Genomic DNA, 57,671 nt, shown 5'->3' on the forward strand with positions numbered 1-57,671 from the left:
CCGATGGTAGTGTGGGGTTTCCCCATGTGAGAGTAGGTCATCGTCAAGATTAAATTCCGAAACCCCAATTGCGAAAGCAGTTGGGGTTTTGTTTTAGTAGAAGTTCCTGTTTTTGCTGGCGTGTTACCGTGTTGACGGGCCAGATAAAGAATTTCTTGACGACCATAGAACATTGGAACCACCTGATCCCATCCCGAACTCAGCAGTGAAACGATGTATCGCCGATGGTAGTGTGGGGTTTCCCCATGTGAGAGTAGGTCATCGTCAAGATTGAATTCCGAAACCCCTGTCTGCTAACGCAGACAGGGGTTTTGTCATTTAAGCGTGTACGAAAGATCAGGCTGTTCTTCGGATCCTGGTGCTGCGTCTTGCCTGCCACTTGCGCCACCAAATATAGACGCCCGTCCCTGACAACCCCGCAATCAACACACCCAGTACCGCGATCATTACCTGCCCTGTCACCCCGATGATCCGTCCCCCATGTATGGGCAACTGGAGTCGATAGAACTGCTCTCCAAGCGTGCCCTGTCCCGCGATCTCCTGTCCCAATAATCGGCCATCAGTACCGTGAAAGAACAACCAGGATTTACCGTGTGCGTCCGTATCGTGCTGTCCAAACCCTGCACCGTAGAAGTTGTACTCAAAGCTGTAATACAACTCGCCGATTGTCGCCGTCAGTCCTAATCGTTTCCCTTCCTCCAATGCCCTTTCGTACGCCTGTTGATAACTTAGCTGTGTCGTCCCTAGTTGATTGGCGGGCATTCGTCCTCTGGCTTCATAAACGCTCGGCTCGATGGACGAAAACAACGAAACTGCAGGCTTGAACACTTGGCTCGGCAAGTTCATCGCCACGCTGCTGACGGCGATCGGTAACAGCAGCAGCCACAACCACAATCCTCCGGCGCGATGCAGATCGAAGTTCAAGCGGTAGGCATGCCCGCCTTTGACCCTCCAAGCAGTCGCCCACTTCTTCCAGAAGGGCTTGCCACGCGGCAAGGTCAGCCACAATGCGACAAAACAGTCGATCACCCACGCGATGGCCACCAGGCCCATCAACAGCAGTCCCCAGTTATCGGGCAATGTCAGGTTGTAGTGAAACTCCAGAATGAACGGGATGAAGTTCTCCCGCTGAAAACAACATTCACCCCAGTAGCGCGCGCCTTTTTGCTCCGCGCTGATCGGGTCCAGATAGAACACCTGATTGCGCTCATCGAACGGCTGGCCCGTCGCCGGATCTTTACGCGGAACGGCCGCCAGCAGCGCCGTATGCCCCGCCTCATGCGGATATTCCATGTACCAGACTTGCAGTTTCGGATGTGCAGTCTGCACCGCATCTACCAACGCGCCCGGCGACAAGCGCTCACCCACTGACGTCGCTTCGTAGAACTGCGGATTCAGCCACTCATCCAGTTCGTGATTGAACGCCAGCACACTGCCAGTCAGCCCGGCCAACAATAAAAACACTGCTGTAGCCAAGCCAATATATCGATGCAAGCAAACCAGAAACGCACGCATGTAAGACACCCCGAAGAAACGACAAAGCCAGCCCCTGATAGCAGGGGCTGGCTTTTTTATGCACAGGACATAGCTTTAGAACTGATAGCTGACGGTCGCCGCTACGTTGCGCTCTTCGCCCATGTAGCAGAAGTTCAGACTGGCGCAGGACGCGACATAGGATTCATTGGTCAGGTTGTTCGCGTTGAGCCGTACATCCACACCTTTCAAGCCGACCTTGCCCAGGTCATAACCAATCGAGGCATCGAACAGCGTGTAAGACGGCACCTTCATCGTGTTCTCCGCATCGGCCCAGCTGTAGCCAACATAGCGCACCCCACCACCCAAGCGCAGGCCATCAAGTGCGGCGCTGTCGAACTTGTAGTCAGCCCACAGCGAGGCCATGTGGCGCGGCGCTTGAGTTGGCGAGTTGCCCTTGTTCTCGATTACATCAGTGGGCGTGCTCAAAGTACTGATCATCGATTTGGAATATTCGATATCAGTGAAGGTGTAACTGCCGAGTACTTTGAAGTTATCGGTCAGTTGCATATGCGCTTCCAGTTCCAGACCTTGCGAGCGTACGGCGCCGACCGCGCGATAGAAGTTCTCCTGCGGTAGTTTGGTCGCGAGGTTTTCCTGATCGATGCGAAACAGCGAGGCGGTAAACAGGTTGTCAGTGCCCGGCGGCTGATACTTCAAGCCGACTTCCCACTGCGTGCCATCGGTGGGGGCCAGTGGATTGCCGGCGCTGTCGGCATAGGAGTTCGGGTTAAACGACTCGGAGTAGCTGATGTATGGCGCCAGACCGTTATCAAACAGGTATAAAGCGCCGGCACGCCCAGTGAGTTTCGTGCGCCGATCATTGATCTCTGTACCCACCGGCCGCCCCGCTTCGGCGATGCGGTTTTCATCGGATGTCTCGACCCAGTCCTGACGCAGGCCCAGCGAGAAGCGCCATTTGTCCATCTCGATCAGGTCTTGCAGATACACACCGGTCTGCTCCAGACGACGCAGATAGCTGGTGTCGCCGTACATCTCGATCGCTGAGTTACCGTACACCGGATTGAACGCATTGATTGGCGCGAGGCCACCGCTGGTCCAGTCGACCACGGTTTTGCGCCGTTGATAATCCGCGCCCATCAGCACCGTGTGCTTGGTCGCGCCGGTGAAGAATTCGGCCTGCAGCATGTTGTCGACGATGAACGCATGCAGCCGCTCATCACCGCCGGTGTAATAGCGGTTCAGTTCATTGCTGGTCGGGGTGGTCCAGCCATAGGCGTAGACCTGATCCATGTTCACTTTGGAATCGAGATAGCGGAAGTTCTGCCGAGCGGTGAAGACGTCGTTGAAACGATGTTCGAACTGATAGCCGAACGATTGCTGGTCACGGGAGTAGCCGTCGATCCCCGGCTCGCCCTCGAAGAAGCGCGGCGAGATGCGCTCGCCATTGCGCTGATGGATCGTGCCGTCCGCCGGAACGCCGCCGTGATAGCCGCCGTCCGGATCGTGCTGCAGATAGGCTTGCAGAGTCAGCGAGGTGTCTTCGCTGAAATCGATGCTCAGCGTCGGCGCAAGGGCGAAGCGTTTTTCCTTGTTATGGTCGAATTGCGTGTCGGACTGATCGCTCAATCCGGTCAGACGATAGGCAATGCGCTTGTCGTCATCGACCGGGCCGCTGAAGTCAAACCCAACCCCACGCTGGCCTTGCGTCCCCACTGTGGCCTGCACCTGATGATAAGCCTCATACAACGGCTTTTTGCTGGTCAGCGCGACCAGACCGCCGGGCGAGCTACGGCCGTACAGCACGGACGACGGGCCTTTGAGAATGTCCACACGCTCGAGGAAATACGGATCGACCTGCATGGTGCTGTAGGTGCCGCTGTCACCCATCGACTTGAGGCCGTCGAGGTAGATGTTGTCCACCGAGCCGTCGTTGAAACCGCGCATCGCCACGTAGTCGTAACGATGGGTGGCGCCATACGGGTTGGTCAGCACACCCGGGGTGTAGCGCATCGCTTGCGAGACGGTTTGCGAACCCTGGTCATCCATTTGCTCTCGCGTCACTACCGATACGCTTTGCGAGGTCTCCAGCAGCGCGGTACTGGTCTTGGTGGCGATCTGGCTGTGGGTGGCGTTGTAGCCGGCCATGCTGCCCAGGGCGTTTCCGAGGGCGAAGCCTTTGATGTCGGTGGTCGGCAAGGCCAGTGCTTCGCTTTCAGCGACTGGGCGCAGGATGTAGCTGCTGCCGTCCTGGCTGACGGCTTCCAGTCCGGTACCGCCGAGCAAATGGCTCAAGGCCTGATCGGTCGAATATTCACCCTGCGCGCCGGGAGATTGCTGACCTTGAGTCTGTTGTGGCGTCATCGCCAAGGTGATGCCGGCCTGCCGGGCGAACTGATTCAATGCCTCGCCCAATGGCCCTGCAGCAATGTTGTAGCGGTGGCTGATCTCGGTGCCGGCAGTGTTGGCGGCCAGACTCAGACTTGGTAATACGCTGACGCCCAGCGCGGAGGACAACAGTGCTGCCCGAACCGCATGGCGCAGCGGTGCCGATGGTGCAGTGAAATTCAGAGGGTTCTTACAAATGGCGCGGACAGTCATTGTGGATTTCCGTAGGCAGTCGCGGGGGCTGAGTTGAAGTGCTTACTGACTAAGCCGGACTGCCTGCGAAAACCCGCCAAAAATAATCACACCGCACGTTCCAGGGTCACCCACCAGCGGGTGCGATAACGCAATTGCACCGGCAGCGTCTGCGGCAGGACCGCCAGTAGCCTGTCGGTGTCCTCCAGACGGAACACCCCAGAAAGGCGCAGGTCTGCGATCTCCGCCGAACAATTGAGATAACCGGGGCGATAACGGCCGACTTCAGCGAGGAAGTCGCCCAGGCGCATATTGCGCGTGACAATCAAACCGTCGAGCCAGGCGCCCGCATCCATATCCGGCGTCGGCGCTGCGCGCAAACCGCTTTGATCGACCAGAAAACTCTGCCCGGCGAGTGCTTCGAGGGAATGACCGCCAGCGCGAACCAACACCCGGCCACGGGTAACGCTGAGCCGCGTGCACTGTTCTTCCTGACGCAAAATGAAACGCGCATCGACCGGCGCATAAGTGCCGTGGCGATTCTGTATGCGCAGCGGTTGATCGGTCGCCGCACCCTCGTCAGAGCCGCCGCAGGTAACGATGATCTCGCCACGGGTCAGTTTGATCAGGCGCTGCTGCGCGGTGTAATCCAGATCCACGGCGCTGGCGGTGTTGAGTTCGATGCGCGTGCCGTCGGGCAACTGGAAACCGCGCCGTTCGCCGGTCGCCGTCGCGTAGTCGGCACTCCATTGCTGCCAGGCGGCGCTGTCCTTGGCCAGCCACGCGGCGGAGCCCATCAACAGCGCGCCCGTCAACAACTTCAAGGCCTGGCGTCGGCCTAGCCCCTGCGCACTGTTTTCCAAGGTGTTGAAAGCGACCTGCGCACCCGGCACGGCGCGCAGACTGGAACTCAATTCGGCTTGCAGCGACTGCACCCGCTGCCAGGCGATTTCATGTTCATGATGCTCGGCGCGCCACTGCTCACATTGGCGAGTCAGCCGCGAATTGCCGTGGTTGTTGCGCAGCCGCAGCAGCCAGTGAATCGCTTGCTTGACCACGTGTTGGCGCGGTTCGACGCGGCGAGCGAATGAGAGGTTATCCACAGGCATCAGCTTTCATACCGCAACACATAGCAGTGATACAGCGCATCGGCGACGTAGCGTTCCACTGAACGTACCGACACGCTCAACTGCTCGGCGATCTGTTTGTGGGTCAAACCTTCGCACTGTGCCAGGAGAAATGCCTGACGCACTTTCGGCTTAAGTCCTTCGAGCATGCGCGCAATGCTTTCCAGCAGTTCCAGCACCAACGCGCACGATTCGGCGTCAGGTACTTCGCCTTCAGGCAAGTGAGCAATGGTTTCCAGATAGGCCCGCTCGATTTCCTCGCGGCGCCAATGGTCTATCACCAGACCGCGCGCGATGGTTCGCAAGAAAGCTCGGGGCGCTTTCAGTTCGAGGCGTTCGGTACGTTGCAGCAGGCGCAGGAAGGTGTCCTGAGCCAGATCCGCTGCATCCGCTGCGTTGCCCAGCCGCGCGCGCAGCCAAGCGTTGAGCCAGCCGTGATGACTACCGTAAAGCGCCTGTACGACCAACTCAGGTGAAGACATGACCACGCCAGCCCGAACGTCACAAATGATAATTAGTCGCATTGTCATCAAGGGTTACAGATTTTGCAACTGTCGCCCCCATGTCGATGCGAAAAATTCCCTCGCAGCCGCTCTGGCACGCCGTTCGGCGGGAATCCTGCACAAACCCGGTTCATTTCTCACGCGCCCCTAAGATTTCTCCGCCGCTGGCCGACAGACTGGTGAGAAATGCGTGCACCAAAGTAGAGCGGCCGGAAGAACGCTGCCTGCGCCGTACATGGAATGTTGCATCCGGAAACGCATCCCCACTTTTGGCATAAGAAGTCCCATGAAATGAATCTCAAGTTCAGCCATAAAATCCTCCTGGCCGCTTCGGGCGTCGTGGTCCTGGCGTTCGCGTTGTTCACGCTCTACAACGATTATCTGCAGCGAAACACCATTCGCCAGAACCTGCAGTCCTCCGTGCAACAGGCCGGTGACCTGACCGCCAGCAGCGTGCAGAACTGGATGAGCGGACGGATTCTGGTGCTGGAAAACCTCGCGCAGAACGTTGCCCATCAGGGCAAGAATGCCGACCTCCCCGGCCTTGTCGATCAACCGGCCTTCACGTCGAACTTCCAGTTCACTTATGTCGGGCAGGCCAACGGTGTCTTCACCCAGCGTCCCGATGCGAAGATGCCGGACGGTTACGATCCGCGTCAGCGCCCTTGGTACAAGCAGGCCGTGGCGGCCGACAAAACCATGCTGACGCCGCCGTACATGGCGGCCGTCGGTGGCCTGGTGGTGACCATCGCCATGCCGGTGAAAAAGGACGGTGAATTGCTCGGTGTGGTCGGCGGTGACCTGAGCCTGGAAACCCTGGTGAAGATCATCAACTCGGTGGACTTCGGTGGCCTCGGCCATGCGTTTCTGGTCAGTGCCGACGGTCAGGTGATCGTCAGCCCGGACAAAGACCAGGTGATGAAAAACCTCAAGGACATCTACCCGAACACCAGCGTGCGCATCGAGAAGGGTAACCAGAACGTCGTGCTCAACGGTCAGGAACGTATTCTCTCGTTCACTCCGGTCAGCGATTTGCCGAATGCGCAGTGGTATATCGGTCTGTCGATCGATCGCGACAAGGCCTACGCCGCCCTCAGCCAATTCCGCACCTCGGCGCTGATCGCCATGTTTGTCGCAGTCGCGGCGATTGCGTTGCTGTTGAGCCTGTTGATCAACGTGTTGATGCGGCCGCTGACCACCATGGGCCGCGCGATGAAAGACATTGCCCAAGGCGAGGGCGATCTGACCCGGCGTCTGGTGGTCGAGAGCAGAGACGAGTTCGGTGAACTGGGCAGCGCATTCAACCAGTTCGTTGAACGGATTCACGCATCGATTTCCGAAGTGTCGTCGGCGACCCGTCACGTACATGACCTGTCGCAACGGGTGATGGCTTCCTCCAACGCTTCGATCGTCGGTTCCGATGAGCAAAGTGCACGCACCAACAGCGTCGCGGCGGCGATCAATCAGCTGGGCGCCGCCACTCAGGAGATTGCGCGCAACGCCGCGGATGCTTCGCAGCACGCCAGTGGCGCTTCCGAGCAGGCCGATGATGGTCGTCAGGTGGTCGAGCAAACCATTCAGGCGATGACCGAGCTGTCGCAGAAGATCAGCCTGTCGTGCACGCAGATCGAAACCCTGAACGCGAGCACCGACAACATTGGCCACATTCTCGATGTGATCAAAGGCATCTCGCAGCAGACCAACCTGCTGGCGCTCAACGCTGCCATCGAGGCTGCGCGTGCCGGTGAAGCCGGGCGCGGTTTTGCCGTGGTCGCCGATGAGGTGCGCAACCTTGCGCATCGCACCCAGGAATCGGCGGAAGAGATCCACAAGATGATCACCTCGCTGCAGGTCGGCTCGCGCGAAGCGGTGAGCACGATGAACGCCAGCCAGGCGTCCAGCGAGCAGAGCGTGGAGGTGGCGAATCAGGCCGGTCTGCGTCTGGTCAGCGTGACCCAGCGCATCGGCGAAATCGACGGTATGAACCAGTCGGTGGCCGCTGCGACTGAGGAGCAGACGGCGGTGGTGGAAACGCTGAACGTCGACGTCAACCAGATCAACCTGTTGAACCAGCAGAGCGTGGCCAACCTCAACGAAACGTTGAAGGATTGTGATGCGTTGTCGCAGCAGGCGAACCGGTTGAAGCAGTTGGTCGACAGCTTCAAAATCTGATTTTTCAGATTGCAGACCGCGTTATCGTTCTTCGCGAGCAGGCTCGCTCCCACAGGGAAATGCATTCCAAATGTGGGAGCGAGCCTGCTCGCGAAAGCGGTCTGACGATCACCGCAAAGCCTAAGCCTTAGACAAACAGCTTCAGCACATTGCCCATCGCATCATCGGCAAACCCCTGCACGAAATCCCTGAACCCCGGCAATGCTCCATCCCCACCCGCAGCCGGTTCGGCAATGATCGTCCAGGTCACTCGCGACTTCCCTGCGCTCAGCGATTCCACTTGCATCGCCGCCCACAGATTCGCCACCCCCAACGTGTTGTAGATCGTCGTCCAGGTCATGCGCCGCGCCTGTTCATCGCGCGAGTTGAGTTGTTCGACCACGACGTTGCCGTCCTTGAAGATTTTCTTGCGCAGCGATGACACGCCCTCGCCGGTCATTTCGGTGTGCGACAGCGCTGGAATGAATCGATCGAAGCCAGCGAAATCGCCAACGACCGCCCAGACTTTTGCCGCGTCCGCCGGCACTTCCACCGACGACACAACGTGGCAGCCTTGCGGGTTTTTGATCAGGGTGTCGGGTTGCAGATTGCTCATGGTGTTGCTCCTTGTTGATGAGTCAGATGAAGTTGATTTCTTTCAGGTAGTCGCAGCCGCGACGCAGCAGCGCCGGGGATTTCTGTGGGTAGTGCGCGCCCATCTGCTGCACGCCGGCCTCGGCGTTGGCGTGACCGATAAGGGAGATGTCGCCGATGTCTTCTTCGAAGCCGTTGAGGTAGAAACCGAGCACGCCAAACAGCGCGTTGTCGGCGTCGACCCGACTCAATTGCTGCTGCCAGTCGGCGACGCTGACCAGCGCAAATTCGCTGCCGGTTTCGCGGAACGACGCGACGTAGGCATCCCAGCTCAGCGGCTCGGGATTGTGCAGATTGAACACCGCGCGATCCGCTGAATAACGGCTGGCATGAAAGGCGATGAAGCGGGCGAGAAAGTCCACCGGCATCAGGTCGAAATTCAGCGCAAACGCCGGCACCTGACCGAGCTGGATCGAGCCTTTTAGCATCAGCATCAAACGGTTTTTGTGCGGCTGGCAAACGCCGCTGAGGCTGTTGAAACTGATGTTGCCAGGGCGATAAAGATTGACCCGCACACCGCGCTCACGCGCCCGTTCGAGAATGCGTTCGCCGACCCATTTCGACAGGTTGTAGCCGTTGCGAATATAGATCGGCGGCGTCGCTGCGGCGGGCAGTTCCAGCACTCGGCCGGCGTCATCCACGGTGCTGGATGCCGACAGGGTCGAGACGAAGTTGAAGACCTTTTTGCGCTGCCCTTCGCACAGCTTCAGTAGGGCGAAAATCGGCTCGACGTTGTCCGCCGCCAGCGACTCGTAATCGAGTACGTGGTTGACGTTGGCGGCGTTGTGTACCAGCGCACCGAACTCGCGGTCCAGGCGCTGATAATCCTCATCGCCCAGGCCCAGTTGCGGACGGCTGATATCTGCTGCGTAAATCCGCACACGGCTGAGGTCGAGATGTTCGAGACGGTTTTCGCGCAGTGCCTGAGCGAAGCGTTGCGCCGCCGTTTGCCCGGCGCCGTCGCGCACCAGACAGGCCACTTCGCTGGCGCCCCAACCGAGCAGCGCTTCGACGATGTGCACGCCGACAAAACTGTTGGCACCGGTGACGATGACCTTGTGCACATCGCCCATGCGGCTGATCGGCAACGGTTCGATATCCAGCGCGCGCTCGGCGTCGGCCATGGCCTGAGCGCTGAGTATCGCGCTGTCGTCGGTGCCGCGCACCAGCGTCGCCAGTTTGCTGATCGTCGGCAGTTCGATGAAGCGGTTGATCGAAATGCTTCGGCCGAATTCCTCACGCAAGCGCAGCAACATCCGCGACAGCAGAATCGAATGACCGCCGAGATTGAAGAAGCTTTCATCAGTGGAAATGTCGCTGGTCGGCAGTTCCAGCAGTTCGGCCCAGACCTCAAGAAGCAGCGCTTCGTCAGCACTGGCCGGCAGGCATTTCGCAGCGCTGTCCTGCACCGTCACCGGCAATGCCGACAGCGCCTTGCGATCGACTTTACCGTTGCTGGCGAACGGCATCTGCGCCAGTTCGGTCCACGCTACCGGTTGCATGTAGTCCGGCAGAAACTGCCGGGCGTGAGCCTTCAATTCGTCGCGGGCAGTCTCGGTCTGTGGCTGGGCGATAAACGCCAGAATGCGCCGCTGATTGTCGATGACCACGGCAATCTGCCGATACAAGCGGCTCTCGCGCAGGCAGCGTTCGATCTCTTCCGGCTCGACGCGAAAGCCACGGATTTTCACCTGATTGTCGCGTCGCCCGCACAGCTCGATACCGTGCTCGCCCCACTTGGCCATGTCGCCGCTGCGGTAGGCGCGCAGGGTTTCGCCGCCGGGCAGTGACAGGCTCAGATAGCGCTCGGCGGTCTGCTGCGGATTGTTCAGGTAACCGAGACAGACACCGGGGCCGACGATGAACAGCTCACCGACGGTTTGATCGGGCACCGGTTGCAGATCGTCGTCGAGAATCAGCACCCGACTGTTGGCGATCGGCCCTCCCAGCGTGCGGTTGCTGTCGCCCGGTTTGAGCTGGCGCGCGGTGATCAGCACGGTGGCTTCGGTCGGGCCGTACAGGTTGTGCAGGGTGCCTTGGCGGGTCAGTTGCTCGATGACGTACGGCTCGCAGACATCGCCGCCGGTCATCACCTGCACGCTCTCCAGTTGCTCCAGCGGCAGGATGCTCAACAGCGCCGGTGGCAGGAAGGCGTGGGTCAGTTGCCGCCGGCGAATCAGTGCAACCAGCTGCAAAGGATCGCGGCGCTGGGTGTCGTCGGGCACTACCAGTTCCGCCCCTGCGAGCAGGCTGGGGAAGATGTCGATCAACGACGAATCGAAGCTCAGCGAAGAGAACTGCAACACCCGACTCTCGGCGCGCAACTGCACGTAGTCGGTGTACCACGCGGTGAAGTGGGCGAGATTGGCCTGGCTGAGCAGCACGCCTTTCGGATGCCCGGTGGTGCCCGAGGTGTAGAGCGCCATGCACGGCGCATCAAGTTCCGGGCGGTGCTGCATCAGCGGCCGGTCGAGATCGGCGTTCGGCGCTTCGATGCCACTGACATCCAGCCCCGCTATCGACTCGCTGAGCGCCTGCTGTCCATCGTGAAGCAACAGCACTGCGCCGGCGTTTTCCAGGATGTATTGCTGACGCGGCAATGGATGGCTCGGCTCCAGCGGCAAGTACACCGCGTCGCTGCCGAGAATCGCCAGAATCGAGGCGAACAGCGCCGGGCTTTTACCTTGGCAGACGCCGACTACCCACGGCTGCGGATGTTGCTCAAGCAAGGGCAGCAACCGCTGCTGGATCGCCCGGCTGTGGGCGTGCAATTGGCGGTAGCTGATGGACTGTCCGCCGAGGTGCAGCGCCGGTCGTTCGGCATGTTCGATCAGGCTTTGTCGCAGGCGCTCGATCAGCGGGATCTGCGCTTGTTGCAGCAGCGCCGGATTTGCCGTGTCGTTGAGACGGTGGACATACGCCAGTTTGTCGAGAAACAGCAGATCTTCCAGCCGTTCGAAATCCGGCGCTTTGAGGGCCGGGGCATGCCTCAAATAATCGGCGTCGCGGGAAAAGCGGCTGACCAGCAACGCCACTTCGTCGACCACATGGGCGAGCGCTCGTTGGCGTAGCGACTGACCGTTGCCGGACGGCTCATCGCCGATCGGCACACGGCTGATCAGCGACGAGCCGAGAAAGCACAGCAAGTCGAGGGTCGGCAGGCCGCCATGCTCTTGCGCGGCGACACCCAGGCGCAGGTGCAGATGCGGGATGGCGCAGAAGTCGCCGGCAGCGATAAAGCCATCGTCGATGATCAGATCCACCGCCGCTTGAGTGGCGCCCCTGCGGGTCAGTGCATGGCCGTGCTGTTCGAGTTCCCGGGCCAGATCGGTCATGGCCTGGCCGGCGCCGGTGAGCAAAATGTCGAGACGTTTCATGTCGGCCTCCTCAAACCAGATAGTCGCGCAGGGCGTGCTGCACGCACGGTGTGTCGAGCAGCGAGCTGTTGTGGAAAAACCTGACGATGTTGCCTACCAGCGGGTGGTGGCGATTGATCGGGAAGGCCAGTCCGGCGATTTCGTCGCGCAATGAGTGCCGCGTGGTTTCGCTGACCGGCAGCGCGTCGATCAGGCGCAGGTCGAAGGACTTCTGAATGTCGTTGGTCAGGTAATGCCCAATGAAAACCGGCAGAATCTGCGCGATGGTCTCGCGGTCCGCGTCGCTGGCGGTGTGCCAATAGATGCGTACCATCCGCGCCCAGAAACTCGAATGGCGACCCTCGTCGAGCAAGTGGTCGGCCATCAGGCCTTTGATCGACGGCTTGACCGAGTCATCGCGGGCGAACGCGGCGACGTCGCCGGTCACGGTGTTTTCGGCGATCGCCACGCAGATCAATTCCACCGCGCCGCGCAGGTGTTCCGGCGCCAGTGCCACGGCGGCGGGAATTGCCCGGCTCAGTTCGATTTCGTCTGGCAATTGGATCGGTTCGATGCCGGTCAGCGCGACCGTTTGCTGCATGAAATCCATGGCCACCAGCGCGTGGTAATCCTCGTCGACCACCACGGTCATCGCGTCGTAGCGACAGGCGAACGGGAACGCCACGGCAAAGCGATTCTTGGCGATGCTGCGGGCGGTCTTGTCGACGATTTCGGTCTCGAAAATCACTACGTCGTTGATGAATTTGTACAACGTCTGCACCAGGGCGAAATCACGTTGTTGCGGGCATTCACGCAGGAAGGTTTCGCTGAGTACCAGCGGCTGGCGGCTGAGCGGGTAGATCAGGCGCTGATCGTCTTCCAGCAGCCGCCGGGGACGGGTGCGAATGGTCGCGCGGCTTTCCCAGGCGTCGGCGAAGGATTGATAGTCGGCGGCGTTCATTGGGCCACCTCGGCAACTTCCACGCCCATGCTCAGGCGCAGCCCGTCCCACAAGGCGATGCGGCTTTCCACGGCGGCGATGGCGCTGGCATAAACCTCTGCTGCGCGCTGCGGATCGCCGTCGACCAGACGCTCCAGCAACTGCTCGGCGGCGGGGCCGTGATCTTCGGAATCGACTTCGATATGCCGTTGCAGGTAGTAACGGAAGGTTGGTGCCTGTTCGATGCCGATGCCCCAGTCATCGAGAATGCGCTGGAACATCGTCGGAATGACGCTCTCGCGACCGTGCAGGAACGCGGCGGCAACGCTGTGTCCCGGCGCCTCCAGGGCAATGCACAAGGTATCGCGGACAAACTGCGCGGCCGCCGGGTCGACGTCGACGCTCTGCAACGCGACGTCATAACTCACGCCTTCCTGCTGCAGGGCGACAAAGCGCTCTACCGCCGTGGTGCTCGCGCCGATCTCGCGCATCGCATCCAGGTACAACTCGAAGTGGCTGTAATGGCCGGCATCGAGGCGATCGTCCGATTCCTCTCCCAGCACAATCTCGTTGATCAACCGCGCCGCGTGGGGATCGCGCGGCGGCAACCAGGGTAAACGCGTGCAGGTCAGTTCCTGTTGCAGGCGCTTGGTCAGCGACATGAAGTCCCATACGGCAAATACATGGGTTTCCATGAAACGGCGTAATACCGATAACGAAGTAATCTCGGAAAAGATCGGGTGAATACTCAGTTCGGCTTTCTTCTGGGCGAGTAGCTGCTTAGTGGGCATCATGATGTCCTTTATCATTGATATGAAATGCACAGTTCTTTCAGTTGCTGTAAGCGGTTGAGCAAGTTGTATGGAAAGTTATCCGGGCAAAGCCTTGCTTGCGATGTGGCATCGTTGCGGCGCCACGGTTGCTGCGTTTGGTACGTGAGGTGTGCCGCGCTGAACAGCGAAGTTCAAACCTGGCGAGAGAAAGCTAATACAGGGCAAAAGCATTTAACAAGTTTATTTTCAATTATTTCAGGTTGGCTTTTTTTCAAGTATGAGAGTTGCCGATAAAACTATTAAGCTGAGTTTTATTTGGGCGTAGTTACTCCTTTCGGCTAATAACGGCCAAAATTGAAAACAAGAGTGAATGCCTCACTCGAAGCAACTTTTTAACTAAGGAGATTGGTTGAATTCATAGGGGCGAAAGTTGGCCTGGACCGGCGCCATGACTTCCTGTTTCCCGTGACAAGGCTCCTTCCGTAGGTTCCTGTTGCGGGGACTGTGCCGTCAGGGCGGCGCGTCCCCGTTCTGTAGGGGTGGCGCTGGAAGAGTGCGGGTAAATTGCCGTCACGGCTATTACCGATTGGTCATCGGCGGGCAGCAGAAATGCGTCGGCAGGGCCGGGGCGGGCACCAGCGGGCACGCCGATCCGCTGCCAGAGCCGGCAGCAGAGCGGTCGCGAAGATTTGTAAGGGGATTATTCGACGTGCGAGATATCAGCGCGCGGTGTGGCGCTTCTGTGCCGCGGGAGTCGCGAGGTAGCGGGTGATGACCTCGACGCCACGGTTGAGGTGCTGCTCAAGCATTTCGAGTGAGCGCGGGATGTCTCGCTCGATCACGGCCTGAAGCATGGCGCGATGGTCGTCCTGAGACAGCTTGCCCAGGCCCATGGCTTCCAGATTGAACCGCAGAAAACGTTCTTCTTCGTTCAGGCCGTCCTCCACCAGGCGCAGCAGTCGCTGGTTGGGCGCCTTGCTGTACAGAGCCATGTGGAACAGGCGGTTGAGGCGGCCAATCTCGTTGTAGTCGTGCTGCGCTTCCAGCTCATCGATGTAGCCGGCGGCGAGTTGATGCTCGGCCTCAGTCAGCAACGGAATGGACTGCCGCATTGCCTCGGATTCGAGCAGAATGCGCAACTCGTAGGTTTCAGCGGCATCGCCCTGGATCAGTGGAGCAACCACGGCGCCTTTGTGCGTGGTGACGCTGAGCAACTCCTGCGCTTCGAGCTGGCGCAAGGCTTCGCGTACCGGCATGCGGCTGACCCCGAACAGATCGGCCAGATCCTGCTGGCGCAGCGCAGTGCCACACGGCAGGCGGCCATCGAGAATGGCCGAGCGCAGGGTTTCTTCAATCACCGACCGGGCCAGATGCGCAGGAATCGGTCCTTCGACTTTGATGCTGTGCAGCGGTTTGGGCTTCTGAGTCACGACAACACACCCTGTAGGTCGTAATATTTGGATCCAAATGACACTAGTGATTGCTCTACAGGTTGTCAAACCTTGTAAAACAAAGCGCTGCAATCTCAAGTCTAGCGTGTCTTCGATGATCTCACGGTGCCATTGTTTTTTGCCGGGCTAAGCTTCACCATCAAACGCTTCCTTTCTGTCCTTCTGGAAACCTGCAGTGGCGGTACGTTTCGCGATCCCTCGGACCTTGCGCTGGCTTGGCTGCGCATTGCTGCTGGCCGGTGTCATGCTGGGCGGTCTGCACGCCGATTGGGATTTTTCCGCGATCAGCCGCAAGGCCACGGCTCTTTATGGGCCGTTGGGCGCCGGGCAGCAGCGCATCGACGCCTGGCAGAATCTGCTGGCGACGCAGAAGCAGGCCAGTGAGATGGACAAGCTCAAAGTGGTGAACCTGTTTTTCAACAAGCAGGTGCGTTACGTCGAAGACATCGATCTGTGGCGCGAAGTGGATTATTGGGAAACCCCTATCGAAGCGCTGTGGAAGGGCGCCGGCGACTGCGAAGACTACGCCATCGCCAAGTATTTCAGCCTGCGCCATCTGGGCGTTTCCAGTGACAAGCTGCGCATCACCTACGTCAAGGCGCTGCGCCAGAACCGCGCGCACATGGTGTTGACGTACTATGCGACCCCCGATGCCATGCCGCTGGTGCTCGACAGCCTGATCGATCCGATCCAGCCGGCGTCGCAGCGGACCGATTTGCTGCCGGTCTACTCTTTCAATGCCGAAGGTCTGTATCTGCCCGGCGCCAAGGGTAATAAAAAGGTCGGCGACACCAAACGCCTGTCGCGCTGGCAGGATGTGCTGAAAAAAATGCAGGCCGAAGGTTTCCCGGTCGAGACGACTAACTAGGAGCACGCGCTCAGATGTCTTTGTTCAAACAGCTGTTGATCGCTATCTGTCTGTTCCTGGTCGTGGCCTTCACCGGCAGCTTCATGGTCAGCCTGGAGAGCTCGCGCACCCAGTACGTCAACCAGTTGCGCTCCCACGCACAGGACGCGGCGACGGCGCTGGCATTGTCGCTGACGCCGAATATCGACGACCCGGCGATGGTCGAGCTGCTGGTCAGTTCGATTTTCGACAGCGGTTATTACGCGAGCATCCGCGTGGTCGACGTGAAGACCGAGCAGACCATTGTCGAGCGCAGCGGTACCCCGGCGGTGAGCAACGTGCCGGACTGGTTCGTCAGATTGATCGGCCTCGAACCAGCGGGTGGCGATGCGCTGGTCAGCCGTGGCTGGGAGCAGGCGGCGCGGGTCGAGGTGGTCAGCCATCCAATGTTCGCCGTGGCCAAGCTATGGCAGAGCGCACTGGGCAGCCTTGGCTGGTTGCTGATCTGCGGCGCACTGAGCGCGGTGCTCGGCGCGCTGTTGCTGCGTCGGCAGTTGAAGCCGCTCGATTACATGGTCCAGCAGTCCCATGCGATTGCCCGCCGCGAGTTTCTCAGCCTGCCGGATCTGCCGCGCACGCCTGAATTGCGTCGCGTGGTGCAGGCAATGAATCAGATGGTCGAGAAGCTCAAGACGCTGTTCCAGGAGCAGGCCGAGCGCAGTGAAAAACTGCGTACCGAGTCCTATCAGGACAACCTCACCGGCCTGGCCAACCGCCGCTATTTCGAGATGCAGTTGAACAACCGCGTGAGCAATCCGGAACAGGCCAGTTCCGGTTACCTGCTGCTGTTGCGGGTCAAGGACCTGGCCGGACTCAACCAGCGTCTCGGCGGCCAGCGTACCGACCAGTTGCTCAAGGCCGTCGGCGAGCAACTGACCCGCGAGTGCGCCAGATATCCACAAACCCAGGATCTGGTGACGCGCATTCGCGGCGGTGAATTCGCCGTGCTGGCGCCGGGGCTAGTGCGCGAGGAAGCGTTGCAGCTGGCGCAGAATCTCGACAATGCCTTGAGCAGCCTGCATGCCACCGGCGCGACCGATGTGCCGGCGGTGGCTTCGATCGGGCTGGCGCCGTTCGCTCACGGTGACTCGCCGCAAGCGGTGCTGACACTGGGCGATCAGGCACTTGCGCAGGCCGAAGGCCAAGGCGAGCAGAATTGGGCGTGCATCGATCAGAGTCTGGTGGCGGAGGTCGGCGATGATCATCACGCTTGGCATCGACTGCTGGATCAAGCGTTGAGTCAGCAGCGTTTCGAGCTGTACTTCCAGCCGGTGGTCGCCGCGCAGGACACGCAGCTGGTGCTGCATTACAAGGTGCTGTCGCGCCTGCTCGACGAGCAGGGCCAGACCATCCCCGCCGGGCGCTTCCTGCCATGGCTGGAGCGCTTCGGCTGGACCGCACGGCTTGACCGGCTGATGCTCGAACGCGTGCTCGAGCAGATGAAAGGGCACGAGGATCCGCTGGCGCTGAACCTGTCCTCGGCAACGCTGGCCGATCCGCAGGCGTTGAACAAAGTCTTCGAAATTCTGCGCGCGCATTCCAATCTTGGCGCGCGGCTGACTCTGGAAATCGGTGAGGAGCAATTGCCTGAACAGGCATTGCTGGAGCAGTTGACCCGACGCCTGCGCGAGCTCGGTTTCTCGCTGAGCCTGCAGCGCTTCGGCGGGCGCTTCAGCATGATCGGCAACCTGGCGCGGCTGGGCCTGGCGTACTTGAAGATCGATGGCAGCTACATTCGCGCGATCGATCAGGAGAGCGACAAGCGTCTGTTCATCGAAGCGATCCAGCGCGCGGCGCACAGCATCGATTTGCCGCTGATTGCCGAACGGGTCGAGACCGAAGGGGAGCTGTCAGTGATTCGGGAGATGGGCTTGTATGGCGTGCAGGGGCAGTTGCTCGGTGAGCCGAAGCCTTGGGGGTGAGCCAAGAAGCGCCCTCACCCTAACCCTCTCCCAGAGGGAGAGGGGACTGGCCGTGGGATATTTACGAGATACGCCGACGTGCAAGAGCTCCACTGAATCCTAAATCGACTCGATCTCTCAGGTCGATGGATAGCGCAAGACACCTCGATCGGCCCCCTCTCCCTCCGGGAGAGGGCCGGGGTGAGGGTGAGCTTTGGATCTTGGCAGGATCAGATCAACCCGCCCTCATCCTCATCGATCAACTGGCTCAACCCGCCCAGCGCTTCACGCGCCTGGGTGCGGTCCATCAGTTTGGCCTGGGCCGCCGCTGGCAGGTCGGTGACGCGGATCACGCCTTTCTGGGTCAGCACCTGAATCAGGTCGTCGAGTACCCGAATCATTTCAAAGTCGCTCTGCTTGAGCTGTTTGAGGCTGTTTTCCACGGCTTCGTTGGCGTACCACGCCTGAATTTCATGGTTATCGGCGGGCAGCGTTTCCGTGGCCTCGGCGTACGCCGCAGCTTCCACGCGAATCAACTGGCCTTGCGCATCGCGTTGCACGTAAAACATTGAGCATCCCTCACAAATGAACAGCGTCATGCTGTCAGCAGCATAGCCAACTGCGCGCCAGTATGCGGGGCGACGATCAAATCGTCACCGCTGCATTGCCCGCAAACGCGACGGCCGCCCCACAGGAGGCGGCCGTCGTTGTTTCAGCCTCAGCTGTTGTTGTGATCGACCTTGATGGTCGGGTCGCTGCCGGCAATCAGGTTGTGCAGATTGGCGCTCGCCCAGTTGTTGCCTTCCAGTTTTATCGTCACGTCCGGCGTGGCCGCAGCGGTATCGCCCGAGTTGAATTTGCCCGCCGAGCTGACTTGCAGCGACGACGTGCCATCCACTGTGGTGATTTTCAGGAAGTTGTCGATCGTGCTGCCGGTCTCGCCCTGCAACAGGTCGCGCAGGTCGATGCGGTCGCCTTCGCTGGCTTTGAAATCCTTGATCACGTCGTTACCGGTGTCGCCCGATTTCCAGACGAAGGTGTCGCCACCGGAACCGCCAATCAGGATGTCATTGCCCTGACCGCCGATCAGCGTGTCGTTGCCGGTGCCGCCGAGCAGGATGTCATTGCCTTTGCCGCCGTCGAGCAGATCGGTGCCGCCCGAGCCGAACAGGATGTCATTGCCTGCGCCACCGAGCAGCGTGTCGTTGCCATCGTGCGCGCCGGACACATCGAACGCCTGATAGTGCTCGGTGATGTACTGGTGCACATTACTGGTGCTGACTTTGCTGACGTCGACACCGGTTTCTTTGGCGACGAACGCCTGCATCGCCTGGTAACCCTCGCCGGCAATGCCGTTGAAGCTGACCAGATCGCCGAACAGGATGTCGTTGCCTTCGCCACCATTGACGGTGTCGTTACCCGGCATCGTCGCTTCGGTATGGCCGATGATCGAGTTGGCCAGATCCTTCGGATCGATGTTGGTTTGCGGCGTTTTGTCCGAGTCGTACGGTTTCAGGTCATCGAGAGTGACGCCGCTGTTCAGGCCAATCGCTTCGACGTTCGACAGACCGTTGAGCAAGGCAAAGCCACTGGCCGAGTTGCTGCTCGTCGACGAGTTGGTGCTGTTACCGGTACCGGCCAGGTTCGACAACTCATAAGTGCCGTCGCCCTGTGCGTGGATGGTGCCCAGGTTACTGCTGCTCCAGCCCCACCATGAACTATAGGTCTGCAGAGTCACGGTGCCGGCGCTGTTGATCGTCAACGCATGGGTATTGTCGATGTAGGTGCTGAAGGTGTCGCCCGGCTTGTAGTTGCTGGTTTTCACCACGTCATCGAGCTTCACGTTGCCGTACAGCGTCGGGTTGGCTTGCTCGCCGCTCTGGTAGTAAGTCGGCTCGCCGTCGGTGATGAAGTACGTAAGGTTCTTCGCCCCGGTGTTGGCCACGGCGTCAGCGCTCTGGAACCAGTTGGCCGTGGTCTTGAACACGTCCTCGTAGTTGGTACCGCCGCCAGAGCCCATCGAGTTCAGCACTGCTTTGAGCAATGTCAGCGCATTCGGGTCGTTGAGATTCACCGACACCGACTTGTTGACCTGGGTATCGAAGTCCACCAGGAAGATGTTCACCGTACCCGAGTTGCTGCCGCCCAGGCTTTGCTTGAGGCTGTTGAACACCGAGGTCAGCGAGTCTTTTGCGGCGTTCAGCGACGAAGTGCTCATGCTGCCCGAGCTGTCGACCATGAACGCGATGTTGTAGTTGGTGCCCGGGACCACGGTCAGGCCGCCGATGTCAGCGACGATGATGTCGTTGGCGTCGGTGCCGGTGACGTTGTCATCACCCGAGGTGGCGGTGACCGCGTTGTACACCGCAGGCACTACCGTAACCGGGATGGTCGCGGTGCTGCTCGCGGAGCCACCGACTTGTTCGGTGGACGTCGAGGTCACGGTCAGGTTGAACTGGCCGTTGTAGTAGGTCGGCGGGGTCACGGTCAGGGAACCGAGGTTCCAGCCGGTGACGTTGGCTTCGCCATTGCTCGCGGTAACGGTGAAGGTATGACCCGCGCCATCGCTGAGCACCGAACCGACCGGTGCACCGCTGATCTTCACGCTCAGGGTTTCCGAGCCGTCGGTGTCGGTCAGCGCGGTGCTGATCGCCGACAGCTTCACCGTGGTGCCTTCGGCGCCGGTGTTGAGCTTGTAGCCGTCGTAATAACCTTCGCCGTTGGTGCCGTGCAGATCGGAGACGGTCACGCCCGAGTTGATCAGATCCTGCACGCCGGTGTAGATCGGCACGCCGGCGTTGCTGAGGTCAATCGGCGTGCTGCCGTTGACCGACAGGTTAACGTCGTAACTGCCCGGGCCGCTCTGGTTGTGGTGGTAGATGTCGAGCGTGTAGTAACCGCTGGTAGTCGGGGTAAACGAACCATTGATCGCACCGCCCGCGCCCCAGGTACCCGACGCCACGTTCTTGCCGCCGATGGTGATCAGCAGGCTGTCATCGGCCACGCCGCTGAAGCTGTAGGTCTTGCCGGCTTCCAGGTAGATCAGGCCAGAGGTCTTCGACGCCGTACCGGCGGCGACACTGCCGTCAGACTGCACGTTGGTGACGTTGCCGCTGGAGTTCGGTTTGCCGGCGGCGTCGATGACGTTTTTCAGGGTGGTCGAGTTCGCTCCGCTGCCGTCAGTGCCCAGACCCGACAGACCGGTCCAGACTTCCTTGATCAGGCCAGTGGATTTAACGCTGTTGTCAGCCACGGCTACGGTCGGCGCATCCGCCACTGGCGTGATGTCGATCTTCACTGTGCCGGTGCTGCCCAGCGCCTGGCCATCGGTAGGCTGGAACTTGATCTGCGCGTAGTCCGCTTGCTTGTTGCCCAGACCGGTGCCGCCGTAACCGTTGGTGCCCGACTCGTTGGCATCCGGCAGGAAGCGCAGCTTGCCGGCGTCGATGTCGGCCTTGCTGAAGGTCTGGTTGTTGGCAACATCCTTCCAGGTCGAGCCCTCCAGATACTGCAGTTTGCCCTCGCCCGGCAGCTGCGTGATCTTGATACCGAGGCTGCTCGCCGGACTATCGACATCGCTGACGCCGAAGGTCGACCAGCCGAGTACCAGCGGCGTGTCTTCGGTGCCGGTGACATTGCTCGGCGCGGCGACCGGTGCATCGTTGACTGCCACCACGTTGACCGTGGTGGTCGCAGTGTTCGAGTAGTTGCCGCCATCGGTCACCGTCACGGTGATGATGCGCGGCACGGTGCTCGGGTTTTCGCTGCTGTTGGTGAAGCTGATGTTCTTGATGGCCTGCATGTAGTCGGCCAGGGTCGCGTTACCCGAGAGGGTCAGGGTCACTGTGCCGTTGGTGCTGTTGGCATTGATGGTGATGCCGTTGACGCTGTTGCCCAGATTCAGCGCATCGCCGTCCTGACGGTTGGTCAGCACCACGGTGGCGCCGGTCAGCATCGTGCTGTCCGGGTCGGTGATGCTGATGTCGGTGTCAGCGATCGACACGCCGGCGCCCGGGGTGTTCTCGGTGAACGTCACTTTGTAATCGGCACCGGTCGCGCCGCTGGAGTTGTTGGCGTCCAGATCGAGCACCGGTGGTGCATCGTTGTCGATGATCGAGGTGCTGACGCTGCCATTGGTGCTGCTGACCGCGAGGTTCTCGAAGTTGCCGCCGGTAGCCGAATCGATCTTGACCACGAAGTTCTCGGTGCCTTCGGTGATCTTGTCATCGAGGGTGGCGACGTTGAACTGCGCGCTGCTGGCGCCCGCCGGGATCTTCACGGTGTACACACCAGTGAAGTCCGAACCGTCGGCAGCAGTGCCGCTGTAGACGATTTTCAGGGTCACTTCGGTCTGCGCCGGGTGATTGAGGCTGACGGTGTAGCTGGCGGTCTGGCCTTCGGTCACCGAGCTGCTGCCAGTGATGCTGACGGTGGTGGTGTCGACGGTGTCGGTGACGCTGGTCACCGCTGGCGTGGTGCTGGATACCAGTTTTTCGAAGCTGCCACCGGTGGCGCTGCTGATGGTCGCCTGCACGGTGCCGGCATCTTTGTAGACGTCGTCAGCTGGCGCTGGAACGTTCACGGTGCCGGTGGTTTCGCCCGCTTTGATGGTGATCACGGCGCCGTTCGACAAGGTCACGGTCACTGGTGAGCCAGCGGCGTTGGTCAGTGTAGCGGTGTAAGTGATCTGGCCACCTTCAGTCACGGAACCGGTCGCGCTCAGCGACAGGTTGGTGGTGTCGACGGTGTCGGTCACGTTGGTGCTGACCGGGGTCTTGTCGGCGACGAGATTCTCGAAATTGCCGCCGCTGACGTTGGTGATCGAGTTGGTCAGCGGAGCGTTGCCGGTCAGCGCATCGTTCGGTGCGACGGCGGTTACGGTGCCGGTGGTCTGGCCGACCGCGATGGTGATGTTCTGGCCGTTGGCCAACGTCACGACAACTGGCGAACCGGTGACGGGTGCGCCGACGGTTGCGGTGTAGACGACGTTGCCGCCTTCGGCCGCTGTGGCGGTTGCACTCAGTTTTACGGTGGTGGTGTCGATGGTGTCCGTAACGCTGGTGACGGCAGGTGTGCTGCTGGTTACCAGGTTTTCGAAGTTGCCACCGGTAGCGTTGCTGATCGTGGCCTGAACGGAGCCGGCGTCTTTGTAGACGTCATCGGACGGGGCCGCAACGGTTGCGGTGCCGGTGGTTTCGCCAGCCTTGATGGTGATCACAGCACCGTTCGACAGGGTCACGGTTACTGGCGAGCCAGCGGCGTTGGTCAGTGTCGCGGTGTAGGTGATCTGGCCACCTTCGGCCACGGAGCCGGTTGCGCTCAGTGACAGATTGGTGGTGTCGACGGTGTCGGTCACGGTGGTGCTGACCGGAGTTTTGTCCGCCACCAGATCTTCGAAATTGCCGCCGCTCACGCCAGTGATCGAGTTGGTGATCGGAGCATTACCGGCCAACGCATCGTTCGCAGCAACAGCGGTTGCAGTGCCAGTAGTTTGACCGACGCCGATGGTGATGGTCTGGCCGTTGGCCAATGTCACGACGACAGGCGAACCGGTAACCGGAGCGCCGACGGTGGCGGTGTAAGTCACGGTGCCGCCTTCGGCGACCGACGTATCGGCGGTCAGTTTGACGGTCGAGGTATCGATGGTGTCGGTGACTGTCGTCACCGCTGGAGCAGTGCTCGGTACCAGGTTTTCGAAATTGCCACCGGTAGCGCTGGTGATCGTTGCCTGGACGGAACCGGCGTCTTTGTAGACGTCATCGGATGGTGCAGGAACGGTTGCGGTGCCGGTTGTTTCGCCAGCCTTGATGGTGATGACAGCGCCGTTCGACAAGGTCACCGTCACTGGCGAGCCAGCGGCGTTGGTCAAGGTCGCCGTGTAGGTGATCTGGCCACCTTCAGCCACCGAGTTGCTGGCGCTGAGCGAGAGACTGGTGGTGTCGGTAACGTCGGTGACAGAAGTCGAAACTGGAGTTTTGTCCGCAACCAGATCTTCGAAATTGCCGCCGCTGACGTTGGTGATCGAGTTGGTGATCGGCGCATTACCGGCCAACGCATCGTTCGCAGCAACAGCGGTTGCGGTGCCAGTAGTCTGACCGACGCCGATGGTGATGGTCTGACCGTTGGCCAGGGTCACGACCACAGGCGAACCGGTAACTGGCGCACCAACGGTGGCGGTGTAAGTCACAGTGCCGCCTTCAGCCACCGACGTATCAGCGGTCAGTTTGACGGTCGAGGTGTCGATGGTGTCGGTGACAGACGTCACGACCGGAGCAGTGCTCGGAACGAGGTTCTCGAAATTGCCGCCGGTGGCGCTGGTGATCGTTGCCTGGACGGAGCCGGCGTCTTTGTAGACGTCGTCAGCTGGCGCTGGAACGTTCACGGTGCCGGTGGTCTTGCCGGCGTCGATGGTGATCACGGCGCCGTTCGACAAGGTCACGGTCACTGGTGAGCCAGCAGCATTTGTCAGTGTCGCGGTGTAAGTGATCTGGCCACCTTCAGCCACCGAGTTGCTGGCGCTGAGCGACAGATTGGTGGTGTCGGCAACATCCGTAACAGTGGTCGAAACCGGTGTTTTATCCGCAACCAAATCTTCGAAGTTGCCACCGGTTACGCCAGTGATCGAGTTGGTGATCGGAGCGTTGCCCGTCAGCGCATCATTCGGAGCAACAGCGGTTGCAGTGCCAGTAGTCTGGCCAACGCCGATGGTGATGGTCTGGCCGTTGGCCAATGTCACGACGACAGGAGAACCGGTAACTGGCGCACCGACGGTTGCGGTGTAAGTCACGGTGCCGCCTTCGGCCACCGACGTATCGGCGGTCAGTTTGACGGTCGACGTGTCGATGGTATCAGTGACCTGAGTGACCGCTGGAGTGGTGCTCGGCACGAGATTTTCGAAGTTACCGCCGGTGGCGCTGGTGATCGTTGCCTGAACGGAACCGGCATCTTTGTAGACGTCGTCGGACGGTGCAGGAACAGTTGCGGTGCCGGTGGTTTCGCCTGCTTTGATAGTGATCACGGCGCCGTTCGACAACGTGACTGTCACAGGCGATCCAGCGGCGTTGGTCAAGGTCGCGGTGTAGGTGATCTGGCCACCTTCAGCCACCGAGTTGCTGGCGCTGAGCGACAGATTGGTGGTGTCGTTGACATCCGTAACAGTGGTCGAAACTGGTGTTTTGTCCGCCACCAGATCTTCGAAGTTGCCACCGGTTACGCCAGTGATCGAGTTGGTGATCGGGGCGTTGCCAGTCAGCGCATCGTTCGCAGCAACAGCGGTTGCGGTGCCAGTAGTCTGACCAACGCCGATGGTGATGGTCTGGCCGTTGGCCAGAGTTACCACAACAGGCGAGCCAGTAACTGGCGCACCAACGGTGGCGGTGTAAGTCACGGTGCCGCCTTCAGCCACCGACGTATCAGCCGTCAGTTTGACGGTCGAAGTATCGATGGTGTCAGTGACCTGAGTGACCGCTGGAGTGGTGCTCGGCACGAGATTTTCGAAGTTACCGCCGGTGGCGCTGGTGATCGTTGCCTGAACGGAACCGGAGTCTTTGTAGACGTCGTCGGACGGTGCCGCAACGGTTGCAGTGCCGGTGGTTTCGCCAGCCTTGATGGTGATGACAGCGCCGTTCGACAAGGTCACGGTCACTGGCGAGCCAGCGGCGTTGGTCAGTGTGGCGGTGTACGTAATTTGACCACCTTCTGCCACCGAATTGCTGGCGCTGAGCGACAGATTTGTCGTGTCGGTAACGTCGGTGACAGAAGTCGAAACCGGAGTTTTGTCGGCAACCAGATCTTCGAAATTGCCACCGGTTACGGCAGTGATCGAGTTGGTGATCGGAGCGTTGCCAGTCAGCGCATCGTTCGCAGCAACAGCAGTTGCAGTGCCAGTAGTCTGACCGACGCCGATGGTGATGGTCTGACCGTTGGCCAGGGTCACGACGACAGGCGAGCCAGTAACTGGCGCACCAACGGTGGCGGTGTAAGTCACGGTGCCGCCTTCAGCCACCGACGTATCAGCCGCCAGTTTGACGGTCGAAGTATCGATGGTGTCAGTGACCTGAGTGACCGCTGGAGTGGTGCTCGGCACGAGATTTTCGAAGTTACCGCCGGTGGCGCTGGTGATCGTTGCCTGAACGGAACCGGAGTCTTTGTAGACGTCGTCGGACGGTGCCGCAACGGTTGCAGTGCCGGTGGTTTCGCCAGCCTTGATGGTGATGACAGCGCCGTTCGACAAGGTCACGGTCACTGGCGAGCCAGCGGCGTTGGTCAGTGTCGCGGTGTAAACAATCGAGCCGCCCTCAGCCACGGAGCCGGTCGCACTCAGAGACAGGTTGGTGGTGTCGGCAACGTCGGTGACAGAAGTCGAGACAGGTGTTTTGTCCGCAACCAGATCTTCGAAGTTGCCGCCGGTCACGCCAGTGATCGAGTTGGTCAGTGGAGCATTACCAGCCAACGCATCATTCGGCGCGGTGAAAGTCGCAGTCCCGGAAGTCTGGCCAACAGCGATAGTGATGTTCTGACCATTGGCCAGAGTCACAACCACAGGCGAGCCGGTGACTGGCGCACCAACGGTGGCGGTGTAAGTCACGGTGCCGCCTTCAGCCACCGACGTATCAGCTGTCAGTTTGACGGTCGAAGTATCGATGGTGTCAGTGACCTGAGTGACCGCTGGCGTGGTGCTCGGCACGAGATTTTCGAAGTTGCCACCGGTAGCGCTGGTGATCGTCGCTTGAACGGAACCGGCATCTTTGTAAACGTCATCGGACGGTGCCGCAACGGTTGCAGTGCCGGTTGTTTCGCCAGCCTTGATGGTGATCACGGCGCCGTTCGACAAAGTCACGGTCACTGGTGAGCCAGCAGCATTGGTCAATGTCGCGGTGTAGGTGATCTGGCCACCTTCAGCCACCGAGTTGCTGGCGCTGAGCGACAGATTGGTGGTGTCGTTGACATCCGTAACAGTGGTCGAAACTGGTGTTTTGTCCGCCACCAGATCTTCGAAGTTGCCACCGGTTACGCCAGTGATCGAGTTGGTGATCGGAGCATTACCTGCCAACGCATCGTTCGCAGCAACAGCAGTTGCAGTGCCAGTAGTCTGACCGACACCGATGGTGATGGTCTGGCCGTTAGCCAATGTCACGACGACAGGAGAACCGGTAACTGGCGCACCAACCGTGGCGGTGTAAGTCACGGTGCCGCCTTCAGCCACCGAAGTATCGGCGGTCAGTTTGACCGTCGAAGTGTCGATGGTGTCGGTGACAGACGTCACGGCCGGAGCAGTGCTCGGAACGAGGTTCTCGAAATTGCCGCCGGTGGCGCTGGTGATCGTTGCCTGGACGGAGCCGGCGTCTTTGTAGACGTCATCGGACGGGGCCGCAACGGTTGCGGTGCCGGTGGTTTCGCCAGCCTTGATGGTGATGACAGCGCCGTTCGACAAGGTCACGGTCACTGGCGAGCCAGCAGCGTTGGTCAATGTCGCGGTGTAAATGATCTGACCACCTTCGGCCACCGAGTTGCTGGCGCTGAGCGACAGATTGGTGGTGTCGTTGACATCCGTAACAGTGGTCGAAACTGGTGTTTTGTCCGCCACCAAATCTTCGAAGTTGCCACCGGTTACGCCAGTGATCGAGTTCGTGATCGGCGCGTTGCCAGTCAGCGCATCGTTCGCAGCAACAGCGGTTGCGGTGCCAGTAGTCTGACCAACGCCGATGGTGATGGTCTGACCGTTGGCCAGGGTCACGACCACAGGCGAGCCAGTCACTGGTGCACCAACGGTGGCGGTGTAAGTCACGGTGCCGCCTTCAGCCACCGATGTATCGGCGGTCAGTTTGACCGTCGAAGTATCGATGGTATCGGTGACATTCGTCACCGCTGGAACCGCGCTTGGCACCAGGTTCTCGAAGTTGCCGCCGGTCGCACCCTCGATGGTGACTTCGACTTTGCCGGCATCTTTATAGACGTCGTCTTTCGGTGCATCGACGGTCACGGTGCCGGTGGTTTTGCCAGCGTCGATAGTGATCGTGGCGCCGTTCGACAGGGTCACGGTCACCGGTGTGCCGGCCGGGTTGGTCAGGGTTGCGGTGTAGGTGATCTGGCCGCCTTCGGCGACCGAATCGCTGGCGGTCAGGTTCAGGTTGGTGGTGTCGGTGGTGTCGGAAACCACGGTGTCGGCGGACTTGCCGTCGACCACCAGTTTTTCGTAGTTGCCACCGGTGGCGCCATCAATGGTCACGCTCAGCGAGCTGCCGCCCGCCAATGGGCTGTTCGGCGCGACGTAGTTGACGCTGCCGGTGGTTTCGCCAACGGCGATGGTGATGGTCTGACCGTTGGACAGGCTCACGATCACCGGCGAACCGGTCACTGGCGCGCCCACGGTGGCGGTGTAAACCACGGTTTCGCCTTCGGCAACGTTCGCAGTGGCGCTCAGCGACACGGTGGTGGTGTCGATGGTGTCGTTGACCGTGGTCACCACCGGCTCTTTGCTGGCGACGAGGTTTTCGAAGTTGCCGCCGGTTGCGCTCTGGATGGTCGCTTCAACGCTGCCGGCGTCTTTATAGACGTCGTCTTTCGGTGCATCGACGGTCACGGTGCCGGTGGTCTTGCCGGCCTCGATGAGGATAGTCGCACCGTTCGACAGGGTCACGGTGACCGGTGTGCCAGCGGCGTTGCTCAAAGTCGCGGTGTAGGTAATCTGGCCGCCTTCGTTCACCGCGCCGGTCGCGCTGAGCGACAGGTTGGTGGTGTCGACGGTGTCGGTCACGGTGGTGCTGACCGGGGTCTGGTCGGCGACCAGATTTTCGAAATTACCGCCGCTGACGTTGGTGATCGAGTTGGTCAGCGGCGCGTGGCCGGCGAGGACGTCGTTCGGCGCGGTGGTGCTCACGCTGCCGCTGGTCTTGCCGACTTCGATAGTGATGTTCTGACCGTTGGCCAGGGTGACGACCACAGGCGAACCGGTGACCGGCGCGCCGACGGTGGCGGTGTAGGTGACGGTGCCGCCTTCGGCTGCGGTTTCGGTGGCGGTCAGTTTGACCGTCGAGGTGTCGACGGTGTCGGTGACATCGGTAACCGCTGGCGTGGTGCTTGGCACCAGGTTTTCGAAGTTGCCGCCGATGGCGTCCTTGATCGTGACTTCGACTTTGCCGGCGTCTTTGTAGACGTCATCGGCAGGTGCCGGAACGGTGACGGTGCCGCTGGTTTTGCCGGCCTCGATGGTGATCACCGCGCCGTTGCTCAGGCTCACGGTCACTGGCGTGCCGGCCGGGTTGCTCAGGGTTGCGGTGTAGACAATCGAACCTCCCTCGGCCACAGAGCCGGTCGCGGACAGCGACAGGTTGGTGGTGTCGGCGACGTCGGTTACCGAGGTCACCGCCGGGGTCTGGTCGGCGACGAGATTTTCGTAATTGCCACCACTGGCGCCGTCGATTTTCACGCTCAGGGTGTTGCCGCCGGCCTGTGCATCGTTCGGCGCGGTGAAGTTGACGCTGGCGCTGCTGGCGCCGACCGGAATGGTGATGGTCTGGCCGTTGGACAGGGTCACCACCACTGGCGAACCGGTGACCGGTGCGGTCACGGACGCGGTGTAGACAACCACGCCGCCTTCTACCGCACTGGCGCTGGCGGTCAGCGCAACGGTGCTGTTGTCGATGGTGTCGGTGACATCAGTTACCGCAGGAGTCTTGTCGATCACCAGATTTTCAAAGTTGCCACCGCTGGTCTTGGTGATGCTCGCATCGACCTTGCCGGCGTCCTTGTACACGTCATCGCCAGGCGCGGCGACGGTTGCAGTGCCAGTGCTCGCACCCTTGGCAATGTTGATCACCGCGCCGTTGCTCAGGGTCACGCTCATGGCGGTGCCGGCCGGATTGCTCAGGGTTGCCGTGTAGACGATCGAGCCGCCCTCGGCAACGCTGCCGGTGGCGCTCAGGCTGATGTCGGTGGTGTCGACGGCGTCGGTGACTTTGGTCACCACAGCCGAACGATCGGCCTCGACGCGCTCGAAATTGCCGCCGCTGTGGCTGGCGATCGCCGTCCGCACGTTGCTGCCATCGATGTACGGCGTATTGGCGGGCGCCGGGAAATTCACCGAACCGCTGGTAGCTCCGGCAGCGATGTTGATCACCGCGCCGTTGGCCAGGGTTACGGTCATCGCAGTGCCGGCCGGGTTGCTCAGGGTCGCGGTGTAGGTGATCTGGCCACCTTCGCTGACGGTATCGCTGGCGGTCAGGGTCAGTGCGGTTGTGTCGACGGTGTCGTTGACCGTGGTGCTGACCGGAGTCTTGCTGACGTCGAGTTTCTCGAAGTTGCCACCGCTGGCATCGGTCATGGTCACGGTTAGCTTGCTGACGTCCTTGTAGACGTCATCGCTCGGTGCGGCAATCGTCACCGAACCGCTGGTCTTGCCGGCTTCGATGGTGATGGTCTGGCCATTGCTCAGATTGACGGTTACCGGCGTTTGCGCGGCGTTGGTCAGCGTGGCGGTGTAAGTGATCGAAGAGCCTTCGAGCACATAGCTTTCTGCGCTGAGGGTCAGGTGCGTGGTGTTGACCGTGTCGGCAACGTTGGTCACCGCAGGCGTAGTGCTCGGCACCAGATTTTCGAAGTTGCCGCCGGTGGCGTCCTTGATGGTGACTTCGACTTTGCCGGCGTCTTTGTAGACGTCATCGGCAGGTGCCGGAACGGTCACGGTGCCGGTGGTCTTGCCGGCTTCAATGGTGATGACCGAACCGTTGCTCAGGTTGACGGTAACCGGCGTACCGGCCGGGTTGCTCAGCGTCGCGGTGTAGGTGATCTGCCCGCCTTCATTGACGTTGCCGGTGGCAGTCAGCGCGACGCTGGTGGTGTCGACGGTGTCGGTCACGGTGGTGCTGACCGGGGTCTTGTCGGCGACCAGATTTTCGAAGTTGCCGCCGCTGAGGTTGGTGATCGAGTTGGTCAGCGGTGCGTGACCGATCTGCACGTCATTCGATACCGGGGCGGTGACGCTGCCGGTGGTCTGGCCGACGCCGATGGTGATGCTCTGGCCGTTGGCCAGGGTCACGACAACAGGCGAGCCGGTGACGGGCGCCCCGACAGTGGCGGTGTAGGTGACGGTGCCGCCTTCCACGACCGAGGTGTCGGCGGTCAATTTGACCGTCGAGGTGTCGATGGTGTCGGTGACTGTCGTCACGGCTGGAGCACTGCTCGAGACGAGGTTCTCGAAATTGCCGCCGGTGGCACTGGTGATGGTCGCCTGCACGGAGCCGGAGTCTTTGTAAACGTCGTCGGACGGAGCCGGGAAGCTCACATTACCGCTGGTTTCGCCTGCCTGGATGGTGATGACGGCGCCGTTCGACAAGGTCACGGTTACTGGCGAGCCAGCGGCGTTGGTCAATGTCGCGGTGTAGATGATCTGGCCACCTTCTGCCACCGAGTTGCTGGCGCTGAGCGACAGATTGGTGGTGTCGGCAACATCCGTAACAGTGGTCGAAACCGGCGTTTTATCCGCAACCAGACTTTCGAAGTTGCCACCAGTTACGCCAGTGATCGAGTTGGTCAGCGGAGCGTTGCCCGTCAAGGCATCGTTCGGTGCGGTGTAGGTCACGGAGCCAGTGGTCTGGCCGACGGCGATGGTGATGTTCTGGCCGTTAGCCAACGTCACGACCACAGGCGAGCCGGTGACCGGAGCGCCGACGGTGGCGGTGTAAGTCACGGTGCTGCCTTCGGCAACCGAGGTGTCTGCGCTCAGCTTCACCGTCGAGGTATCGACGGTGTCAGTGATTTCGGTCACTGCCGGCGTAGCGTTCGGCACCAGATTTTCGAAATTGCCGCCGGTGGCGTCCTTGATGCTGACTTCGACCTGGCCGGCGTCCTTGTAGACGTCATCGGCAGGCGCTGGAACGGTAACGGTGCCGGTGGTTTTGCCGGCATCAATGGTGATCACCGAGCCGTTGCTCAGGGTCACGGTTACCGGTGTGCCGGCCGGATTCGTCAGCGTGGCGGTGTAGGTGATCTGGCCACCCTCGGCCACAGAGCCGGTGGCGCTGAGACTCAGGCCCGTGTCATCCACCGAGTCGGTAATCGTGGTCACCGCTGGCGTGTTGCTTGGCACCAGATTTTCGAAATTGCCACCGGTAGCGCCAGTGATCGTGGTGCTGACGGTACTGCCATTGTTGTAGACGTCATTGGCCGCAGTCGGCACGTTCACGGTGCCGACGGTTTCGCCGGCAGCAATGGTGATGGTCGAACCGTTGGACAGGGTGACAGTTACCGGTGTTTGTGCCGGGTTGGTCAGTGTCGCGGTGTAGGTGATCTGGCCGCCTTCAACAATGTTGTTGGTCGCGGTCAGGGTCAGGCCGGTGTTGTCGACCGAATCAGTGATCGTAGTAACGGCTGGCGTGGTGTTCGGCACCAGGTTTTCGAAATTGCCACCGGTAGCGCCAGTGATCGTGGTGCTGACGGTGCTGCCATTGTTGTAGACGTCGTTGGCCGCAGTCGGCACGTTGACGGTGCCCACGGTTTCGCCGGCCGCGATGGTGATGGTCGAACCGTTCGACAGGGTGACGGTCACCGGCGTCTGCGCCGGGTTGGTCAGTGTCGCGGTGTAAGTGATTTGACCGCCTTCAACAATGTTATTGGTCGCGGTCAGCGTCAGGCCGGTGTTATCAACCGAATCAGTGATCGTGGTAACGGCAGGCGTGGTGTTCGGCACCAGGTTTTCAAAGTTGCCGCCGGTAGCACTAGTGATCGTGGTGCTGACGGTGCCGCCATTGTTGTAGACGTCGTTGGCCGCAGTCGGCACGTTGACGGTGCCGACGGTCTCACCAGCTGCAATGGTAATGGTCGAGCCGTTCGACAGGGTGACGGTCACCGGCGTCTGCGCTGGATTGGTCAGTGTCGCGGTATAGGTGATCTGACCGCCTTCAACAATGTTGTTGGTCGCGGTCAGCGTCAGGCCGGTGTTGTCGACCGAGTCGGTGATCGTAGTGACTGCTGGCGTGGTGTTCGGCACAAGGTTTTCGAAGTTGCCGCCGGTAGCGCCAGTGATCGTGGTGCTGACGGTGCCGCCATTGTTGTAGACGTCATTGGCCGCAGTCGGCACGTTGACGGTGCCGACGGTCTCGCCAGCGGCAATGGTGATGGTCGAGCCGTTGGACAGCGTGACGGTTACCGGGGTTTGTGCCGGGTTGGTCAACGTCGCGGTGTAAGTGATCTGGCCGCCTTCGACGACGTTATTCGTCGCAGTCAGGGTCAGACCGGTGTTGTCGACCGAATCGGTGATCGTGGTAACGGCAGGTGTGGTGTTTGCCACCAGGTTTTCGAAGTTGCCGCCGGTAGCGCCAGTGATGGTGGTGCTGACGGTGCTGCCGTTGTTGTACACGTCGTTGGCCGCAGTCGGCACGTTGACGGTGCCAACGGTTTCGCCAGCCTCAATGGTGATGGTCGAGCCGTTCGACAGAGTGACGGTCACCGGGGTTTGCGCCGGGTTGGTCAACGTCGCGGTGTAAGTGATCTGGCCACCTTCAACGATGTTGTTGGTCGCAGTCAGGGTCAGGCCAGTGTCATCGACCGAATCGGTGATGGTGGTGACCGCAGGCGTGTTGCTTGGCACCAGGTTTTCAAAGTTGCCGCCGGTAGCCCCAGTGATGGTCGTGCTGACGCTGCCGCCATTGCTGTACACATCATTGGCCGCAGTCGGCACGTTCACGGTGCCGACGGTTTCGCCAGCCGCGATGGTGATGGTCGAACCGTTGGACAGAGTGACGGTTACCGGCGTCTGCGCTGGATTAGTCAGCGTCGCGGTGTAGGTGATCTGACCGCCTTCAACAATGTTGTTGGTCGCAGTCAGGGTCAGGCCGGTGTTGTCGACCGAGTCGGTAATGGTGGTAACGGCTGGCGTCGGGTTCGGCACCAGATTTTCGAAATTACCGCCGGTAGCGCCGGTGATCGTGGCCGTAACGGTGCTGCCGTTGTTATAGACGTCATTCGCTGGGGTCGGCACGTTGACGGTGCCGGTAGTCTGGCCAGCGCCAATGGTAATGGTCGAGCCGTTCGACAGAGTGACGGTTACCGGAGTTTGCGCCGGGTTGGTCAAAGTCGCCGTATAGGTAATCTGACCGCCTTCGGTCACGCTCGAACCAGCCGTCAGCGTGACGGTAGTGGTATCGACGGTGTCTGTCACTTGCGTGGTCGCCGGGATAGTCGGCGGGGTCACGGTGATGCCGTTGCCGCCGCTGGTGCCGGTGACGGTAACGTCGATCTGGCTCGGGTCGTTATAAACGGTGTCGTTCGGCGCCAGCGGCACGTTGACGGTGCCGGTGGTGGCGCCGGCCGGGATGACGATCACTGCGCCATTGGACAGGGTGATGGTCAGGTCGGTCAGCGGCGCCTGGGTCAGGGTCGCGGTATACACCAGCACGCCGCCGGCTTCGGTGATGGTCGGCGTGGCGCTGAGGCTCAGGGTCGAGTCACGCAGCGCGTTGGTGGTGGTGTCGGTGGTCAGGCCGCCGGTGGTGTCCTGCGCGACTTGGCCGGCAGAATTGATGCCCGCCGTCGGAAAGCCAATGGTCGGATCGACGCGGCCAGCGGTGGCGTCGAGCATGACAAAGCTGTGACCACCACCGGCGGCGCCACCGGTACCTGCGGCGGTCGGGCCGGCCGCAGTGGATTCGAGTGCGGTGGTCGGGTCGACACCGGCGGCGATGGCTTGCTGCAGTTCTTCTACAGAAGGCGCAGCCTGCGCCGTGGCTTCGGCCAGGTCAGTGCTGGAGTCAGGCGAGCTGGCGCTCCATTGGGTGTCGCGACCCAGATCGAGCATGCGGCCATCGGCCAGTTCCAGCGACACCGCGCCGGACAGGCCGGTATCGATCTGGTCGCCGACATACAGGCGATCGCCTTCAACGAGTACGCGACGCACGCCCTCTGGGGACACCACGAAAACCTGACCGACAATGCTTTTGACGATGGCAACAACACTGCTCATTGAAGACTCTCCGGGGTGTCACATTCAGTTGACTTCCATGGACCTGACGGGCGTCGGCGCCACTTCAGTCTGGACGTACTTTCTATAAATGGATAACTTATTGACGCTGTATTTCCGTCAATAATCTGGCTATAAATTATCGAGATTAACTTTATGCCAAACTATTGACCTTCTGGGAGCCATCCTAAACAATCGCCCCACTAATGTCACATTGATATTTCCGCGGCGACCTGTCCTTCAGCCTGTCATCCAGTTCCTCTTTTGAACTTTCCGACATACGGTCTTTCGGGTTGCCATCATCCGACGCAGCACCACGTTTCTGCTGTGATTCAAGACAAGAAGTTCCGGGAAAATTCCAACCATGCGTTCGCTTTTGCTCCTTGCCGCTCCCTTCGCTCTCGCCGCCTCATTCGTACAAGCACAATCCTTACCAGAAGCCATGCAACAGGCGCTGGATGTCCATCCGGAGATTCAGGCGGGGGTCAATAGTCGATTGGCGGCGGATTATCAGTTAAAGGCGGCGAAAGGGGGATACCTGCCCAAGGTCGATCTGCTCGGCGGTTATGGCCGTGAAGGCACCGACAGTGTGACCACTCGAGCGAACGGTGGAAGCAATCATTGGGAGACCTTGAACCGCAGCGAGTCAAGTTTACGTCTCTCGCAAATGGTTTTTGACGGTTTCGCGACGTCCAACGAAGTTGCGCGTCAACAAGCCAACGTCAGCTCTCGTGCCTACTCCCTGCTCGGCACCTCTGAGCGCACTGCGCTGACCGTCGCTCAGGTTTATCTGGATGTGCTGACACGTCGCGAATTCGTCCGTCTGGCCGAGGAAAACCTCAAGAGCCACCAGCGCATCTACGACCAGATCCAGTTGCGCACCCAGCGCGGCGTCGGCAGCGGTGCCGACCTTGATCAGGCCGAAGCCCGTATGGCCCAGGCCCGCAACAATCTGATCACCGAACAGACCAACCTCGCCGACGCGGAAACGAACTTCCTCAGCGCCGTCGGCCAGATGCCCGACCAGCTCGAGCGCCCGGCGCCGTTCATGGCGATGATGCCCGCCAACCTCAATGAAGCCCGCGCGCAGATGCTGGAAAACAGCCCGATCCTGCGTTCCGCCGAGTCGGATATTGCGGCTGCCGAGAAGCAGTTCGCCACCGCCAAATCGACCTTCTACCCGCGCTTCGACGCTGAGCTGGGCCGTACCGCCGATAACGATATCGACGGCCAGAACGGCCACAACAATGAATGGCAGGCCATGCTGCGCATGCGCTTCAACCTGTATTCCGGTGGCAGCAACAAGGCCGATCTGGAATCCAAGTCGTACCTGGCCAACCAGGCGCTGGACATCCGCAACAACGCCCTGCGTCAGTTGAACGAAGAGCTCGGCCTGGCCTGGAACGCCCTGAACAACGCCAACGCCCAGGTGCCGATCGCTCAGCAATACGTCGATCGCAGCACTTCGGTGCGTACTGCCTACCAGCGTCAATTCAGCCTCGGCGAACGCACCCTGCTGGATTTGCTCGACAGCGAAAACGAGCTGTTCACCGCCTCGCGGCGTCTGGCGGAAATCAAGAACATTCAGTTATTTACTCAGTATCGAATCAAGGCGACCATGGGCCAATTGCTCAAAAGCCAGGGAGTGGTCGCGCCGTTGGCATCCGTTGTGCAGAACGACGTGAAGCCCAAGGTCCAGCTGCCTGGGATGAACTGAGTTATCCCTTTCAACTGTTAAAGAGTGTCGAGCGTGGAATCAGAAGTCAGTCGAGTTCAACTCAGCCATGATCCACGCGCGTTGCATGACGATCCGTTGCTGGATGGTCTGCTCGCCCTGTGCATGCTGCACCAGAAGCCTGCCAGCGCGGCGATGCTGACCACCGGCCTGCCGCTGCCCAAACAACGTTTGAGTGTCGAGTTGCTGCCGCGCGCAGCGGCCCGCGCCGGGCTGCAGGGGCGGGTGTTGCAGCGCAAGCTCGAAGAAATTCCGGCGATCGCCATGCCCGCGCTGTTGCTGCTCAAGGATGGCCGCAGCGCCGTCCTGCTCGGCTGGCAGGGCGACAACGAAGCACGCGTGCTGCTCAGCGAAAGCGACGGCGGCGAGTCGGTGGTCAGCCGTGAACTGCTGACCGACGATTACACCGGCAAAGTCTTCTTCGCCCAGCCGCAGCACAAATTCGACGTCAACCACGGCACGCTGATCCCGCGCGCACGCTCGTGGTTTCGCGACACCCTCAAGCGTTCGCGCTGGCTCTACGCCGATGCGATCGCCGCGAGTTTCCTGATCAACATCATCGCCATGGCCGCGCCGCTGTTCGTGATGAACGTCTACGACCGCGTGGTGCCGAATCAGGCCGAAGCAACCCTGTGGGTACTGGCGCTGGGCATCACTGGCGCGTACATCTTCGACCTGATCCTCAAGAGCCTGCGCAGTCTGTGCCTGGATCTGGCCGGGAAGAAAACCGACCTGATCATCTCCGCCACGCTGTTCGAGCGCATCGTCGGCATGGCGATGAAATACCGCCCGGCGCGTGTCGGCAGCTTTGCCCAGAACATCCATGAGTTTCAGAGCCTGCGCGACTTTCTCGCCTCGCTGACCCTGACCAGTCTCATCGACCTGCCGTTCACCATCCTGATTTTCATCGTCATCGCCATTCTCGGCGGGCATCTGGTGTGGATCCCGGTGCTGGCGTTCCCGATTGCCCTGTTGATCGGCTACGCCTTGCAGAAGCCGCTGATCGCGACCATGGAGCGCACCATGGCGCTGGGCGCCGAGCGCCAGTCGAGCCTGATCGAAACCCTCGCCGGCCTGGATGCGGTCAAGGTCAACAACGCTGAAAGCGAGCGCCAGTATCAGTGGGAGCAGACCATCGGCACCCTCAGCCGTCTCGAGCTGCGAGTGAAAATGCTCTCCGGCCTGGCGATGAACATCACCTTGCTGATCCAGCAACTGGCCGGGGTGATCATGATCGTCTTCGGCGTGTACCAGATCATCGCCGGCAACCTGAGCATGGGCGGGCTGATTGCCTGCTACATGCTCAGTGGCCGTGCGCTGAGCCCGCTGGCCTCGCTGTCCGGACTGCTCACGCGCTATCAGCAGGCGCGGGTGACCATGACCTCGGTCGACCAGATGATGGAACTGCCCCAGGAGCGCAATTTCGAAGAGCGCCCGCTGAGCCGCAAGGTTTTGCAGGGTGCGATCGAATGCCGTCAGCTCAGCTTCACCTACCCGGACCAGCAGAACCCGGCGCTGAAGAACATCAACCTGGTCATCCGTCCCGGCGAGAAGATCGGCATCATCGGCCGCAGCGGTTCGGGCAAGAGTTCGCTGGCGAAACTGCTGGTGGGCCTGTACCAACCGGACGACGGTGCCTTGCTGGTCGACGGCGTGGACATCCGCCAGATCGACGTCAGCGAACTGCGCTACAACATCGGTTACGTGCCGCAGGACATCCAGCTGCTGTCCGGCACCCTGCGTGACAACCTGGTGTCCGGCGCGCGTTACGTCGAAGACGAGCTGGTGCTGCAAGCCGCCGAACTGGCCGGCGTGCACGAGTTCGCCCGTCTGCACCCGCAAGGCTACGAACTGCAAGTCGGCGAGCGCGGGCAGAACCTTTCCGGCGGCCAGCGGCAGAACGTCGCCCTGGCCCGGGCGCTGCTGCTCAACCCGCCGATTCTGCTGATGGATGAGCCAACCAGTGCGATGGACAACACCGGCGAAGAACGCCTCAAGCAACGCCTCGCAGCAGTGATTGAAAACAAGACTGTGGTGCTGGTCACGCACCGGGCATCGCTGTTGTCGCTGGTCGATCGCCTGCTGGTGATCGATCGCGGGCAGATTCTCGCCGACGGCCCGAAAGCCGCCGTGATGGAAGCGTTGAAGAAGGGGCAGATCAGTGTTGCTTAAGTCCGGTGTCAAGGAGTCGATCCGTCGCTACTTCAAGGGCTCTGCCTCGCTGCAGGGCCAGCCGCTGCCAGAGGTCAACAAGGCGCTGATCGAAGACGCCCCGCGCGTCGTGCGCCTGACCATCTGGGCGATCATCGGCTTCTTCGTATTCCTTATGCTCTGGGCCAACTTCGCCGTGATCGACGAAGTGACCAAGGGCGACGGCAAGGCGATTCCGTCGTCGAAGATCCAGAAAATCCAGAACCTGGAGGGCGGTATCGTCTCCGAGCTGTTCGTCAAGGAAGGCCAGATCGTCGAGGCTGGCGCGCCGCTGATTCGTCTCGACGACACGCGTTTTGCCTCCAACGTCGGCGAAACCGAGGCCGATCGCCTGTCGATGCTGCTGCGGGTCGAGCGTCTGAGCGCGGAAGTCGATGATCGTCCGCTGAATTTCCCCGAGGACGTGCTCAAAGCCGTGCCGGGCCAGGCAAAAAGCGAAGAGTCGCTGTACATCAGCCGCCGTCAGCAATTGCACGACGAAATCGGTGGCTTGCAGGAGCAGTTGATCCAGCGTCAGCAAGAGCTGCGTGAGTTCAGCTCCAAGCAGGCGCAGTACCGTCAGCAGCTCGGCTTGCAGCGTCAGGAAATCAACATGTCCGAGCCGCTGGTGGCGCAGGGCGCGGTCTCGCCGGTGGAGGTGTTGCGCCTCAAGCGTGCCGAAGTGGAAACCCGGGGCCAGCTCGATGCGACCACGCTGGCCATTCCGCGCGCGGAATCGGCGATCAAGGAAGTGCAGCGCAAGATCGACGAAACCCGCGGCAAATTCCGCAGCGAAGCGCTGACCCAGCTCAACGAAGCGCGCACCGATCTGAACAAGGCCCAGGCCACCGGCAAGGCGCTGGAAGACCGCGTCAGCCGTACGCTGGTTACCTCACCCGTGCGGGGTATCGTCAACAAGTTGCTGGTCAACACCATCGGCGGCGTGATCCAGCCGGGCAGCGACATGGTCGAAATCGTGCCGCTGGACGACACCCTGCTGGTCGAAGCCAAGATTCGCCCGCAGGACATTGCCTTCTTGCATCCGGGGCAGGAAGCGATCGTCAAATTCACTGCGTATGACTACACCATTTATGGCGGACTGAAGGCGCAGCTGGAGCAGATCGGTGCGGACACCATCACCGACGAAGACAAGAAAACCACCTACTACGTGATCAAAGTGCGCACCGAGCGCAGCCATCTGGGCACGGATGAAAAGCCACTGCTGATCATCCCGGGGATGGTTGCTTCGGTGGACATCATCACTGGCAAGAAGTCGGTGTTGAGCTATTTGCTCAAGCCGATCATTCGCGCGCGGGCCGAGGCGTTGCACGAGCGCTAGGTCTTCAGCGCTGGTGACGGCCTATTCGCGAGCAGGCTCGCTCCCACAGGAGATTGCATTCCAACTGTGGGAGCGAGCCTGCTCGCGAAGGCGTCCTCCGAAGCGCTACATATTCGTCGGTAAGTGACGCAAATGGTCACCCACCCCCTCACCATTCGCCATATCGTTATTCTCTAACGGTATTTAATTTCCAATTCTTATAGCTATAAAGTCACCCACCTGCGTACCTGCCGACCAATCGGCGCGCCGCACGACCTGAACCGACACGCAATCCAGCGTGAGTGTCTGATCGACGAGCGCGTCCGTGAGCGCGCCGTGCGTGGGAGATGATTGATGTCCGCCGCTACTGCCACCGAAAGCGCCGCAACTGCCGCGCCACAAGTTTTCGAAATTCGCCCCTTCAGCGGTGCCGTCGGCGCCGAGATCGTTGGCCTCGACCTGCGCCGGCCGGTCAATGATCAGGACTTCGCGCGGATTCACCGCGCGCACCTGGATCACCACGTCGTGGTCTTTCGCGATCAGCAGATTACCCCGCAGCAGCAAATCGATTTCAGCCGCCGCTTCGGCGTGTTGCAGATTCACGTGCTCAAGCAATTCCTGCTGGCCAATCACCCGGAAATCCTCATCGTTTCCAACATTATCGAGAACGGCCAGAACATCGGTCTCGGTGACGCCGGCAAGTTCTGGCATTCAGATCTCTCCTATAAAGAGCTGCCAAGTCTCGGCTCGATGCTGCACGCCCAAGAGCTGCCCGCCGAGGGTGGCGACACGCTGTTTGCCGACATGCACAAAGCCTGGGACGACTTGCCCGCTGCGTTGCGCACTGCGGTCGAAGGACGTTGCGCTGCGCATTCCTATACCGCGCGCTACAGCGAAACCAAGTTCGAGGGTAACTGGCGCCCGACCCTGACCCCGGAACAGTTGGCTCAGGTCGCCGAAGTGGTGCATCCGGTGGTGCGCACCCATCCGGAAAACGGCCGCAAGGCCTTGTTCGTCAGCGAAGGCTTCACCACGCGAATTGTCGGTCTGCCGGAAGACGAAAGTCGTCAGTTGCTCGGCGAACTCTTCGCCCACAGCGTGCTGCCGCAAAACATCTACCGCCATCAGTGGGAACCGCATGACCTGGTGTTCTGGGACAACCGTTCGCTGATCCACCTCGCCGCCGGCTGCCCTGCGCATCTGCGCCGCAAGCTGTATCGCACGACCATTCAGGGCGACGCGCCTTTCTGATTTGCCGGAGATCGACCATGAACGCCCCTTTGCCAGGCCACGCGGCCAGCAACCCGATCGCCCGCAGCGAAGCGTTGCTGGCCGTCGATCACGTCAGCCTTGAATACCGCACGCCGCAGCGGGTGGTGCGCGCTACCCATCAAGTCAGTTTCGCCGTCGACCCGGCTGATCGTTTCGTCCTGCTCGGCCCGTCCGGTTGCGGGAAATCGACCCTGCTCAAGGCGGTCGCCGGGTTCATCCAGCCTTGCGAAGGCGAGATCCGCCTGCAAGGCCAGCGCGTCGATGCGCCGGGGCCGGACCGCATTGTGGTGTTTCAGGAATTCGACCAGTTGCCGCCGTGGAAAACCGTTAAGCAAAACGTGATGTTCCCGCTGCTGGCCTCGCGCACCTTGAGCAAGAAAGACGCCGAAGAGCGTGCGCTGCACTACCTGGAAAAGGTAGGTCTGGCAGCGTTTGCCGACGCCTATCCACACACCTTGTCCGGCGGCATGAAGGCGCGGGTGGCGATCGCCCGGGCGTTGGCCATGCAACCGAAAATTCTTTTGATGGACGAACCCTTCGCTGCACTCGATGCGTTGACCCGCCGCAAGATGCAGGAGGAATTGCTGCTGCTCTGGGAAGAGGTGCGCTTCACCCTGCTGTTCGTCACCCATTCGATCGAAGAAGCCTTGGTGGTGGGCAATCGCATCCTCTTGTTGTCGCCACATCCAGGCCGGGTGCGCGCCGAAGTGCACAGCCATCAATACGACCTGCACAGCCTCGGCGGCGTGGCGTTTCAGGAATCGGCGCGGCGCATTCATCGTCTGCTGTTCGATGAGGGCCAGGCGCCGGAGACCGAACGTGATCACCACTTCAACGACATTCGCATCGCCTATTGAGCGGCCAGGAGGACTACCCGATGAGCCATTCATCATCCGTGCGTGAAGAATTCGAAACCGTGCTCGAGCCGCTGACCGCCGTGCCGGTCGAGCGCGAATTGCCGCTTGGCACGCGCCTGTGGCAACAGGGCTGGCTGCGTAAAAGCCTGATCCTGATCGTGCTGGCGATCATCTGGGAAGTGGTCGCGCGGATTCAGAACAACGACCTGATGCTGCCGAGTTTTCTGCAAACCGCGCAGGCCCTGTTCGACGGGCTGCTCAGTGGTGAGCTGCTGGCCAAGGTGTGGATCTCGCTGGTGGTGCTGATCAAGGGCTACCTGATCGGCATCGTCCTCGCGTTCGCCCTGACGACATTGGCGGTCTCGACCCAGTTGGGACGTGATCTGCTCAGCACGATGACTTCGATGTTCAACCCGTTGCCGGCGATTGCCCTGCTGCCGTTGGCGCTGCTCTGGTTTGGCTTGGGCCAGAACAGTCTGATTTTCGTGCTGGTGCATTCGGTGCTGTGGGCGCTGGCGCTGAACACCTATGCCGGATTTCTCGGTGTGTCCGAGACGCTGCGCATGGCCGGGCGTAACTATGGCCTCAGGGGATTGCGCCTGGTCTTGTTCATCCTGATCCCGGCGGCACTGCCGTCGATTCTCGCCGGTTTGAAAATTGGCTGGGCGTTCGCCTGGCGCACCTTGATCGCAGCCGAATTGGTGTTTGGCGCAACCAGTGGCAAGGGCGGGCTGGGCTGGTACATCTTCCAGAATCGCAATGAGCTGTACACCGACAAGGTATTCGCCGGGTTGGCGGTGGTGATCCTGATTGGCTTGCTGGTGGAGAATCTGGTTTTTGCCACCCTTGAGCGGGTGACCGTCAAGCGCTGGGGTATGCAGCGCTGAGCCCTTCGTTGGCTGGGCCGGCCTCTTCGCGAGCAGGCTCGCTCCCACATGAGCACGCATTCCAAGGTGGGAGCGAGCCTGCTCGCGAAGAGGCCAGCGCTGGCATCGTCACTCTTGAGGGATGTTTGTTAGCATTGCGCCCGGATCAATCCAGATCAGCCAAGAGTGCTCAGCATGCAACTCCCGGACATGAACCTTCTGGTCGCTCTCGATGCCTTGCTCGACGAGGGCAGTGTGGTCGGTGCGGCGCGGCGCATGAACCTCAGCCCGGCGGCCATGAGCCGCACGCTGACGCGGATTCGCGAAGCCATCGGCGATCCGATTCTGGTGCGCGCCGGGCGTGGTCTGGTGCCGACCCCCAAAGCCCTCGAACTGCGCGAACAGGTGCGCGACGTGGTCGAGCAGGCGGCGCTGTTGTTCCGCTCCGCCGATAGCGTTGAACTGGGCACCTTGCGCCGACGGTTCAGCATCCGCGCCAATGATTTCTTCGTCGGCGTCTACGGCGGCAAACTGTTCGACACCCTCGACCAGCTCGCTCCGCATTGTGAATTGCGCTTCGTCCCGGAAGGCGATGGCGACGATGAGGCGCTGCGCGAAGGGCGCATCGATCTGAGCGTCAGCAATACCCGTCCGCTCACCCCGGAAGTGAAAGTGCAGAACCTGTTCTCCACCCACTTCGTCGGTCTGGTGCGCGAGAATCATCCATTGCTCGACGGCGAAATCACTGCCGAGCGCTACGCCGGTTTTTCCCACATCAGCATGTCGCGCCGTGGCATCGCTCGCGGCCCGATCGACACGGCGTTGAATGCGTTGGGGCTGGAGCGTCGAGTGGCGGTGATCGCACCGAGTTTCCACGCAGCGATGTTTGCCTTGCCCGACTCCGACCTGATCCTGCCGGTGCCCAAAGAAGCACTGCTCAGCGTGCGGCGGCTGGGCCTGAAACTGCGTTCGTTCGACCTGCCGATTCCGCTGCCCATGCTGATGCTGACCCAGGCCTGGCACCCGCGCTTCGACAAGGACCCGGCCCACCGCTGGCTGCGTGAAACCCTTAAGACCTGCTGCGATGAAACGTGGCTGGCGGCACAGCCATAAATCATCAGACACCATCGAATCCTGTGGGAGCGAGCCTGCTCGCGAAGGCGTCGAATCAGTCACCTCAATGGCGACTGGTCCACCGCTTTCGCGAGCAGGCTCGCTCCCACATATGCATTTATCGTTGTGTCTGATGCACTTATAACCTGCCAATAAGTCAATTTTCGTCAGCATCAAGCCCCACTAAAATGCTCCGGTATTTCACCCCCGGAGCTTTTCATTCATGACATCCCTGACGGTCCCGGCACCTCTCGCCGCGACCAGCCCGGCGACGGCGGCTGCGCCTGCGGTGTTCGGGGCGCGGATCATCATTGGTCTGGTCGGCGTGCTGTTGGCCGTGCTGGTCTCGGGCCTCAACGAGATGGTCACCAAAGTCGCACTCGCCGATATTCGCGGCGCGCTGCACATCGGCTACGACGAAGGCACCTGGCTGGTCGCCAGTTACACGGCGACGTCGGTCGCGGCCATGGCCTTTGCGCCGTGGTGCTCGGTGACCTTCTCGCTGCGCCGCTTCACCCTCTGCGCAATCGGTCTTTTTACCGTGCTCGGCGTGCTGTGCCCGTTCGCCCCGAACTACGAAAGTCTGCTGCTGATGCGCATCCTCCAAGGCCTCGCCGGTGGTGCATTGCCGCCGATGCTGATGACCGTCGCACTGCGCTTTCTCCCAGCGAACATCAAACTGTACGGACTGGCCGGCTACGCACTGACCGCGACTTTCGGCCCGGGACTCGGCACGCCGCTGGCCGGCCTGTGGACTGAATACGTCGGCTGGCAGTGGACGTTCTGGCAGATCATCGTGCCGTGCCTGATCGCCATGGCCGCAGTGGCTTACGGATTGCCCCAGGATCCGCTGCGGCTGGAACGTCTCAAGACGTTCAACTGGAAAGGCCTGCTGCTGGGCTTTCCGGCGATCTGCATGCTGGTGATCGGTTTGTTGCAGGGCAATCGACTGGACTGGTTCGAGTCGAATCTGATCTGTGGATTACTCGGTGCCGGTTCGCTGCTGCTGGTGGCTTTCATGATCAATGAATGGTCGCAGCCGATTCCGTTTTTCAAGCTGCAGATGCTCGGCATCCGCAACCTGTTGTTCGCCTTGATCACCCTCGCCGGGGTGTTGATCGTGCTGCTGGCGGTGGTGCTGATTCCGTCGAGTTATCTGGCGCAGGTGCAGGGTTATCGCCCGGCGCAAACCGCGCCGATCATGCTCATCGCCGCATTGCCGCAGCTGATTGCGCTGCCGTTGGTGGCAGCGCTGTGCAACTTGCGCTGGGTCGATTGCCGCTGGGTGCTCGGCATTGGTCTGAGCATGCTCGCGCTGTCCTGCCTGGGCGGTTCGCACCTGACTTCGGCGTGGATTCGCGACGATTTCTACGTCCTGCAATGGCTGCAGATTTTCGGCCAGCCGATGGCGGTGTTGCCGCTGCTGATGTTGTCGACCGGCAGTATCACGCCGATGGAAGGGCCGTTCGCGTCGGCGTGGTTCAACACCGTCAAAGGCCTTGCCGCCGTGGTTGCCACCGGCGTCATCGAAGCGCTGACCACCGCGCGCCTGCATTTCCATTCGACCATGTTGGTCGACAGCCTCGGCAATTCGCCGCTGGCCGATCACAGCGATCCGGGCCTCGCTCACCGCGTGCACGAGCAGGCGGTGGTGCTGACTTCGTCCGATTTGTACCTGTGCATGGCCGGCGTTGCCGTGGCGTTGATCCTGCTGATTTTCTGGCTGCCGACGCGGATTTATCCGCCGCGCGCGCCGACCTGATCGCTGTACTGAAACTGAAGGTTTTTTATGACTCAATCCAAGCAAAAACTCGCGGTGGCCGTGGCTGCCGCGCTGGCGGTGGGCGTGCTGGTGTACCTGGCAATGCCCGGGCTGTTCGGCCAACGCACCGAGCAAACCACCAACGACGCCTTCGTCTCCGCCGACTACACCCTGGTTGTGCCGCGCGTGGCCGGGTTCATCAAGCAGGTGCTGGTCGAAGACAACCAGCAGGTCAAGGCCGGGCAGTTGCTGGCGCTGATCGATGACCGTGATTTGCGCGCAGCGGCGGAAGCGGCGGATGCGCAAACCCTGGTCGCGCGGGCGCAGTTGCAGAACGCCAACGCGACCCTGGAGCGGCAGGCTTCGCTAATCGCTCAGGCGCAGGCCACCGTGGTCTCGGCCAAAGCGGAAATGGCCTTTGCGCAGCAGGAACTGAACCGCTACAACCATCTCGCCGGTGTCGGTGCAGGTACCGTGCAGAACGCGCAGCAGGCGCGTACGCGGATTGATCAGGCCTCGGCGCGCCTCGACACCGCGACGGCGAAACTGGCGGCCGAACGCAAGCAGGTCGAGATTCTCACCGCCCAGCGCAACGCCGCCGACGGCAATCTGAAACATGCGCAGGCGGCGCTGGAGATTGCCAGTTTCAACTTGTCCTACACGCGCATCACCGCGCCGCAGGACGGCATGATCGGCGAGCGTGCGGTGCGTGTCGGCGCCTACGTCACCCCGGGCAGCAAGCTGTTGGCGGTGGTGCCGTTGCAGCAGGCCTATGTGGTGGCCAATTTTCAGGAAACCCAGTTGACCGATGTGCAGCCCGGGCAGGATGTGCAAGTCCGAGTGGACAGTCTCGGCGGCGAAGCCCTGACCGGCCGCGTCGAGAGCATTGCGCCGGCAACTGGCGTGACCTTTGCGGCGGTGAAACCGGACAACGCGACGGGCAACTTCACCAAGGTTGTGCAGCGGATTCCGGTGAAGATCGTGCTGGAGCCGGGCCAGCCACTGGCCGAGCGGTTGCGGGTGGGGATGTCGGTCGAGGCGAGTATTGATACCGCCAGCTCAAGGGCGTCCGGGCGCGAGGTGACGCAGCGATGATCGGTGTTGAATCGGCTGCCGCCTTCGCGAGCAGGCTCGCTCCCACATTGTGTAATGCGTTCTCCCTGTGGGAGCGAGCCTGCACGCGAAAAAGCCAGTGGCAGCAGCTAACCTTCAGTGCCTTGCTCACAATGAGTCTCACCGCCTGCACCGTCGGCCCGGACTTCCAGAAACCCGAAACCAGGCAGCCGGCCGACTGGGCCAAACCCGCCCGGTCCGCCCCGAGCCAGGCCGTCAGCGAACCCTTGAACGAACGCTGGTGGGAAACCTTCCACGACCCGCAGCTGTCCGCGCTGACCCAGCGCGCACTGAACAGCAACCTCGACCTGCAACTGGCCAGCAGCCGTCTGCAACAAAGCCGCGCCGCGCGCCAGGTAATCACCGCCGAGCGCTATCCGCACAGCTCTGCCACTGGCAGCTACGGGCGCAAACGCAACAGTGGCAAAGGCTTGAACGATCCATCGGGAAATAACGGCGACGAGGCGTTCAACCTCTGGGATGCCGGCTTCTCGGCGTCATGGGAACTGGACTTCTGGGGCCGCGTGCGCCGTGAAACCGAAGCCGCTGATGCCAATCTCGAAGTGGCAGAAAATGATCGTCGCGGCGTGCTGCTGACCGTGCTCGCCGACACCGCGCAAAACTACATTCAGTTGCGCGGCGTGCAGAACACCCGCGCCGTCACCGAGCAGAACCTCGACGTCGCTCGCCACAGCCTGAAACTCTCGCAGTTGCGGCTGGCCGATGGCGTGGCCACCGACCTGGACGTCGCCGAAGCCGCCGCGCAAGTCGCCGCCATCGAGGCACGGCTGCCGGCGCTCGAGCAGCGTCAGGCGCAACTGATCAACGCGATCAGTCTGCTGATGGGCGAACCGCCGCAGGCCCTCGCTCAAGCGTTATCCACAGACGCGGCAGTGCCGCAGTCGCCACTGCAAGTCGCCATCGGCCTGCCGTCGGAACTGGCCGAGCGCCGCCCGGATATCCGCCAGGCCGAAGCGCGGCTGCACGCCGCCACCGCCAATATCGGCGTGGCCCAAGGCGATTTCTATCCGCGCATCACCCTATCGGGCAACCTCGGTTCGCAAGCGATGCAACTGAGCGATTTCGGTTCATGGGGCTCGCGCGCCTTTGCCATCGGCCCGCAATTCAGCCTGCCGTTGTTCGACGGCGGACGCCTGCGCGGCATGCTCCAATTGCGTGAAGCCCAACAGCAGGAAGCGGCCATCGCCTACCAGCAGACCGTGCTGCGTGCCTGGCATGAAATCGACGACCAACTGACCGCCTACAACGCCAGCCAGCGCCGGCGCGACAGCCTCGCCGAAGCCGTGCGCCAAAACCAGATCGCCCTGCGCACCGCGCAACAGCAATACGTCGAAGGCGTGGTCGATTTCGTCAACGTCCTCACCGTGCAGAGCGCCTTGCTCGCCACGCAGGAACAATGGGTGGAAAGCTCGACCGGCGTCTCCCTGGCGATGGTCGGTTTGTACAAGGCGCTTGGCGGTGGATGGCAATCGGTCTATCCGGCAGCGCAACTGGCCGCAGGCTCACCTGACGCCGCCAGACCCTGAACCCGCCGCGACAGCTATGATCAACTCCACTGCAGCAAACGGCGTAACGCCGGACCTTAATTGCAGAGGAATTGCATCATGGAAAATCCGCAGCACAGCCTCCCGGCCCTGTTCAAACAACTCGGCCTCGCCGACGATCCGACCGGCATCGACCAATTCATCGCTACCCATTCGCCGCTCAAGCCGGATCTGCATCTGGCTGACGCGTTTTTCTGGACGGCAGGTCAGGCGCAGTTTCTGCGCGAGGAGATTCTCGACGATGCGGATTGGGCGGAGGTGGTGGATCAGTTGAATGTGATGTTGCGTAAGGGGCGGGTGGGGTGATCATCGCGAAGTTGTATCCTCGTTGAACGCCACAGTTGTCCGCATGGCATAAATAGACCAAAATCACGTCCTAATTTGAGGTTCTTATTATGCAAAGCGTTCTCGCCGATATGGCTGTCAGTGTCTCTGAATTAAAGAAAAATCCTACTGCCGTGTTGAACGGTGCACATGGGGGGGCCGTCGCTGTCCTCAACCACAATCGCGTCATGGGCTATATGGTGCCGGCCGAAGTTTATGAAGCAATGATGGAGCGGCTTGATGATCTTGAGCTGGCTGACATTGTTCGTTCGCGCCTCCACGAAACGCCCATTTCGGTAAGCCTGGATGACTTATAAGCTTGAGTTTCTGCCGTCTGCGCACAAAGAGTGGAACAAGCTGGGTCATACATTGCGTGAGCAATTCAAAAAGAAGCTGGGTGAGAGGCTGAAGCTTCCCAGAATCCCGGCTGACGCACTCCACGGCATGCCCGACTGCTACAAAATCAAACTCAAAGCCTCGGGGTATCGATTGGTTTACCAAGTCATCGACGAACGAGTCGTGGTTTCCGTGCTAGCGGTTGGCAAGCGCGAACGCAGCAGTGTTTACGATACTGCCAAGAACCGTTGAACGAGCCCCCGCTTTATTCAAATGGCCGATGTTTGTCGATGAGATTCTTGAGTGACCGGACTGGGCCGCCAACGTGTGGGATCAGTTGATGTATCGTCTGGCATGAGGCGCAGCATGTAAAAAAAATTGCGCGAAAAGGCTCAGATGTAAAAAAAACCTTCTTACTGTAAAAAAAATTTGGTTCTGTCCGTCGCATTAGATTTTTTCTTCGAAAAATTACAAATCCAACTCGTGTTACGCCTCGGCCAAGCGTGGGGAGATTTGTTTCAAAACTTGACTGAAATTCCCCTCCAATGCGATATTGATAGTTAGCAAACTAACAGTGTCCGTTATCCCGTGTCCGATTCCCTCGACAGTCTCCAGATGAACATCAGCAGCGCCATGGTGGTGGCCGCCCGGCATTGGCGGAAGATCTGCCAGACCACGCTGGTCAACTATGGAATTTCCGAAGCCTGCGCCGTGCCCTTGTTGATGATCGGCCGCTTGGGCGAGGGCGTGCGTCAGGTGCAAGTCGCCCAGGCCGCGGGGATGGAGAGTCCTTCGCTGGTGCGCTTGCTCGATCAGCTGTGCCATGCCGGTTACGTCTGTCGCACCGAAGACGCTCAGGATCGCCGCGCCAAGTGCCTGAGCCTGACCGATACCGGCCGCGAGCTGGTGCAGGCGGTGGAGGCCGAGCTGGTGCGCCTGCGCCACGAAGTGCTGGAAGGCATCGAGCGCAGCGATCTGGAAGCTACGCTTCGGGTACTGAGGGCTTTTGAGGCGGCGAGTTCGCCTGTGGTGGTCAATTCTTGAACGGTTTTTTCACTGGCATGCCGCCGGCCCGTGACTGGTTTTACGGGGTGCGTACTTTTGCAGCGTCGATGATTGCGCTGTACATCGCCTTGCTCATGCAAATGCCGCGTCCTTATTGGGCGATGGCCACGGTGTACATCGTCTCCAGCCCGTTTCTCGCCCCGACCAGTTCCAAAGCGCTGTACCGCGCGGCCGGTACATTTCTCGGTGCGGCGGCAGCGGTGCTGTTCGTGCCGATGTTCGTGCAGAGCCCCTATGTGCTGGTGGTGGTGATCGCGTTGTGGACCGGCATTCTGCTGTTCATGTCCCTGCATCTGCGCACGGCCAACAGCTATGCGCTGATGCTGGCCGGCTACACCTTGCCGCTGATTGCCCTGCCGGTGGTCGATAATCCGCTGGCGGTGTGGGACGTGGCTGAGGCGCGTACCGAAGAGATTTTCCTTGGCATCGCCGTTGCTGCGGTGGTCGGTGCAATGTTCTGGCCGCGCCGGCTGGCGCCGGTGTTCAACGATGCGGTGAGCAAGTGGTTCGCCGATGCGACGAGCTACAGCCTGAAGTTTCTCAGCCGTGATGTGCAGCCGGAAGAAGTCACCGCGCTGCGCATGGCCATGGTCGCCAACTTCAACAGCCTCGAATTGATGATCGGCCAGTTGCCCCACGAAGGCGCGCGGCCACAGACCGTGCGCAACACCAAGGAATTGCGCGGGCGGATGATTCACCTGCTGCCAGTGATCGATGCCCTTGAGGATTCCCTATACGCCCTCGAACGCCGCACCCCGGAACTGGTGGAAAAATTCCAGCCGTTGCTGACCGCGACCCGTGAATGGCTGGGCCACGCAGACGCCAACCTCGAGCGCTGGCAAGCACTGAGAGATCAGCTCGACGCGCTGCAACCGAGCGCCGAAGCGCTGGAAGACCGCAAACAGTTGCTGTTCTCCAACGCGATCTACCGCCTCGGTGAATTCATCGATCTGTGGCAGGACTGTCGCAGCCTGCAGGATGCGATTCTATTCGAGCGCCAGGACAGCTGGCGCGCGGTGTACCGGCACTGGCGCCTGGGCCGGTTGACGCCGTTCATCGATCGCGGGCTGATGCTCTACTCGGTGACCTCGACCATTCTGGCGATCATCGTTGCTTCGGTGCTGTGGATCCTGCTCGGCTGGCCGGACGGCGGCAGTGCGGTGATCCTGGCGGCGGTGGCGTGCAGCTTCTTCGCCTCGATGGACGACCCGGCGCCGCAGATCTATCGGTTCTTTTTCTGGACCGGGATGTCGGTGCTGTTCGCCAGCCTTTATCTGTTTCTGATTCTGCCCAACCTGCACGACTTCCCGATGCTGGTGCTGGCGTTTGCCGTGCCGTTCATTTGCATCGGCACGCTGACGGTGCAGCCGCGTTTCTACCTCGGCATGCTGCTGACGCTGGTCAACACTTCCTCGTTCATCAGTATTCAGGGCGCCTACGACGCGGACTTTTTCGCCTTCGCCAACTCCAACCTCGCCGGGCCGCTGGGGCTGTTGTTCGCTTTCATCTGGACGCTGGTGGCGCGACCGTTCGGCGCCGAACTGGCGGCCAAACGCCTGACCCGATTCAGCTGGAAAGACATCGTCAGCATGACCGAGCCGGCCAGCCTCGCCGAGCATCGGCAGTTGGGTGTGCAGTTGCTCGATCGGTTGATGCAGCACCTGCCGCGTCTGGCCCTGACCGGTCAGGACGCCGGCATCGCCATGCGCGAAGTGCGTGTCGGTCTGAATATGCTCGATCTGCTTGCCTACACCCCGCGCGTCACCGGCGTGCCAAACGCCCTGTTGCGACAGGTGGTGGGCGAGGTCGGCGAGTATTTTCGTGCGTGCCTCAAAGCCGACGAACGCCTGCCGGCACCGAGCGGTCTGCTGATGACACTCGATCGTACCCGCCGAGCGCTGAACGGCCAGGGCGACGATGAAACCCGTCGACACCTGTTGCACGCCTTGAGCGGTCTGCGTCTGGCCTTGCTGCCCGGCGTCGAGTTCGTCTCCAGCGCCGAGCCCGAAGAACCGCTGCCCGATGGAGCGCCCCTATGATCGGTGATCTGGATATCAGCGGCATCTTCCTGCCGACCCTGCTGGTGCTGATGGGCATCACTTACGTGCTGTTTTTGTTGGTGCATGGCGTGCTGCAACGCCTGCACTTTTACCGTCTGGTCTGGCACCGGGCATTGTTCAACGTGGCGCTCTACGCCGTGCTGCTGTACGGCGTGGACTCACTCAGTCGATACCTGATGACATGAAAAAACCGTTTCTGACCATCGGTCGCGTGGTCCTGACCCTGCTGATCGTGACTTTTGCCGTTGTCCTCGTCTGGCGCATGGTGATGTATTACATGTTCGCGCCGTGGACCCGCGACGGCCACATTCGCGCCGACATCATCCAGATCGCCCCAGATGTGTCCGGGCTGATTCAGCAGGTCGAGGTGAAAGACAACCAGTTGATCAAGCGTGGCCAGGTGCTGTTCAGCATCGACCAGGACCGCTTCAAACTGGCTCTGCGCCAGGCCAAGGCCGCCGTCGCCGATCGCGAAGAAACCCTCGCCCAGGCGCAGCGTGAAGCCAAGCGCAACCGTGGCCTCGGCAATCTGGTGCCGGCCGAACAACTGGAAGAAAGCCAGTCGCGCGTCGCCCGTGCACAGTCGGCATTGGCCGAAGCCTTGGTGGCGGTCGATAGTGCGCAGCTCAACCTTGATCGCTCGGTGATCCGCAGCCCGGTCGACGGTTACGTCAACGACCGCGCGCCGCGTCCGCAGGAATTCGTCACCGCCGGCCGTCCGGTGTTGTCGGTGGTCGACAGCAACTCCTTCCACATCGACGGCTATTTCGAAGAAACCAAACTCGACGGCATCCACGTCGGGCAATCGGTGGATATTCGCGTGATCGGTGACCGCGCCAGGTTGCGCGGGCATGTCGAAAGCATCGTCGCCGGCATCGAAGACCGCGACCGCACCAGCGGCAGCAACCTGCTGCCCAACGTCAACCCGGCGTTCAGTTGGGTACGTCTGGCGCAGCGGATTCCGGTGCGCATCGCTTTTGATGAGGTGCCGGCCGACTTCCGCATGATCGCCGGGCGTACCGCCACTGTGTCGATCATCGACGATCAGCATGAGGAGCCGCAGCCATGAGCAGGGCCTGGTTGATCGCCGGGTTGGGCGTGATGCTCTCGGCCTGTCAGATGCTCGGCCCGGATTATCAGCTGCCCACCGACGCGGCGGTGCAGCGCAAGGACATTCAGGGCGAGCTGGCAGTCGCCGGCAAACCGGTAATCTCGGCGCCGGTGCCGGCGGACTGGTGGCGGCTGTATAAAGACCCGCGCCTCGATCAACTGGTGCAGCAGGCCATGGCGTCCAACACCGATTTGCGTGTAGCGGCGGCGAACCTGTCGCGGGCACGTGCTCAGGTGGATGAAGCCGAGGCCGCTGGCGGCTGGAGCGGCGGGGTGAAAATGGGCGCGCAACGTTTGCAGGAATCCGGTCAGGCGTTCCTGCTGCCGGAGAAAGTCCCGGTGGCCAACATTGCCGATATCGGCATCAGCGCTTCGTACCAGTTCGACCTGTGGGGCACTCTGCAACGCGGCATCGAAGCGGCCAAAGCCAATGCCGATGCGACTCAGGCTGCTGCCGATACCGCACGCATCACTTTGGTGGCGGACGTGGTTCGTGCTTACACCCAGGTCTGCGCAGCCAACGAAGAGCGGGAAATCGCCGAGCATTCTCTCGACCTGCAATCGCAGAGCACCACGCTGATCCAGCGCCTGCGCGATGCCGGGCGGGGCGACGAGACTCAGGTCACCCGTTCGCAGACCCAATTCAAATCCCTGCGCGCCGACTTGCCGCGCTATGAAGCGGCGCGGCAGGCCGGACTGTTCCGTTTGTCGATGCTGCTGGCCAGACCGGTCGAGCAATTGCCGGCGGGCACGGCCAGTTGCGCCGAGCTGCCAAAGATCGCGCAACTGGTGCCGGTCGGTGACGGCGCTGCGCTGCTCAAGCGCCGTCCGGATATTCGTCAGGCCGAACGACGCCTCGCGGCGGCTACCGCCGGCATTGGTATCGCCACCGGCGAGCTGTACCCGGACATCAGCATCGGCGCGACCATCGGCACCGTCGGCATCATTGATGATCTCGGCGATCCGTCGACCAACCGCTGGGGCTTCGGCCCGTCGCTGAGCTGGAAAGTACCGACCAACGGCGCCCGTGCGCGCATTCGTGAAGCCGAGGCCAACACTCAAGGCGCGCTGGCGCATTTCGACGGCGTGGTGCTCAACGCCATCCGCGAGACCCAGACCGGTCTGGCCCAGTACAGCGCCTTGTTGCAACGCCGTGATGCGCTGGCCGAAGCCGAGCAGTCGGCCAAGCTCGCGGCCGAGCAGACGCACCGCTTCTTCCAGGCCGGCCGCGAATCGTTCCTTGCCGACCTGCAAGCAACCCGCACCTACACCGATGTCACCGCGCAACTGGCCGCCGCCAACACCCAGGTCGCAATGAGCCAGATCGATTTGTTCCTCGCCCTGGGCGGTGGCTGGGAAAACGGACGAACGAACACCTCGAGCGCCAGCAAACCCTGAGGCCGTTGCTATGCTTTGAAGTGTTGGAGGGGCGCCCCATGCCAAGCGCTCCTGCAATGCACATTGCTAGTGCTGGCCCAGGGGAAACAATAATGAAAAACCCTTACGCTCTCGGCTTCTGGTGCGCTCTGGTGGCACTGGTGCTGCTCTCGGCCACGTATTTCTACGGGATCATGCTGGCCCACCAGATCGATACGGCGATGATTTTCCTCGACAGCGCCGTTGCGCTGATCGCGGTGATGGCGATCGTCGTCGTCGCGTGGACCTCGATTCAACTGCAACGGGTCAAGAAGCGTCAGCTCGAACGGGGCAAGATGCTCGTGCTGATCTGGGACACCAAAGTCGCCCTGCGCCGGGTCGAAACCGTGTTCGACCGCTATTTCTGGGGCAGCTACTGGCAGCCCGGGCGAACCTTCGCCGAAGTCATGGGCGAGCTCACCGGCACGCCGCTGGAAAAAAGCCTCGAAGCCCTGAAGAAGCAATGCCTGGAACTCGACAAGCAGATCGCCGATGACGGCTGGCACTGGCTGAACAACGCCCGCGAGCTGTCCGACGTCGCCACGGCCATGGCCCGCGAACGCTATCAGCTGGATTTCTGCGATGTGCGGGCGGATACCACCGGCGGAGCGGTGATCGATCGTGACTTCGAAGTGCTGGTGTATACCTGGACCGCGCGGCTGAAGAGCTTTGATCATCAGTTGGATGAAATCGAAGTTCAGTATTCCTGAAATCAAAAGATCGCAGCCTTCGGCAGCTCCTACAGGAGAATCGCATTCCAAATGTAGGAGCTGCCGAAGGCCGCGATCTTTTTGCTCTCCCAAGTGTCCATAGACACTCTTTAACCTTTAAACATTGGGCCGTCGTCCGCGCCCGGTGCTAATCTCCACCGCTTAATTGCGCACAGTCGAGCCGCGACCCGATCCCGGGTTCAAGGAAGACGACTTCATCCACAGCCACGGAAACCGATCAGGTCATTCATGAATAAATCAGCAGGCGTGCTTCTCGGAATTGTTGTTGCCATCGGCGCGATCAGCGCAGGCGGGGCCTGGTACACCGGGACCAAGATCGAAGGCGTGCTGAACAACGCCGTGACCAATGCCAACAAAGAGTTGCAGACCGCCATGGCCGGCTCCAACGGCACCGCGTCGCTGGAACTGGTGTCGCTGGAACGCCACACCTTCACCAGCACCGCGCACTATCGCCTCAAGGGCGAAGGCGAAATGTTCGGTGATACGCCGGTCGAGCTGCTGTTTGTCGACCACATCGAGCACGGCCCGCTGCCGTTCTCGCGTCTGGTTTCGCTGAAGTGGCTGCCGGTCATGGCCACCAGCAACTACGAGCTGGAAAAGAGCCCGTCCACGGAAAAATGGTTCGCCGCCACCAACGGCGCCGCGCCGCTCAAGGGCGTGACCAACATCGGCTACGACGAATCGACCACCAGCACTCTGAATCTGGTGCCGTTCGAAACTGCGCTGGATGAGCAGTCGAGCCTGAAGTTTTCCGGTCTGAGCATGGACATCGCCGCCAGCGCCCAGGCGCAGAAGGTCAAGGCCGACGGTTACATGGACAATCTGAAACTGGTCACCGTGTCGGAAGACCAGGCGCCGGTGCAGGTCGAGCTCAACGGCCTGACCCTGGCCAGCAACCTCGCCAAGAGCAGCTACGGCTACTACACCGGGGAAAACACCCTGGAAGTGACCAGCAGCAAAACCACCTTCGGCGCCAAGCCGATGGTGCTGGGCGTGAAGAACTTCGAAATGAAGAACCGCACCGAAGAAAGCGGCAGCAACGCCTCGGGGCGTGCCGACTACAAAATCGGCGAAGTGACGCTCAACGACAAGAAAGTCGGTTCGGCGGCCATGGCCATGAGCCTGAAGAACCTCGACATTCCGTCGACCATGTCGCTGATGCAGATCTACCAGACCAAATTGCAGCCGTATGAAAAAGCTGCCGCCGAGGCCGCTGCGCAGGGGTTGCCGGCACCGGAGCTGAATCTGACCGAAGCGGAAAACGCCCAGGTCAAAGCCGATCTGCAGAAGTTGCTGGCGGCCGGTCCGCAACTGGCGCTGGAGAATCTGTCGTTCAACACCGCCAACGGTGAAAGCCGCGCCAATCTGGTGATCGACCTGACCAAGCCGCAATCGATGGACCTGCCGCCGGATCAACTCGGCAAGCAACTGATCGCGCTGCTCGACCTGAACATTCAAGTGTCCAAGCCGATGCTCGTCGATCTGCTCAGCGTGCAGGCGCAACTCGATGGCCAGACTGACGCCAAAGCCATCGTCGATCAGTCCAAGGAAGCGGCGGACATGTTCGCCGGCATGGCGGTCGGCTCGCAATTGGCTGTCGCCGACGGCACCAACGTGGTGACCAAACTGCATTACGCGGCCAATCAGGTCGAATTCAACGGCCAGAAGATGACCGTCGAGCAGTTCATCGGCTTCCTCATGAGCAAGTTTGCCGGCGTCACCCAAGAGCAATAAGCCCAACCGCGCACCCTCCAGACGCCCGGCCCCTGTGTGAACAGGCGCCGGGCGTTTTGCTGTACGGGTTTTGTACATGCGTGCCGATTCTGAACAATTATTGCGTTGTGAAAATTCGACTACGCTTGCGTGCAGACTGCCTCACCAAGCTTGGCCGAGGGCTGTCATTGTCGGCCACCGTTACGAATGGGCAAGGAGGGCATTGCGACCCGGCTGGCCATGTAAGGATGCTGACAAATGCCGCGTATTGATGGCCCTGTATTACATCGTGGTTTGCGCCCTTTGTTCCGATTCGCCCTCTGCAGCCAGTTGC

General features: G+C 60.9%; 35 protein-coding genes and 1 rRNA gene (1 of these 36 running past the window's edge). 25 read left to right on the forward strand and 11 right to left on the reverse strand.

Annotated features, from left to right (window positions below; genetic code table 11):
* Positions 1-154 precede the first annotated feature (154 nt).
* Positions 155-270 (forward strand): 5S ribosomal RNA (rrf, locus tag PS14A_RS00005).
* A 66-nt stretch (positions 271-336) separates the two neighbouring features.
* On the opposite strand, the gene PS14A_RS00010 is transcribed toward rrf, so the two are convergent.
* The 4 genes from PS14A_RS00010 to PS14A_RS00025 all read right to left on the reverse strand — a co-directional run bounded on the left by PS14A_RS00010 (position 337) and on the right by PS14A_RS00025 (position 5,683).
* Positions 337-1,515, reverse strand: a complete 1,179-nt coding sequence (locus PS14A_RS00010; RefSeq protein ID WP_212614991.1) for a PepSY domain-containing protein — start codon at positions 1,513-1,515, stop codon at positions 337-339.
* A 75-nt stretch (positions 1,516-1,590) separates the two neighbouring features.
* Positions 1,591-4,095, reverse strand: a complete 2,505-nt coding sequence (locus PS14A_RS00015; RefSeq protein ID WP_212614992.1) for a TonB-dependent siderophore receptor — start codon at positions 4,093-4,095, stop codon at positions 1,591-1,593.
* An 86-nt stretch (positions 4,096-4,181) separates the two neighbouring features.
* Complete coding sequence (locus PS14A_RS00020; RefSeq protein ID WP_212614993.1) at positions 4,182-5,183, reverse strand: FecR family protein; 1,002 nt, start codon at positions 5,181-5,183, stop codon at positions 4,182-4,184.
* On the reverse strand, positions 5,183-5,683 hold the full coding sequence (locus tag PS14A_RS00025) for a sigma-70 family RNA polymerase sigma factor (RefSeq protein ID WP_212614994.1): 501 nt from the start codon (positions 5,681-5,683) through the stop codon (positions 5,183-5,185). Before PS14A_RS00025 ends, PS14A_RS00020 begins: the two co-directional genes overlap by 1 nt.
* Before the next feature lie 312 nt (positions 5,684-5,995).
* On the opposite strand from PS14A_RS00025, the gene PS14A_RS00030 reads away from it, so the two are divergent.
* Entirely contained in the window at positions 5,996-7,876 is a 1,881-nt protein-coding gene (locus tag PS14A_RS00030; RefSeq protein ID WP_130912507.1) for a methyl-accepting chemotaxis protein, read from the forward strand.
* Positions 7,877-8,003: 127 nt separating this feature from the next.
* Here PS14A_RS00030 and PS14A_RS00035 read toward each other — a convergent pair whose 3' ends face one another.
* From PS14A_RS00035 to PS14A_RS00055, 5 genes are all read right to left on the reverse strand, one after another.
* The gene (locus PS14A_RS00035) at positions 8,004-8,471 is read right to left on the reverse strand and encodes an SRPBCC family protein (protein ID WP_137216266.1); all 468 of its coding nucleotides are present in this window, start codon (positions 8,469-8,471) and stop codon (positions 8,004-8,006) included.
* A gap of 22 nt (positions 8,472-8,493) precedes the next feature.
* On the reverse strand, positions 8,494-11,886 hold the full coding sequence (locus PS14A_RS00040; RefSeq protein WP_212614995.1) for a non-ribosomal peptide synthetase: 3,393 nt from the start codon (positions 11,884-11,886) through the stop codon (positions 8,494-8,496).
* A gap of 10 nt (positions 11,887-11,896) precedes the next feature.
* A complete protein-coding gene (locus PS14A_RS00045; protein ID WP_212614996.1) occupies positions 11,897-12,826 on the reverse strand; it encodes a diiron oxygenase in 930 nt (309 codons plus the stop codon).
* The gene (locus PS14A_RS00050) at positions 12,823-13,599 is read right to left on the reverse strand and encodes a DUF3050 domain-containing protein (RefSeq protein ID WP_212614997.1); all 777 of its coding nucleotides are present in this window, start codon (positions 13,597-13,599) and stop codon (positions 12,823-12,825) included. Before PS14A_RS00050 ends, PS14A_RS00045 begins: the two co-directional genes overlap by 4 nt.
* 698 nt (positions 13,600-14,297) lie before the next feature.
* Positions 14,298-15,008: a GntR family transcriptional regulator gene (locus PS14A_RS00055; protein ID WP_137216270.1), complete on the reverse strand. Its 711-nt coding sequence runs from the start codon at positions 15,006-15,008 to the stop codon at positions 14,298-14,300.
* Positions 15,009-15,204: 196 nt separating this feature from the next.
* Between PS14A_RS00055 and lapG the strand changes: the two genes are divergently transcribed.
* Together lapG and lapD are read left to right on the forward strand one after the other, a co-directional pair.
* Positions 15,205-15,897 carry a cysteine protease LapG gene (gene lapG, locus PS14A_RS00060; RefSeq protein WP_041479715.1) on the forward strand — a complete coding sequence of 231 codons (693 nt, stop codon included), beginning with the start codon at positions 15,205-15,207 and terminating at the stop codon, positions 15,895-15,897.
* A 14-nt stretch (positions 15,898-15,911) separates the two neighbouring features.
* Positions 15,912-17,858 (forward strand): cyclic di-GMP receptor LapD, encoded by a 1,947-nt coding sequence (lapD, locus tag PS14A_RS00065; protein WP_212614998.1) that lies wholly within the window; start codon positions 15,912-15,914, stop codon positions 17,856-17,858.
* A gap of 209 nt (positions 17,859-18,067) precedes the next feature.
* Here the strand turns inward: lapD and PS14A_RS00070 are convergent, their stop codons facing one another.
* Positions 18,068-18,406, reverse strand: a complete 339-nt coding sequence (locus tag PS14A_RS00070; RefSeq protein ID WP_016772279.1) for a hypothetical protein — start codon at positions 18,404-18,406, stop codon at positions 18,068-18,070.
* Positions 18,407-18,555: 149 nt separating this feature from the next.
* The gene (locus PS14A_RS00075) at positions 18,556-34,794 is read right to left on the reverse strand and encodes a LapA family giant adhesin (protein ID WP_212614999.1); all 16,239 of its coding nucleotides are present in this window, start codon (positions 34,792-34,794) and stop codon (positions 18,556-18,558) included.
* Between the two features lie 361 nt (positions 34,795-35,155).
* Here PS14A_RS00075 and PS14A_RS00080 point away from each other — a divergent pair, with 361 nt between their 5' ends.
* The 21 genes from PS14A_RS00080 to pgaA form a co-directional block, all read left to right on the forward strand.
* Positions 35,156-36,508, forward strand: a complete 1,353-nt coding sequence (locus PS14A_RS00080) for a TolC family outer membrane protein (RefSeq protein WP_016772278.1) — start codon at positions 35,156-35,158, stop codon at positions 36,506-36,508.
* Between the two features lie 33 nt (positions 36,509-36,541).
* Positions 36,542-38,698, forward strand: coding sequence for a type I secretion system permease/ATPase (locus PS14A_RS00085; RefSeq protein WP_071174003.1), 2,157 nt, complete (start codon positions 36,542-36,544; stop codon positions 38,696-38,698).
* Positions 38,688-40,055, forward strand: a complete 1,368-nt coding sequence (locus PS14A_RS00090; RefSeq protein WP_024011116.1) for an HlyD family type I secretion periplasmic adaptor subunit — start codon at positions 38,688-38,690, stop codon at positions 40,053-40,055. Before PS14A_RS00085 ends, PS14A_RS00090 begins: the two co-directional genes overlap by 11 nt.
* Positions 40,056-40,388: 333 nt before the next feature.
* On the forward strand, positions 40,389-41,285 hold the full coding sequence (locus PS14A_RS00095; RefSeq protein ID WP_212615000.1) for a TauD/TfdA family dioxygenase: 897 nt from the start codon (positions 40,389-40,391) through the stop codon (positions 41,283-41,285).
* Between the two features lie 17 nt (positions 41,286-41,302).
* Positions 41,303-42,163, forward strand: a complete 861-nt coding sequence (locus PS14A_RS00100) for an ABC transporter ATP-binding protein (protein ID WP_110644736.1) — start codon at positions 41,303-41,305, stop codon at positions 42,161-42,163.
* A 20-nt stretch (positions 42,164-42,183) separates the two neighbouring features.
* A complete protein-coding gene (locus PS14A_RS00105) occupies positions 42,184-43,050 on the forward strand; it encodes an ABC transporter permease (RefSeq protein ID WP_212615001.1) in 867 nt (288 codons plus the stop codon).
* Positions 43,051-43,224: 174 nt separating this feature from the next.
* The gene (locus PS14A_RS00110) at positions 43,225-44,142 is read left to right on the forward strand and encodes a LysR family transcriptional regulator (RefSeq protein ID WP_016772273.1); all 918 of its coding nucleotides are present in this window, start codon (positions 43,225-43,227) and stop codon (positions 44,140-44,142) included.
* Between the two features lie 223 nt (positions 44,143-44,365).
* Positions 44,366-45,904 carry an MFS transporter gene (locus PS14A_RS00115; protein WP_212615002.1) on the forward strand — a complete coding sequence of 513 codons (1,539 nt, stop codon included), beginning with the start codon at positions 44,366-44,368 and terminating at the stop codon, positions 45,902-45,904.
* 27 nt (positions 45,905-45,931) lie between these two features.
* The gene (locus tag PS14A_RS00120; RefSeq protein ID WP_212615003.1) at positions 45,932-46,999 is read left to right on the forward strand and encodes an HlyD family secretion protein; all 1,068 of its coding nucleotides are present in this window, start codon (positions 45,932-45,934) and stop codon (positions 46,997-46,999) included.
* A complete protein-coding gene (locus tag PS14A_RS00125) occupies positions 46,996-48,564 on the forward strand; it encodes an efflux transporter outer membrane subunit (protein WP_212615004.1) in 1,569 nt (522 codons plus the stop codon). The genes PS14A_RS00120 and PS14A_RS00125 overlap by 4 nt, the downstream gene beginning before the upstream one ends.
* A gap of 78 nt (positions 48,565-48,642) precedes the next feature.
* Complete coding sequence (locus PS14A_RS00130) at positions 48,643-48,888, forward strand: DUF2789 domain-containing protein (protein ID WP_130912318.1); 246 nt, start codon at positions 48,643-48,645, stop codon at positions 48,886-48,888.
* An 89-nt stretch (positions 48,889-48,977) separates the two neighbouring features.
* Positions 48,978-49,223 (forward strand): type II toxin-antitoxin system Phd/YefM family antitoxin, encoded by a 246-nt coding sequence (locus PS14A_RS00135; RefSeq protein ID WP_041477418.1) that lies wholly within the window; start codon positions 48,978-48,980, stop codon positions 49,221-49,223.
* Positions 49,213-49,494, forward strand: a complete 282-nt coding sequence (locus PS14A_RS00140) for a type II toxin-antitoxin system RelE/ParE family toxin (protein ID WP_130912319.1) — start codon at positions 49,213-49,215, stop codon at positions 49,492-49,494. Before PS14A_RS00135 ends, PS14A_RS00140 begins: the two co-directional genes overlap by 11 nt.
* Positions 49,495-49,857: 363 nt before the next feature.
* Positions 49,858-50,286 (forward strand): MarR family transcriptional regulator, encoded by a 429-nt coding sequence (locus PS14A_RS00145; RefSeq protein ID WP_016772266.1) that lies wholly within the window; start codon positions 49,858-49,860, stop codon positions 50,284-50,286.
* Positions 50,283-52,346, forward strand: coding sequence for an FUSC family protein (locus tag PS14A_RS00150; protein WP_212615005.1), 2,064 nt, complete (start codon positions 50,283-50,285; stop codon positions 52,344-52,346). The genes PS14A_RS00145 and PS14A_RS00150 overlap by 4 nt, the downstream gene beginning before the upstream one ends.
* The gene (locus tag PS14A_RS00155; protein ID WP_016772264.1) at positions 52,343-52,552 is read left to right on the forward strand and encodes a DUF1656 domain-containing protein; all 210 of its coding nucleotides are present in this window, start codon (positions 52,343-52,345) and stop codon (positions 52,550-52,552) included. Before PS14A_RS00150 ends, PS14A_RS00155 begins: the two co-directional genes overlap by 4 nt.
* Complete coding sequence (locus PS14A_RS00160) at positions 52,549-53,436, forward strand: HlyD family secretion protein (RefSeq protein WP_016772263.1); 888 nt, start codon at positions 52,549-52,551, stop codon at positions 53,434-53,436. The genes PS14A_RS00155 and PS14A_RS00160 overlap by 4 nt, the downstream gene beginning before the upstream one ends.
* The gene (locus PS14A_RS00165; protein ID WP_212615006.1) at positions 53,433-54,875 is read left to right on the forward strand and encodes a TolC family protein; all 1,443 of its coding nucleotides are present in this window, start codon (positions 53,433-53,435) and stop codon (positions 54,873-54,875) included. Before PS14A_RS00160 ends, PS14A_RS00165 begins: the two co-directional genes overlap by 4 nt.
* Before the next feature lie 92 nt (positions 54,876-54,967).
* Positions 54,968-55,603, forward strand: coding sequence for a hypothetical protein (locus tag PS14A_RS00170; protein ID WP_024011125.1), 636 nt, complete (start codon positions 54,968-54,970; stop codon positions 55,601-55,603).
* A 249-nt stretch (positions 55,604-55,852) separates the two neighbouring features.
* Positions 55,853-57,358, forward strand: coding sequence for a YdgA family protein (locus PS14A_RS00175; protein WP_151551817.1), 1,506 nt, complete (start codon positions 55,853-55,855; stop codon positions 57,356-57,358).
* A 237-nt stretch (positions 57,359-57,595) separates the two neighbouring features.
* A protein-coding gene (pgaA, locus tag PS14A_RS00180) for a poly-beta-1,6 N-acetyl-D-glucosamine export porin PgaA (RefSeq protein WP_212615007.1) crosses the window boundary here: on the forward strand, positions 57,596-57,671 show its 5' end (the start). Its footprint extends 2,405 nt past the window's final position; only the first 76 of its 2,481 coding nucleotides appear in the window; it begins with the start codon at positions 57,596-57,598; its stop codon lies off the right edge, out of view.

Origin of the sequence: Pseudomonas sp. 14A, from assembly GCF_018132745.1 — a bacterium.
Classification (GTDB): Bacteria; Pseudomonadota; Gammaproteobacteria; order Pseudomonadales; family Pseudomonadaceae; genus Aquipseudomonas; species Aquipseudomonas mercuritolerans.

Coding starts and splice junctions, on each gene's coding strand:
- PS14A_RS00095 (WP_212615000.1), top strand. CDS start 40,389: ATGTCCGCCGCTACTGCCACCGAAAGCGCCGCAACTGCCGCGCCACAA.
- PS14A_RS00115 (WP_212615002.1), top strand. CDS start 44,366: ATGACATCCCTGACGGTCCCGGCACCTCTCGCCGCGACCAGCCCGGCG.
- PS14A_RS00175 (WP_151551817.1), top strand. CDS start 55,853: ATGAATAAATCAGCAGGCGTGCTTCTCGGAATTGTTGTTGCCATCGGC.
- PS14A_RS00050 (WP_212614997.1), bottom strand. CDS start 13,599: ATGATGCCCACTAAGCAGCTACTCGCCCAGAAGAAAGCCGAACTGAGT.
- PS14A_RS00155 (WP_016772264.1), top strand. CDS start 52,343: ATGATCGGTGATCTGGATATCAGCGGCATCTTCCTGCCGACCCTGCTG.
- PS14A_RS00145 (WP_016772266.1), top strand. CDS start 49,858: ATGAACATCAGCAGCGCCATGGTGGTGGCCGCCCGGCATTGGCGGAAG.
- PS14A_RS00160 (WP_016772263.1), top strand. CDS start 52,549: ATGAAAAAACCGTTTCTGACCATCGGTCGCGTGGTCCTGACCCTGCTG.
- PS14A_RS00135 (WP_041477418.1), top strand. CDS start 48,978: ATGCAAAGCGTTCTCGCCGATATGGCTGTCAGTGTCTCTGAATTAAAG.
- PS14A_RS00020 (WP_212614993.1), bottom strand. CDS start 5,183: ATGCCTGTGGATAACCTCTCATTCGCTCGCCGCGTCGAACCGCGCCAA.
- PS14A_RS00105 (WP_212615001.1), top strand. CDS start 42,184: ATGAGCCATTCATCATCCGTGCGTGAAGAATTCGAAACCGTGCTCGAG.
- PS14A_RS00015 (WP_212614992.1), bottom strand. CDS start 4,095: ATGACTGTCCGCGCCATTTGTAAGAACCCTCTGAATTTCACTGCACCA.
- lapD (WP_212614998.1), top strand. CDS start 15,912: ATGTCTTTGTTCAAACAGCTGTTGATCGCTATCTGTCTGTTCCTGGTC.
- PS14A_RS00035 (WP_137216266.1), bottom strand. CDS start 8,471: ATGAGCAATCTGCAACCCGACACCCTGATCAAAAACCCGCAAGGCTGC.
- PS14A_RS00030 (WP_130912507.1), top strand. CDS start 5,996: ATGAATCTCAAGTTCAGCCATAAAATCCTCCTGGCCGCTTCGGGCGTC.
- PS14A_RS00165 (WP_212615006.1), top strand. CDS start 53,433: ATGAGCAGGGCCTGGTTGATCGCCGGGTTGGGCGTGATGCTCTCGGCC.
- PS14A_RS00170 (WP_024011125.1), top strand. CDS start 54,968: ATGAAAAACCCTTACGCTCTCGGCTTCTGGTGCGCTCTGGTGGCACTG.
- PS14A_RS00070 (WP_016772279.1), bottom strand. CDS start 18,406: ATGTTTTACGTGCAACGCGATGCGCAAGGCCAGTTGATTCGCGTGGAA.
- PS14A_RS00120 (WP_212615003.1), top strand. CDS start 45,932: ATGACTCAATCCAAGCAAAAACTCGCGGTGGCCGTGGCTGCCGCGCTG.
- PS14A_RS00080 (WP_016772278.1), top strand. CDS start 35,156: ATGCGTTCGCTTTTGCTCCTTGCCGCTCCCTTCGCTCTCGCCGCCTCA.
- PS14A_RS00140 (WP_130912319.1), top strand. CDS start 49,213: ATGACTTATAAGCTTGAGTTTCTGCCGTCTGCGCACAAAGAGTGGAAC.
- PS14A_RS00100 (WP_110644736.1), top strand. CDS start 41,303: ATGAACGCCCCTTTGCCAGGCCACGCGGCCAGCAACCCGATCGCCCGC.
- PS14A_RS00010 (WP_212614991.1), bottom strand. CDS start 1,515: ATGCGTGCGTTTCTGGTTTGCTTGCATCGATATATTGGCTTGGCTACA.
- PS14A_RS00110 (WP_016772273.1), top strand. CDS start 43,225: ATGCAACTCCCGGACATGAACCTTCTGGTCGCTCTCGATGCCTTGCTC.
- PS14A_RS00125 (WP_212615004.1), top strand. CDS start 46,996: ATGATCGGTGTTGAATCGGCTGCCGCCTTCGCGAGCAGGCTCGCTCCC.
- PS14A_RS00130 (WP_130912318.1), top strand. CDS start 48,643: ATGGAAAATCCGCAGCACAGCCTCCCGGCCCTGTTCAAACAACTCGGC.
- PS14A_RS00075 (WP_212614999.1), bottom strand. CDS start 34,794: ATGAGCAGTGTTGTTGCCATCGTCAAAAGCATTGTCGGTCAGGTTTTC.
- PS14A_RS00040 (WP_212614995.1), bottom strand. CDS start 11,886: ATGAAACGTCTCGACATTTTGCTCACCGGCGCCGGCCAGGCCATGACC.
- PS14A_RS00045 (WP_212614996.1), bottom strand. CDS start 12,826: ATGAACGCCGCCGACTATCAATCCTTCGCCGACGCCTGGGAAAGCCGC.
- PS14A_RS00025 (WP_212614994.1), bottom strand. CDS start 5,683: ATGTCTTCACCTGAGTTGGTCGTACAGGCGCTTTACGGTAGTCATCAC.